The sequence below is a fragment of the Streptomyces sp. NPDC026206 genome, assembly GCF_040638465.1.
Lineage (GTDB): Bacteria > Actinomycetota > Actinomycetes > Streptomycetales > Streptomycetaceae > Streptomyces.
The window spans coordinates 114,089-170,665 of sequence record NZ_JBEZYL010000009.1 but is presented as its reverse complement, the minus strand read 5'-3'; the positions used below and the strand labels follow the sequence as shown (position 1 = coordinate 170,665).

Annotated in this window: 52 protein-coding genes and 1 riboswitch (2 of these 53 only partly in view); of the genes, 19 read left to right on the top strand and 33 right to left on the bottom strand. The window is 73.2% G+C overall.

Annotation, left to right across the window (positions count from 1 at the left end; all coding sequences use genetic code 11):
• The 11 genes from ftsZ to rsmH all read right to left on the bottom strand — a co-directional run.
• Positions 1-346: the beginning of a cell division protein FtsZ gene (ftsZ, locus tag AB0F13_RS15950; RefSeq protein ID WP_362081383.1), read on the bottom strand. Its footprint begins 899 nt before the window's first position; the window shows 346 of its 1,245 coding nt (coding positions 1-346); the start codon lies at positions 344-346; its stop codon lies off the left edge, out of view.
• A gap of 240 nt (positions 347-586) precedes the next feature.
• Positions 587-1,258, bottom strand: coding sequence for an FtsQ-type POTRA domain-containing protein (locus AB0F13_RS15945; RefSeq protein WP_362081380.1), 672 nt, complete (start codon positions 1,256-1,258; stop codon positions 587-589).
• Between the two features lie 236 nt (positions 1,259-1,494).
• A complete protein-coding gene (gene murG / locus AB0F13_RS15940) occupies positions 1,495-2,589 on the bottom strand; it encodes an undecaprenyldiphospho-muramoylpentapeptide beta-N-acetylglucosaminyltransferase (protein WP_362081377.1) in 1,095 nt (364 codons plus the stop codon).
• A gap of 6 nt (positions 2,590-2,595) precedes the next feature.
• Complete coding sequence (gene ftsW / locus AB0F13_RS15935) at positions 2,596-3,966, bottom strand: putative lipid II flippase FtsW (RefSeq protein ID WP_362081374.1); 1,371 nt, start codon at positions 3,964-3,966, stop codon at positions 2,596-2,598.
• Positions 3,967-4,023: 57 nt separating this feature from the next.
• Positions 4,024-5,454: a UDP-N-acetylmuramoyl-L-alanine--D-glutamate ligase gene (murD, locus tag AB0F13_RS15930; protein ID WP_362081608.1), complete on the bottom strand. Its 1,431-nt coding sequence runs from the start codon at positions 5,452-5,454 to the stop codon at positions 4,024-4,026.
• A 5-nt stretch (positions 5,455-5,459) separates the two neighbouring features.
• On the bottom strand, positions 5,460-6,524 hold the full coding sequence (mraY, locus tag AB0F13_RS15925; RefSeq protein WP_362081371.1) for a phospho-N-acetylmuramoyl-pentapeptide-transferase: 1,065 nt from the start codon (positions 6,522-6,524) through the stop codon (positions 5,460-5,462).
• Positions 6,524-7,945 carry a UDP-N-acetylmuramoyl-tripeptide--D-alanyl-D-alanine ligase gene (gene murF / locus AB0F13_RS15920; protein WP_362081368.1) on the bottom strand — a complete coding sequence of 474 codons (1,422 nt, stop codon included), beginning with the start codon at positions 7,943-7,945 and terminating at the stop codon, positions 6,524-6,526. The genes mraY and murF overlap by 1 nt, the downstream gene beginning before the upstream one ends.
• A 65-nt stretch (positions 7,946-8,010) precedes the next feature.
• Positions 8,011-9,711 carry a UDP-N-acetylmuramoyl-L-alanyl-D-glutamate--2,6-diaminopimelate ligase gene (locus AB0F13_RS15915; protein ID WP_362081365.1) on the bottom strand — a complete coding sequence of 567 codons (1,701 nt, stop codon included), beginning with the start codon at positions 9,709-9,711 and terminating at the stop codon, positions 8,011-8,013.
• A 12-nt stretch (positions 9,712-9,723) separates the two neighbouring features.
• The gene (locus tag AB0F13_RS15910; RefSeq protein WP_362081362.1) at positions 9,724-11,631 is read right to left on the bottom strand and encodes a penicillin-binding protein 2; all 1,908 of its coding nucleotides are present in this window, start codon (positions 11,629-11,631) and stop codon (positions 9,724-9,726) included.
• Positions 11,632-11,639: 8 nt separating this feature from the next.
• Entirely contained in the window at positions 11,640-12,230 is a 591-nt protein-coding gene (locus tag AB0F13_RS15905; protein ID WP_362081360.1) for a septum formation initiator family protein, read from the bottom strand.
• Positions 12,227-13,186, bottom strand: a complete 960-nt coding sequence (gene rsmH / locus AB0F13_RS15900; RefSeq protein ID WP_362081357.1) for a 16S rRNA (cytosine(1402)-N(4))-methyltransferase RsmH — start codon at positions 13,184-13,186, stop codon at positions 12,227-12,229. The genes AB0F13_RS15905 and rsmH overlap by 4 nt, the downstream gene beginning before the upstream one ends.
• A 297-nt stretch (positions 13,187-13,483) precedes the next feature.
• Here rsmH and AB0F13_RS15895 point away from each other — a divergent pair, with 297 nt between their 5' ends.
• The 4 genes from AB0F13_RS15895 to AB0F13_RS15880 all read left to right on the top strand — a co-directional run bounded on the left by AB0F13_RS15895 (position 13,484) and on the right by AB0F13_RS15880 (position 18,960).
• Complete coding sequence (locus tag AB0F13_RS15895; protein ID WP_362081354.1) at positions 13,484-14,047, top strand: carbonic anhydrase; 564 nt, start codon at positions 13,484-13,486, stop codon at positions 14,045-14,047.
• A 163-nt stretch (positions 14,048-14,210) separates the two neighbouring features.
• A complete protein-coding gene (locus AB0F13_RS15890) occupies positions 14,211-15,209 on the top strand; it encodes a MoxR family ATPase (protein WP_362081351.1) in 999 nt (332 codons plus the stop codon).
• A gap of 47 nt (positions 15,210-15,256) precedes the next feature.
• Positions 15,257-16,600 carry a DUF58 domain-containing protein gene (locus AB0F13_RS15885; RefSeq protein WP_362081348.1) on the top strand — a complete coding sequence of 448 codons (1,344 nt, stop codon included), beginning with the start codon at positions 15,257-15,259 and terminating at the stop codon, positions 16,598-16,600.
• Complete coding sequence (locus tag AB0F13_RS15880) at positions 16,597-18,960, top strand: DUF3488 and transglutaminase-like domain-containing protein (protein ID WP_362081345.1); 2,364 nt, start codon at positions 16,597-16,599, stop codon at positions 18,958-18,960. Before AB0F13_RS15885 ends, AB0F13_RS15880 begins: the two co-directional genes overlap by 4 nt.
• A 419-nt stretch (positions 18,961-19,379) precedes the next feature.
• On the opposite strand, the gene AB0F13_RS15875 is transcribed toward AB0F13_RS15880, so the two are convergent.
• From AB0F13_RS15875 to AB0F13_RS15865, 3 genes are all read right to left on the bottom strand, one after another.
• Positions 19,380-19,775: a DUF3040 domain-containing protein gene (locus AB0F13_RS15875; protein ID WP_362081342.1), complete on the bottom strand. Its 396-nt coding sequence runs from the start codon at positions 19,773-19,775 to the stop codon at positions 19,380-19,382.
• A gap of 236 nt (positions 19,776-20,011) precedes the next feature.
• Positions 20,012-20,767, bottom strand: a complete 756-nt coding sequence (locus AB0F13_RS15870; RefSeq protein WP_362081339.1) for a methyltransferase domain-containing protein — start codon at positions 20,765-20,767, stop codon at positions 20,012-20,014.
• Positions 20,768-20,906: 139 nt separating this feature from the next.
• Positions 20,907-21,413, bottom strand: a complete 507-nt coding sequence (locus AB0F13_RS15865) for an SAV_6107 family HEPN domain-containing protein (RefSeq protein ID WP_362081336.1) — start codon at positions 21,411-21,413, stop codon at positions 20,907-20,909.
• A 193-nt stretch (positions 21,414-21,606) separates the two neighbouring features.
• Here AB0F13_RS15865 and AB0F13_RS15860 point away from each other — a divergent pair, with 193 nt between their 5' ends.
• From AB0F13_RS15860 to AB0F13_RS15845, 4 genes are all read left to right on the top strand, one after another.
• Entirely contained in the window at positions 21,607-22,449 is an 843-nt protein-coding gene (locus AB0F13_RS15860; protein WP_362081333.1) for an ATP-binding cassette domain-containing protein, read from the top strand.
• Positions 22,421-24,547, top strand: coding sequence for a YhgE/Pip domain-containing protein (locus AB0F13_RS15855; protein WP_362081330.1), 2,127 nt, complete (start codon positions 22,421-22,423; stop codon positions 24,545-24,547). The genes AB0F13_RS15860 and AB0F13_RS15855 overlap by 29 nt, the downstream gene beginning before the upstream one ends.
• 35 nt (positions 24,548-24,582) lie before the next feature.
• Positions 24,583-25,197, top strand: coding sequence for a TetR/AcrR family transcriptional regulator (locus tag AB0F13_RS15850; protein ID WP_362081327.1), 615 nt, complete (start codon positions 24,583-24,585; stop codon positions 25,195-25,197).
• 323 nt (positions 25,198-25,520) lie between these two features.
• Positions 25,521-27,035 (top strand): NAD(P)/FAD-dependent oxidoreductase, encoded by a 1,515-nt coding sequence (locus AB0F13_RS15845; RefSeq protein WP_362081324.1) that lies wholly within the window; start codon positions 25,521-25,523, stop codon positions 27,033-27,035.
• Between the two features lie 15 nt (positions 27,036-27,050).
• Here the strand turns inward: AB0F13_RS15845 and AB0F13_RS15840 are convergent, their stop codons facing one another.
• The 5 genes from AB0F13_RS15840 to AB0F13_RS15820 form a co-directional block, all read right to left on the bottom strand.
• On the bottom strand, positions 27,051-28,019 hold the full coding sequence (locus AB0F13_RS15840; RefSeq protein WP_362081321.1) for a hypothetical protein: 969 nt from the start codon (positions 28,017-28,019) through the stop codon (positions 27,051-27,053).
• A gap of 39 nt (positions 28,020-28,058) precedes the next feature.
• Positions 28,059-28,976: a methylenetetrahydrofolate reductase [NAD(P)H] gene (gene metF / locus AB0F13_RS15835; protein ID WP_362081318.1), complete on the bottom strand. Its 918-nt coding sequence runs from the start codon at positions 28,974-28,976 to the stop codon at positions 28,059-28,061.
• A gap of 86 nt (positions 28,977-29,062) precedes the next feature.
• Entirely contained in the window at positions 29,063-29,734 is a 672-nt protein-coding gene (thiE, locus tag AB0F13_RS15830; protein ID WP_362081315.1) for a thiamine phosphate synthase, read from the bottom strand.
• Positions 29,735-29,825: 91 nt separating this feature from the next.
• A complete protein-coding gene (locus AB0F13_RS15825) occupies positions 29,826-30,191 on the bottom strand; it encodes an Rv2175c family DNA-binding protein (RefSeq protein WP_362081312.1) in 366 nt (121 codons plus the stop codon).
• A 91-nt stretch (positions 30,192-30,282) separates the two neighbouring features.
• Positions 30,283-31,509 (bottom strand): FAD-dependent oxidoreductase, encoded by a 1,227-nt coding sequence (locus tag AB0F13_RS15820; RefSeq protein WP_362081309.1) that lies wholly within the window; start codon positions 31,507-31,509, stop codon positions 30,283-30,285.
• A 199-nt stretch (positions 31,510-31,708) separates the two neighbouring features.
• Positions 31,709-31,821: riboswitch (TPP riboswitch) on the top strand.
• Between AB0F13_RS15820 and thiO the strand changes: the two genes are divergently transcribed.
• From thiO to AB0F13_RS15795, 5 genes are all read left to right on the top strand, one after another.
• Entirely contained in the window at positions 31,819-33,030 is a 1,212-nt protein-coding gene (thiO, locus tag AB0F13_RS15815; protein WP_362081306.1) for a glycine oxidase ThiO, read from the top strand. It overlaps the preceding riboswitch by 3 nt.
• Positions 33,027-33,257 (top strand): sulfur carrier protein ThiS, encoded by a 231-nt coding sequence (thiS, locus tag AB0F13_RS15810; RefSeq protein WP_362081303.1) that lies wholly within the window; start codon positions 33,027-33,029, stop codon positions 33,255-33,257. The genes thiO and thiS overlap by 4 nt, the downstream gene beginning before the upstream one ends.
• A gap of 9 nt (positions 33,258-33,266) precedes the next feature.
• Positions 33,267-34,061 carry a thiazole synthase gene (locus AB0F13_RS15805; RefSeq protein ID WP_362081300.1) on the top strand — a complete coding sequence of 265 codons (795 nt, stop codon included), beginning with the start codon at positions 33,267-33,269 and terminating at the stop codon, positions 34,059-34,061.
• A gap of 90 nt (positions 34,062-34,151) precedes the next feature.
• Positions 34,152-36,119: a Stk1 family PASTA domain-containing Ser/Thr kinase gene (pknB, locus tag AB0F13_RS15800; RefSeq protein ID WP_362081298.1), complete on the top strand. Its 1,968-nt coding sequence runs from the start codon at positions 34,152-34,154 to the stop codon at positions 36,117-36,119.
• Positions 36,120-36,130: 11 nt separating this feature from the next.
• The gene (locus tag AB0F13_RS15795; RefSeq protein ID WP_362081295.1) at positions 36,131-37,009 is read left to right on the top strand and encodes a deoxyribonuclease IV; all 879 of its coding nucleotides are present in this window, start codon (positions 36,131-36,133) and stop codon (positions 37,007-37,009) included.
• Positions 37,010-37,039: 30 nt separating this feature from the next.
• Here AB0F13_RS15795 and AB0F13_RS15790 read toward each other — a convergent pair whose 3' ends face one another.
• Positions 37,040-37,666, bottom strand: a complete 627-nt coding sequence (locus AB0F13_RS15790) for a sulfite oxidase-like oxidoreductase (RefSeq protein ID WP_362081292.1) — start codon at positions 37,664-37,666, stop codon at positions 37,040-37,042.
• A 210-nt stretch (positions 37,667-37,876) separates the two neighbouring features.
• Between AB0F13_RS15790 and bfr the strand changes: the two genes are divergently transcribed.
• Complete coding sequence (bfr, locus tag AB0F13_RS15785) at positions 37,877-38,365, top strand: bacterioferritin (protein ID WP_362081289.1); 489 nt, start codon at positions 37,877-37,879, stop codon at positions 38,363-38,365.
• 13 nt (positions 38,366-38,378) lie between these two features.
• Here the strand turns inward: bfr and AB0F13_RS15780 are convergent, their stop codons facing one another.
• Positions 38,379-38,642, bottom strand: coding sequence for a (2Fe-2S)-binding protein (locus AB0F13_RS15780; RefSeq protein ID WP_362081286.1), 264 nt, complete (start codon positions 38,640-38,642; stop codon positions 38,379-38,381).
• Positions 38,643-38,780: 138 nt separating this feature from the next.
• Positions 38,781-40,130 (bottom strand): class II 3-deoxy-7-phosphoheptulonate synthase, encoded by a 1,350-nt coding sequence (locus AB0F13_RS15775; RefSeq protein ID WP_362081283.1) that lies wholly within the window; start codon positions 40,128-40,130, stop codon positions 38,781-38,783.
• A gap of 295 nt (positions 40,131-40,425) precedes the next feature.
• Between AB0F13_RS15775 and AB0F13_RS15770 the strand changes: the two genes are divergently transcribed.
• The gene (locus tag AB0F13_RS15770) at positions 40,426-42,330 is read left to right on the top strand and encodes an anthranilate synthase family protein (RefSeq protein WP_362081280.1); all 1,905 of its coding nucleotides are present in this window, start codon (positions 40,426-40,428) and stop codon (positions 42,328-42,330) included.
• 127 nt (positions 42,331-42,457) lie between these two features.
• Here the strand turns inward: AB0F13_RS15770 and AB0F13_RS15765 are convergent, their stop codons facing one another.
• Genes AB0F13_RS15765 through AB0F13_RS15750 form a run of 4 tightly spaced genes read right to left on the bottom strand, consistent with a single transcriptional unit; the run spans position 42,458 to position 46,236 of the window.
• The gene (locus AB0F13_RS15765; protein WP_362081277.1) at positions 42,458-43,489 is read right to left on the bottom strand and encodes a 6-phosphofructokinase; all 1,032 of its coding nucleotides are present in this window, start codon (positions 43,487-43,489) and stop codon (positions 42,458-42,460) included.
• Between the two features lie 45 nt (positions 43,490-43,534).
• Complete coding sequence (locus tag AB0F13_RS15760) at positions 43,535-44,203, bottom strand: response regulator transcription factor (RefSeq protein ID WP_362081274.1); 669 nt, start codon at positions 44,201-44,203, stop codon at positions 43,535-43,537.
• Positions 44,203-45,426 (bottom strand): DUF5931 domain-containing protein, encoded by a 1,224-nt coding sequence (locus AB0F13_RS15755; protein WP_362081270.1) that lies wholly within the window; start codon positions 45,424-45,426, stop codon positions 44,203-44,205. The genes AB0F13_RS15760 and AB0F13_RS15755 overlap by 1 nt, the downstream gene beginning before the upstream one ends.
• Positions 45,427-45,453: 27 nt before the next feature.
• Complete coding sequence (locus tag AB0F13_RS15750; protein ID WP_362081267.1) at positions 45,454-46,236, bottom strand: lysophospholipid acyltransferase family protein; 783 nt, start codon at positions 46,234-46,236, stop codon at positions 45,454-45,456.
• A gap of 122 nt (positions 46,237-46,358) precedes the next feature.
• Here AB0F13_RS15750 and AB0F13_RS15745 point away from each other — a divergent pair, with 122 nt between their 5' ends.
• Positions 46,359-47,153, top strand: a complete 795-nt coding sequence (locus AB0F13_RS15745; RefSeq protein ID WP_362081264.1) for an alpha/beta fold hydrolase — start codon at positions 46,359-46,361, stop codon at positions 47,151-47,153.
• Complete coding sequence (locus AB0F13_RS15740) at positions 47,146-47,748, top strand: hypothetical protein (RefSeq protein WP_362081262.1); 603 nt, start codon at positions 47,146-47,148, stop codon at positions 47,746-47,748. The genes AB0F13_RS15745 and AB0F13_RS15740 overlap by 8 nt, the downstream gene beginning before the upstream one ends.
• A 55-nt stretch (positions 47,749-47,803) precedes the next feature.
• Here AB0F13_RS15740 and AB0F13_RS15735 read toward each other — a convergent pair whose 3' ends face one another.
• The 6 genes from AB0F13_RS15735 to AB0F13_RS15710 form a co-directional block, all read right to left on the bottom strand.
• Positions 47,804-48,553, bottom strand: a complete 750-nt coding sequence (locus AB0F13_RS15735) for an endonuclease/exonuclease/phosphatase family protein (RefSeq protein WP_362081259.1) — start codon at positions 48,551-48,553, stop codon at positions 47,804-47,806.
• Between the two features lie 74 nt (positions 48,554-48,627).
• Positions 48,628-49,569, bottom strand: coding sequence for an ROK family glucokinase (locus AB0F13_RS15730; RefSeq protein ID WP_362081256.1), 942 nt, complete (start codon positions 49,567-49,569; stop codon positions 48,628-48,630).
• Between the two features lie 86 nt (positions 49,570-49,655).
• Positions 49,656-50,129 carry a DUF5304 domain-containing protein gene (locus AB0F13_RS15725; RefSeq protein ID WP_362081253.1) on the bottom strand — a complete coding sequence of 158 codons (474 nt, stop codon included), beginning with the start codon at positions 50,127-50,129 and terminating at the stop codon, positions 49,656-49,658.
• Positions 50,130-50,186: 57 nt separating this feature from the next.
• Complete coding sequence (locus tag AB0F13_RS15720) at positions 50,187-51,419, bottom strand: ArsA-related P-loop ATPase (RefSeq protein ID WP_362081250.1); 1,233 nt, start codon at positions 51,417-51,419, stop codon at positions 50,187-50,189.
• Positions 51,420-51,479: 60 nt separating this feature from the next.
• Positions 51,480-51,929: an SRPBCC family protein gene (locus AB0F13_RS15715; RefSeq protein WP_362081247.1), complete on the bottom strand. Its 450-nt coding sequence runs from the start codon at positions 51,927-51,929 to the stop codon at positions 51,480-51,482.
• Between the two features lie 71 nt (positions 51,930-52,000).
• Complete coding sequence (locus AB0F13_RS15710; RefSeq protein ID WP_362081244.1) at positions 52,001-52,762, bottom strand: metallophosphoesterase; 762 nt, start codon at positions 52,760-52,762, stop codon at positions 52,001-52,003.
• Positions 52,763-53,028: 266 nt separating this feature from the next.
• On the opposite strand from AB0F13_RS15710, the gene AB0F13_RS15705 reads away from it, so the two are divergent.
• Positions 53,029-54,825, top strand: coding sequence for an AMP-dependent synthetase/ligase (locus AB0F13_RS15705; protein ID WP_362081241.1), 1,797 nt, complete (start codon positions 53,029-53,031; stop codon positions 54,823-54,825).
• A gap of 94 nt (positions 54,826-54,919) precedes the next feature.
• On the opposite strand, the gene AB0F13_RS15700 is transcribed toward AB0F13_RS15705, so the two are convergent.
• Positions 54,920-56,062, bottom strand: a complete 1,143-nt coding sequence (locus AB0F13_RS15700) for a glycosyltransferase family 4 protein (RefSeq protein ID WP_362081238.1) — start codon at positions 56,060-56,062, stop codon at positions 54,920-54,922.
• A 181-nt stretch (positions 56,063-56,243) separates the two neighbouring features.
• Between AB0F13_RS15700 and AB0F13_RS15695 the strand changes: the two genes are divergently transcribed.
• Positions 56,244-56,577, top strand: the start of a protein-coding gene (locus AB0F13_RS15695; protein WP_362081235.1) for a glycosyltransferase 87 family protein. The gene runs 908 nt beyond the window's last position; the window shows 334 of its 1,242 coding nt (coding positions 1-334); its start codon is at positions 56,244-56,246; its stop codon lies beyond the right edge, outside the window.

Genomic DNA, 56,577 nt, shown 5'->3' with positions numbered 1-56,577 from the left:
TGGCCACGACGGGCGCGCCACCGGTGCCGGTGCCGCCGCCCTCGCCTGCGGTGACGAAGACCATGTCGGCCCCCTTGAGGACCTCCTCGATCTCCTCACGGTGGTCCTCGGCGGCCTTGCGGCCGACGTCGGGGTTGGCGCCGGCGCCGAGGCCGCGGGTGAGCTCTCGGCCGACGTCGAGCTTGACGTCGGCGTCGCTCATCAGCAGGGCCTGCGCATCGGTGTTGATCGCGATGAACTCGACGCCCTTGAGACCGACCTCGATCATCCGGTTGATGGCGTTCACGCCACCGCCGCCGATACCGACGACCTTGATGACTGCGAGGTAGTTCTGCGGTGCTGCCACGTCGAAGGCCTCTCGCCTCGAGTTACGTATGCCTGGGGGCGGTTCTCAATGCCGACCCGAACCCTAACGTTGAACTTTAGGGTTACCGGTGTCACTGTTCCCTGGGTTCTCTGAAGCAGGACACTAAGTCGACAAGCGGCGCGGCTTCAACGAACACGCCGAACCTCCCGTTTTTCTTTTCACCCTATGTGATCACCCATAGCCGTAGCCAACCAGGGTGCTGGCCGGCCGTGAGCGACGTCAACTCCCGGACACTGCGGGGGCGGCGGGGGCGCTCACGTTGTAGCGCTTCGCGCCCCCCGCCGCTTTGAGCAGCGCGGTGAGCGTACGGGCCTTCGCGTCGCTCCGCTCACCACTGCCCCAGATGATGGTCCGATTCCCCGTCAGTTCGACGGTGATGGAGTCGTACGAGCGTACGCGGATCGCACGGGTGTCCCCACGAACGGGCGCAGGCAGGGCCGCTGCGACCCGGACGGCCTCACGCTCGAGCTGTTCGGTTCCGAACCGCCGGTGACTGGGCGAGCCGTCGGGCTCCACGACGAGCCGGGGCACCCCCTGAACGGGTTGATCGACTGTGGCGAACCGCACGCCGTTGCCGTCGATTTCGATAAATTTGCCGCCCTTTTCCAGCAGCGCTTTGGGCTGCCGTTCGGTCACTTTCAGACCGATTCCGCGCGGCCAGGAACGTTCGACGTCCACCGCCTCGATCCGCTGCAGCCGGTTGCGCAGCCGCTCCGCGATGGCGTCGGTGTCCACGGAGGCCAGGGGGGCGCCGAGCGGTACCTCGGCCGCCTCGCGCACCTCATCGGGCGTCAGCACCGTGTTGCCGCTGACATCCACCCGGGTGACACGCAGCCAGCCGGAGCCGTACAGGGCCCACCAGACGCCCGCGCCGAGGAGCGCGGCGGTCACGGACCACAGGATCAGTCTGCGCCGCCGCAGCGGCCGGGGGCGGGGTCTGGAGCCGCGTGGGGCGCCCTTGCCGGGCCGCCCGCCCCGGCGGGGCGGGCGGGGCGGCAGCAGGCCGGCCCGGGACCGCTTCGGCGACCTGGCCGCTCCGGCCGCCTTGGACTTCGCGTTCTTCCCGCCACCGCGCCGGGCGGTCGTCGGTCCGGCCACGCTCCCCAGCCTCCTGCTCCTACGGGCCGTCAGCCCGCTCTGCGTGCGGCAATCGCCTCGTACACCATGCCGACGAGCAGCTCGTCGGCGTCGCGCCGCCCGAACTCGGCGGCCGAACGGGACATCTCGTACAGCCGGTGCGGGTTGGACAGCACCGGGAGCACCTGGCCGAGCACCCACTCGGGAGTGAGCTCGGCGTCGTCGACCAGCAGGCCACCGCCCGCCTTGACCAGCGGCTGGGCATTGAGCCGCTGTTCGCCGTTGCCGATGGGCAGCGGGACGTAGGCCGCCGGGAGGCCGACGGCGGACAGCTCGGCGACGGTCATCGCGCCCGCGCGGCAGAGCATCATGTCGGCCGCGGCGTACGCGAGGTCCATCCGGTCTACATACGATACCGGGATATACGGCGGCATTCCGGGCATGTTGTCCACATGCGGCAGGTCGTTCTTCGGACCGACCGCGTGCAGGATCTGGACGCCGGAGCGCTGCAGCGCGGGCGCGACGGCCTGGACGACCTCGTTGAGCCGGCGGGCGCCCTGCGAGCCGCCGGAGACCAGCAGCGTCGGCAGGTTGGGGTCGAGCCCGAAGGCGGCCCGCGCCTCGGGGCGCACGGCCGCCCGGTCCAGCGTGGCGATGGTGCGGCGCAGCGGGATGCCCACGTAGCGGGCGTTGCGCAGCTTGCTGTCCGGGGTGCTCACCGCGACCGAGGCGGCGTAACGCGAGCCGATCTTGTTGGCGAGGCCGGGGCGCGCGTTGGCCTCGTGGACGATGATCGGCACGCCGAGCCGCTTGGCGGCCAGGTAGCCGGGCAGCGCCACGTAGCCGCCGAAGCCGACCACGCAGTCGGCCCGGGTGCGCTCGAGGATCTGCTCGGCGGCCTTGATGGTGCCGCGCAGCCGTCCGGGGACGGTGATCAGTTCCGGGGTGGGCTTGCGAGGCAGCGGTACGGCCGGGATCAGACCCAGCTCATAGCCCCGCTCGGGCACGAGCCGGGTCTCCAGACCCCGTTCCGTGCCGAGCGCCGTGATCCCCACGGTCGGGTCCTGCCTGCGCAGGGCGTCCGCGAGGGCGAGCGCGGGCTCGATGTGGCCGGCGGTCCCCCCGCCGGCGAGTACGACATGCACCGAAATTCACCGCTCTCCGGACGGTCGCTTCTTGACGCGCCGTCTCATCGTCTTCCATCTCACCCCAGGCTGCCGCATGGCCAGCGCCGCCCGAGCACCGGGTTCGTCGCGCGCGAAGGCGATGAGGAGCCCGATGGCGAACATGGTCGGCAGCAGGGCGGACCCTCCGTAGGAGAACAGCGGGAGCGGGACACCGGCGATCGGCAGCAGGCCGAGCACCGCACCGATGTTGACCACGGCCTGGGCCGTGATCCAGGTGGTCACACCTCCCGCGGCGTACCTCACGAAGGGGTCCTCCGTGCGTCCGGCCACGCGGATACCCGCATAGCCTAGAGCCGCGAACAGGGCGAGTACCGACAGCGTCCCCGCCAGACCCAGTTCCTCGCCGGTGATGGCGAAGATGAAGTCGGTGTGGGGCTCGGGGAGTTCGCCCCATTTCTCCACACTCGCTCCGAGCCCGGCGCCGAACCAGCCGCCGTTGGCCAGCGCATAGATCCCGTGCACGGCCTGCCAGCACTGGTCGTTGGCACCGGGGTCGGTGGCGCCGATGCACTCCAGGCGGGACATGCGGTTGGCGCTGGTCTTGATGAAGAGGACGGCCAGCGCGGCCGTGACACCGAACACTCCGGAGAAGAGCCTGGTGGGGGCGCCCGCCACCCACAGCAGGCCGAGCAGTACGACGGTGAGGACGACGGTGGTGCCCATGTCGCCGCCCAGCATGATCAGGCCGAGCAGCAGGAAGGTCACCGGCACCAGCGGCACCAGCAGGTGCTTCCACTGCGTGAGCAGTTTCTTCGACTGCTTGCGGGCCAGCAGGTCGGCGCCCCACAGGACGAGCGCGAGCTTGCCGAACTCGCTGGGCTGCAGCTGGAAGGGGCCGCCGAGGGAGATCCAGTTGGTGTTGCCGTTGATGGTCTCGCCGATCCCGGGCACCTGGACCATGCAGAGCAGGACGACCGAGACCGCGAGCAGTGGATAGGCCAGGGCGCGCAGCAGCCTGACGGGCGTTCGGGCAGCCGCGAGCAGCAGCACGGTGCCGATGGCGGCGGCCAGCAGCTGCTTGCGGAAGAAGTAGCTGGGCGCCAGGCCGTTCTGCAGCGCCTTGATCTGGGAGGCGGAGTAGACCATCACCAGGCCGAGGACGGTGATCAGCAGGGAGCCGCCGAGCACCAGGTAGTACGCGGTCAGCGGGCGGTCCCAGGCGCGCCTGGCACGGGCGTGCAGACCCCGCAGGCCACCGGGGCCGCCGCGCGGGCGCCGCGGGCCGCCGGTGGTCCCCCGGACGGCCGGGCGGGGCGCCCGGGCGGGGCGGGTGCGCGCGGCGGGGCCGCGCAGGGCCGTCCACGCGCCGCTCGCAGCGGTGTCGTCGGCGTGCATCCGGGTGTCCCCTCCGCTGGTGTCCGCGCCACCGGCCCGCGCCGTGGGGACCGGCGGCTACTCGTCCGTGCCGCGTCCGGCGGCCAGGGCCCGTACCGCCTCGGCGAAGGCCTCGCCGCGCTTGTTGTAGTTGGTGAACATGTCCATCGACGCGCACGCCGGGGCCATGAGAACGGTGTCTCCCGGACCGGCGATCCGGGCCGCCTCGCGCACCGCCGCGGCCATCGCCCCAGTGTCGGTCCGCTCGAGGTCCACCACCGGGACATCCGGGGCGTGTCGCGCCAGCGCTTCCCTGATCAGCGCCCGGTCGGCCCCGATGAGGACGGCGCCGCGCAGCCGCTTTGCCGAGGCGGCGACCAGCTCGTCGAACGTGGCGCCCTTGGCGAGACCGCCCGCGATCCACACGATGGACTCGTACGCCGCCAGGGACGCCTGGGCGGCGTGGGTGTTGGTGGCCTTGGAGTCGTCCACGTAGGCGACGCCGTCGACGTCGGCGACGTGGGCGATGCGGTGGGCGTCGGGCCGGAAGGCGCGCAGCCCCTCCCGTACGGCCGCGGCCTCCACGCCGAAGGCCCGGGCGAGGGCGGCGGCGGCGAGGGCGTTGGCGATGTTGTGCGGGGCCGCGGGCTTGATGTCGGAGACCTCGGCGAGCTCCTGGGCGGATGTGTGCCGGTCGGGCACGAACGCCCGGTCCACGAGCAGGCCCTCGACGACGCCGAGCATGGAGGGGCCGGGGGCGCCGAGGGTGAAGCCGATGGCGCGGCAGCCCTCCTCGACGTCGGCGGCCATGACCAGGCGCTCGGTGGCCGGGTCCTCGACGTTGTAGACGCAGGCGACCTGGTTGCCCTCGTAGATCCGGCCCTTGTCGGCGGCGTAGGCCGCCATGGAGCCGTGCCAGTCGAGGTGGTCGGGCGCGAGGTTGAGCACGGCCGCGGAGTGGGGGCGCAGCGAGGGCGCCCAGTGCAGCTGGTAGCTGGAGAGCTCGACGGCGAGCACGTCGTACTGCTGCTCGCCGAGCACCACGTCGATGATCGGGGTGCCGATGTTGCCCACCGCGGCCGTCCGCAGCCCGGCGGCCTCCAGGATGGAGGCGAGCATCTGGACGGTGGTGGTCTTGCCGTTGGTGCCGGTGACCGCGAGCCACGGCGCCGCTTTCCCGGGGTGCTTCTCCTCGCGCAGCTGCCAGGCGATCTCGACGTCGCCGACGACCGCCACGCCCGCCTCGGCGGCGGCCGCGAAGAGCGGGCTCTCCGGCTTCCAGCCGGGCGAGGTGACGACGAGGCCGGTGCCCTCGGGCAGGGTGTCCGCGTCGCCGAGGCGGACGGCGATGCCCGCGGCCTCCAGCGAGGCGGCGCGCTCGCGCAGCGCCTGGCCCTCGCCGCCGTCGACGACGGTCACCCGCGCGCCGAGGCCGGCCAGGGCGCGGGCGGCGCTGACGCCGCTCACGCCGAGGCCGGCGACGGTGATGTGCTTGCCGTTGAAGCTCATGCGGCTCACTTGATGGCCAACCATCCGGCGTAGAAGATTCCCAGGCCCACGGCCACGCACAGGCCCTGGATGATCCAGAACCGGACCACCACAAGGACCTCGCTCCACCCCTTGAGTTCGAAGTGGTGCTGGAGCGGGGCCATCCGGAAGACGCGCTTACCGGTCATCCGGAAGGAGCCGACCTGGATCACCACGGACATGGTGATCAGGACGAACAGACCGCCGAGGAGGGCGATCAGCAGCTCGGTGCGGGAGCAGATCGCCAGGCCCGCCAGCGCGCCGCCGAGGGCGAGCGAGCCGGTGTCGCCCATGAAGATCTTGGCGGGCGAGGTGTTCCACCACAGGAAGCCGAAGCAGGAGCCCATCAGGGCCGATGCGACGACCGCGAGGTCGAGGGGGTCGCGTACCTCGTAGCAGGCGGCGCCGGCGGTCAGCGGGTTGGCGCAGGACTGGCCGTGCTGCCAGGTGCCGATGAAGACGTACGCGCCGAAGACCATCACGGACGCGCCGGTGGCGAGGCCGTCGAGGCCGTCGGTGAGGTTCACGCCGTTCGACATCGCGAGGATCATGAACAGCGCCCAGATCACGAAGATCACCGGGCCGACGGACCAGCCGAAGTCCTGGGTGAAGGACAGCCGCGTGGAGGCCGGGGTCTGACCGCGGGTGTCGGCGAACTGCAGCGCGAGGACGGCGAAGGCGATGCCGACGATCAGCTGGCCGGCCATCTTCGCCTTGGCCCGCAGGCCCAGGCTCCGCTGCTTGACGATCTTGATGTAGTCGTCGAGGAAGCCGACCAGGCCCATGCCCGCCGTCAGGAACAGCACCAGCAGACCCGAGGTCGTCGGCTCCCTGCTGGTGATCACCTTCGTCACGGCGTACGCGATGAGCGTGGCCAGGATGAAGGCGATGCCGCCCATGGTGGGCGTGCCCTTCTTCCCGGCGTGGCCGCGGGGGCCGTCGTCGCGGATGAACTGGCCGTAGCCCTTGCGGGCCAGGAACTTGATCAGCAGCGGGGTGCCGATGAGGGTCAGGAACAGACCGATGACACCCGCGAAGAGGATCTGGTTCATCAGCCGGCGACCTCACCGTCGACGGCGAGCAGCTGCTCGGCCACCCGCTCCAGCCCCACCGACCTGGACGCCTTCACCAGTACGACGTCTCCCGTGCGCAGCTCGCTGCGCAACAGGTCGACCGCCGCCTGCGCGTCGGACACGTGCACCGACTCCTCACCCCACGAACCCTCGTTATAGGCGCCCATCCGCAGCCAGGCTGCTTCCCTGCCCCCGACTGCCACGAGCTTGCTGACGTTGAGCCGGACGGCGAGCCGCCCGACAGCGTCGTGCTCGGCGAGTGACTCCCCGCCGAGCTCGGCCATCTGACCGAGTACTGCCCACGTACGTCCACCCCTAGCCCGTGCGGCTTCGCCCATCGCGGCCAGCGCGCGCAGCGCGGCTCGCATGGACTCGGGGTTCGCGTTGTAGGCGTCGTTGACGATCGTCACGCCGTCCGCACGCTCGGTGACCTCCATCCGCCAGCGGGAGAGCTGGCCCGCACCGGAGAGCGCGTCGGCGATCCGGGGGGCGGGCATGCCCAGCTCATGGGCGACGGCGGCGGCGGCGAGCGCGTTCGACACGTGGTGCTCACCGTACAGCCGCATGGTCACGTCGGCGCACCCGGTGGGTGTGTGAAGCGTGAAGGAGGGCTGCCCGGTCGCGGTGAGGCGGACGTTCTCCGCGCGGATCTGCGCGTCGGCGGCCTCGCCGAACAGGACCGTACGGGCCTTGGTGCGCGTGCTCATGGCCCGCACCAGGGGGTCGTCGGCGTTGAGCACGGCGACGCCGCCCTCGGCGGCGGCCGGCAGCGCCTCGACCAGCTCGCCCTTGGCCCGGGCGATCTGCTCGCGGCCGCCGAACTCGCCGATGTGCGCGGTGCCGACGTTGAGGACGACGCCGATGCGCGGCGGGGTGAGCTCGGTGAGGTAGCGGATGTGGCCGAGGCCGCGGGCGCCCATCTCCAGGACGAGGTTGGCGGTGCCGGCGTCGGCGCGCAGCGCGGTCAGCGGCAGGCCGATCTCGTTGTTGAGCGAGCCGGGGGTCCACACCGTGGGCGCGAGCCGCTGCAGGAGCTGGGCGATCAGGTCCTTGGTGCTGGTCTTGCCGGCCGAACCGGTGAGGGCGACGACGGTGGTGCCGAGCCGCTCCACGACGGCCCGGGCCAGGGCGCCGAGCGCCCGCTCGACGTCGTCGACCACGATCGCCGGGACGCCCACGGGGCGGGCGGCCAGCACGGCTGCCGCGCCCGCCTCGACGGCGCGCTGCGCATAGTCGTGGCCGTCGACGTGCTCACCGGCGAAGGCGGCGAAGAGGCTGCCCGGCTTCACCTCACGGGAGTCGATGACGACCGGACCGCCGGCGGTGGCCTGCGGGTCCGGTATGTCGTGCTGCTGCCCGCCGGTGATGGCGGCGATCTCGGCGAGGGTCAGTGCGATCACCGGTCGTCACCTCCAGCCGTTCGGGAGAGCTGCCGGGGGGAGGGTTGTACGCGCATGGCGGTCTGTCATCCCTGGTCGTTCCGGTGCTTGGTCGACGAACGCAGCCGTTCGGCCACGATTGCCTCGTGCAGCACGCGGCGGTCGTCGAAGGGGCGTACCACTCCGGCGATGTCCTGGCCCTGTTCGTGGCCCTTGCCCAGGACCAGGACGGTGTCGCCGGGTTCTGCGCGGGCGACGGCGGCGGCGATGGCCGCGGCGCGGTCCTCCAGCAGGAGGACGGTGCCGCGCTCGGCGGCGGGCACCTCGGCGGCGCCCGCGAGCATGGTGGCGAGGATCGCGAGGGGATCCTCGGAGCGGGGGTTGTCGGACGTCAGTACGGCCGTGTCGGCGCCGCGGGCCAGTGCGGCGCCCATGGGGGCGCGCTTGGTCCTGTCGCGGTCGCCGCCGCAGCCGAGCACGGCGTGGATGCGGCCCGTGCCGACCTTGCGCAGGGCGCGGAGAACCGATTCGACGGCGTCCGTCTTGTGCGCGTAGTCGACGACGGCCAGGTAGGGCTGGCCCGCGTCGACGCGCTCCAGCCGGCCGGGGACCCCGGGGACGGCCGCGACGCCGTCGGCGGCGGTCTGCGGGTCGGCGCCGGCGGCGGCGAGCGCGACGATGGCGGCGAGCGCGTTGGCGACGTTGAACGGGCCGGCGAGCGGCGCCCTGGCCGTCACGGACCGGCCCTCGGGGCCCAGCACGGTGAAGGCGGAGTCGAACGGGCCGATCTCCACGTCCACGGCACGCCAGTCGGCGTCGGCGCGGCCCTCGGCGGAGAAGGTGATGACGGGGACCTCCGACTCGCCCCGGGCAAGCCGGCGCCCGTACTCGTCGTCGAGGTTCACGACGCCGACGCGGCTGCGCCCCTTGGTGAACAGGTCCGCCTTGGCGGCGAAGTAGTCCTCCATGCCGGTGTGGAACTCCATGTGTTCCGGGCTGAGGTTGTTGAAGACGGCGACGTCGAAGACGCAGCCGTCGACGCGGCCGAGCCGCAGGGCGTGGCTGGAGACCTCCATGGCCACCGAGCGGACGCCGCGTTCGCGCATGACGGCGAAGAGCGCCTGCAGGTCCGTGGCCTCGGGGGTGGTGCGCTCCGACTTCACGCGCTCGTCGCCGATGCGGGACTCCACCGTGCCGATCAGGCCCGTCGGGCCGCCCAGGGCCCGCAGGCCGCCCTCGATGAGGTAGGCGGTGGTGGTCTTGCCGGAGGTGCCGGTGATGCCGATCTGCAGCAGCTCGCCGCCGGGCCGGCCGTAGATCGTGGCGGCGAGGGCGCCCATCCGGGCGCGCGGGCCGTCCACGGCGAGCACCGGCAGGCCGGTGGCGGCGGCGCGCTCGGCGCCCTCCGGGTCGGTCAGCACGGCGGCGGCGCCGAGGCCGGCGGCCTGGGAGGCGAAGTCCGCGCCGTGGAAGCGGGCGCCGGGCAGGGCGGCGTAGACGTCGCCCGGGCGGACGGCCCGCGAGTCGTGGGTGATGCCGGTGACCTCGACGGCCTCCGCGCCCCGGGGGACGGCGATGCCCAGCTGACCGGCCAGCTCCGCGAGGGGCACGGGGCGGACCTGGGTGGGGCGGGGCGCTCCCGGGAACATGGCGGGGGCGTCCTGGTGCGTGGTGTGGGACTGATCAGCGTGGGGCACGGCGGTGAGCGTACCGGGCGCACCCGCCTCGTCGCGAAGCGAGGGGCGCACCGGGCCGCGGTTCCCCGGATCTGGAGTGATCGTCGTCACGGCCGGCCCGGCTCACTGCCCGTCGTAGCTCACCGGCAGCCGGGGCGGCTGCGAGCCCGACGGCGGCACCTGCAGGCTCTTCAGCGCGAACTCCATGACCTGCTTGAAGACCGGGCCGCAGATCTGCCCGCCGAAGTAACTGCCCCTGGTGGGGTTCTGGATGGCGCAGTACACGGTGAGGCGGGGCTGGTCTGCGGGGGCGAAGCCGGCGAAGGAGGCGGTGTAGCCGTGGTAGCGGCCGGTCTTCGGGTCCACCCGGTTGGACGTGCCGGTCTTGCCCGCCACGCGGTAGCCGGGGATCTTCGCCTTGTTTCCGGTGCCCTCCTCGTCGTCGACCACCGACTCCAGCATCGTGGCGAGCTCCCTGGCCGTCTTCTCGCTGATCACGCGGGTGCGCGGCGGGGTGGGGGCGGGCGTGTACCGGCCGTCGGGCCCCTTGGCGCCGCGGACCAGGGACGGCTGTACGCGCTCGCCGCCGGCCGCGATGGTGGAGTAGACGGACGCCGCCTGCACGGCGTTGAGGGACAGGCCCTGGCCGAAGGGGATGGTGAAGGGCCGGGAGGACTTCCAGTCCTTCGGCTTGGCGAGGATGCCGGAGGTCTCACCGGGAAAGCCGAGTCCGGTGGGGCGGCCGATGCCGAACTTGCGCAGATAGGTGTAGAGGACCTGGTTGGCCTCCTCGCGGCTCTTGCCGAGCTGTTCGCTGGCGAGGATGGTGCCGATGTTGCTGGACTTGGCGAGCACTCCGTTGAGGGTGAGGTGCCAGGTGGGGTGGTCGACGTCGTCGGCGAAGAACCGGTCGGCGCGCGGCAGCCGGTTGGGCACCTCGACGTGCGTGGCGGGCGTGGCGACGCCCTCCTCCAGGACGGCGGCCATGGTCATGACCTTGCTGACGCTGCCCGGTTCGTAGGCGTCCTGCAGCGCGGCGTTGCCCAGGGCGGCGCGGTCGGCGCGCTCCAGCTCGTTGGGGTTGTAGCCGGGGGCGTTGGCCATGGCCAGGATCTCGCCGGAGCGGGTGTCCTGGACGACGACGTAGCCGCGGTCGGCCCGGGAGTCCTTCACCTGCCGGGCGATGGCGCTCTGGGCCGCCCACTGGATGTCGCGGTCGATGGTCAGCTCGACGTCGGAACCGGGCACGGCGGCCTGCTCCTTGACGTCCCCGGTGGGCACCTGGCGGCCGCCGGACTGAGCGTAGACGCGCCGTCCGTTCTTGCCGGCGAGGGTCTCGTCGAACTGGGCCTCCAGACCGCCGGCGCCCTGGCCGTCGCCGTTGACGAAGCCCAGCATCCCGGCGGCGAGATCGCCGTTGGGGTACACGCGCTTGCTGTGGGACTCGCGGTTGACGCCCGCGAGGACGTTCACGCCCTTGCCGCGGGCGGCCTTGTCGGCCTGCGCCTTCTTCAGCTCCGTGATCTTCTTCCAGACCTGGGGGGTCTGCCGCCGGGCGAGCACGACGTACTTCGACCTGGGGTTGGCGGTGAGCTTCTCCTCCAGCGCCCCGGGCTCCTCGCCCAGGACCGGTGCGAGCAGCCCGGCGGCCAGACGGGCGGCGCCCTCGGCCTTGATCCGTTCGGGGGTGAGCAGGTCGGGGGCGGCGGTGATGTCGTAGGCGTCGACGGTGGTGGCCAGGTCCACGCCGCCGCGGTCGGTGATGGCGCCGCGCTCGGCGGCCAGCATGACGGGGATGTAGCGGTTGACGTTGGCCCTGGCGGCGTAGGCGCTCGCGTCGACGGCCTGCACCTGCAGCAGCCGCACGGTGAAGACCAGGAGTACGAGCGTGAGCCCGACCCCGATCATGCGCAGCCGGGGCCGGGGGCTGCCCAGCCGCAGGGCCTGGGACCCCTGGCGGGGGCGTGCCGGTCGCGCGGCGGGGCGCGCGGGCCCGGGAACCGGGCGGCGGGGCTGCCTGGGCGCCGTCACGACCTCACCTACCTGACCTGTTGGAGGTTCCCCGCCGCGGTGGGCAGCGGGAGTGCCGGTTCGGGGAGCGCCGGCGCGGGGGCGTCGGCGGGGAGCCTGCCGCCGGGCGGCTGCACGGCCGGGGGCTGCAGCGGCGGCGGCAGGACGCCCGGGAGCAGCGCGGCGCCGGGCGCCGCGGGGGCCACGGGGGCCTGCGGCGGGGGCGCGGGGGCGACGTAGGACGCGGGGGCGGCCGGACCGTTGGAACCGGCCGGGGCCGGGGAGCCGCTGACGGTGCCGTCGGAGTTGAGGAAGGCGGGACTGCCGCCGGGGACCATGCCGAGCTCGCGGGCGCGGCGCTCCAGCGCGTCCGGGGCGGCGAGCTGGTCGACCTCCTGCTGGAGGGCCTGCTGCTCGTCGGTGAGCTCGGTGGTCTTGCGCTGGAGGCGGCTGAGGTCGAACGAACCCTGGTTGAGGGAGGAATTCAGCAGCAGCAGCGAGATCAGCCCGGAGCCGAGCAGCACCACGACGAGCAGGACGAAGGGGGTCCGCCTGGCCGAGACGGCTCCGGCCGGCAGCAGCCGGCCCAGGCGGGCGCCCCGGCGGGCGGCCGGGGTCACGGGATGTCCTCGCGGATGCGCTCGGCGCCGCGCAGCCGCGCAGGGGCGGCCCGCCGGTTCTCGGCGATCTCGTCCTCGGTGGGCAGCTCGGCGCCGCGCGTGAGCAGCTTCAGCCGGGGCTGGTAGCGCTCGGGCACGACCGGCAGCCCGGGGGGCGCGGTATTGGCGGCGCCCGCCGCGAGGACGCCCTTGACGATCCGGTCCTCCAGCGACTGGTAGGACAGCACGGCGATGCGGCCGCCGACCGCGAGCGCGGCGACGGCGGCGGGGATGGCCGCCTCCACGCTGGCCAGCTCTGCGTTGACCTCGATGCGCAGCGCCTGGAAGGTGCGCTTGGCGGGGTTGCCGCCGGTGCGCTTGGCGGCCTGCGGCAGGGCGTCGCGGATGAGCTCGACCAGCCGGGCGCTGTTGGAGAAGGGCTCCTTCTCGCGCTCGCGGACGACGGCGGAAACGATCCGCTTGGCCTGCTTCTCCTCGCCGTACGCGCGCAGGATGCGCACGAGCTCGCCCGGCGGGTAGGTGTTGAGGACCTCGGCGGCACTGATACCGGTCGTCTGGTCCATGCGCATGTCCAGCGGCGCGTCCTGCGCGTAGGCGAAGCCGCGGTCGGCCTCGTCGAGCTGCATGGAGGAGACACCCAGGTCGAACAGCACGCCCTGGACACGCGGGATGCCCAGCCGCTCCAGCACCTCGGGCAGCTCGTGGTAGACGGCGCGCACCAGCGTGGCGCGGTCACCGAAGGGGGCGAGCCGCCGGCCGGCGAGCTCGAGGGCGGTCGGGTCGCGGTCGAGGGCGACGAGCCGGGCCTCGGGGAAGCGGGTGAGCAGCGCCTCGCTGTGGCCGCCGGCGCCGAGCGTGCAGTCGACGACGACCGCGCCGGGTTCGGCGAGAGCGGGGGCGAGCATGTCCAGGCAGCGCTGGAGCATGACGGGGACGTGTCGCACGTTGCTGCTCATGCGCCCTTCTGAGAGGTACGGGGATGCGCGGGCGGCACGTACCGCCGGGTCCCCGCCCGCTCGAAGGGGAAACGGTCGTTCTGACGCCGGGGAAGTGCCGTCAGGGCGACCGGGAGCGGGAGGAGGCCGAGGGGTACGTACGCGACCCGCGCGCACGTGGTGATTCTTCGGATCCAAGGGGAGCGTCACGCCTCCCACTTCGCGCCACTTTAGTCCACTCGTCCCCTCGGTCAACCAACTGGCCAGCGCGTCACTCCGCGCGTGCGTCGCGGCCGGGCGCCGACTACCTTCATCCCTATGCCGATATCCGCGTCTCAGCCACATAAGCCCAGCTCCGGCCCCGGCCGTGTCTCCGGGGCCCCCCGCACGGTCACCGACCGTCTGGTGGAAGCCAACGCGGAGTACGCCGCCGCGTTCACCGACCCGGGCATGGACGCCCGTCCTGTCCTGAAAGTCGCGGTCGTGGCGTGCATGGACGCCCGTATCGACCTGCACGCCGCGCTGGGCCTGGAGCTCGGCGACTGCCACACCATCCGCAACGCGGGCGGCGTGGTCACCGACGACATCATCCGCTCCCTCACCATCAGCCAGCGGGCCCTGGGCACCCGCTCGGTCGTGCTGATCCACCACACCGGCTGCGGCCTGCTGAACCTCACCGAGGACTTCCGGCACGAGATCGAGGCCGAGGTCGGGCAGCGGCCCGCGTGGGCCGTGGAGGCGTTCAAGGACCTCGACCAGGACGTGCGCCAGTCCATGCAGCGGGTGCGCACCTCCCCGTTCCTGCCCCACCGCGACGACGTGCGCGGCTTTGTCTTCGACGTGTCGACGGGCCTGCTGCGGGAGATCGACCCGCGGCCCTGACCGCGATGCGGCCAGTTGTCCACAGGCGGTGACGGGATGCCGCGCGGGCGGCAAGAATGCGTAGGGGCGCCGCCTCCGCGAAGGCGCGGGCGCGGTGTCCCGCTGCGAGGCGGGCCGGTCCGTACCATCGGGCCACGGCCCTGGACGGGCCGAGGAGGGCCGGGTGACGACCTATGACGAACGAGCGAGCCTGAGTGATCTGACCACGACGGCGGAGCGTGTCCGCAGGTCGGTCGAGGGTGTGATCGAGGGCAAGCCGGAGGTCGTACGGCTCTCGCTGACCGTGCTGCTCGCCGAGGGGCATCTGCTCATCGAGGACGTGCCCGGGGTGGGCAAGACGATGCTCGCCAAGGCGCTGGCGCGCTCCATCGACTGCTCGGTGCGGCGCATCCAGTTCACGCCGGACCTGCTGCCGTCCGACATCACCGGCGTGAGCGTCTACGACCAGCAGCGCCGCGACTTCGAGTTCAAGCCGGGGGCGATCTTCGCGCAGATCGTGATCGGGGACGAGATCAACCGTGCCTCGCCCAAGACCCAGTCGGCGCTGCTGGAGTCGATGGAGGAGCGCCAGGTCACCATCGACGGGCACACCTACGAGCTGCCGAGCCCGTTCATGGTGGTGGCCACGCAGAACCCGGTCGAGATGGAGGGCACCTATCCGCTGCCCGAGGCGCAGCGCGACCGCTTCATGGCGCGCGTGTCGATCGGCTACCCCAGCCCGGAGGCCGAGCTGCGGATGCTGGACGTACACGGGGGCCTCTCCCCGCTGGAGGACCTGCAGCCCGTGGCGCACGCGCACGACATCGTCAAACTGGTCGATGCGGTCCGCACGGTGCACGTCGCCGACTCGGTGCGGCGCTACGCGGTCGACCTGGTCGGTGCGACCCGGCACCACCCCGAGATCAGACTGGGGGCGTCGCCGCGCGCGACGCTCCACCTGCTGCGGGCGGCGAAGGCCGCGGCGGCCCTGGCGGGGCGGGATTTCGCCCTGCCCGACGACGTGCAGGCGCTGGCGGTGCCGGTCCTCGCGCACCGGCTGCTGCCGACCGCCCAGGCGCACCTGAGCCGGCGCACGGCCGAGCAGGTCGTCCTCGACATCCTGCAGCGCACCCCGGTGCCCGACCCGTTCGGCCAGCAGCCGCCGGGCGCCCGGCGGCTGTGATGCGGCGGCCCGGTCCCGCAGGCGTCCCGCGGGGCACGGCGGCGGGCGTGGCCGGGGGCAGCCTGTGGGCGGCGCTCGGCGGGCTGACGACCCGGGGCCGCTCGTTCCTGGCGGCCGGGGTGGCCGCGGCCGGGTGTGCGTACGTCCTGGGCCAGGAGGATCTGCTGCGGGTCGGGCTGTTGCTGGCCGTGCTGCCCCTGGTGTGTGTGATCGTGCTGCACCGCACCCGCCACCGGGTGGCGGGCAGCAGACGGCTGGCACCGGCGCGGGTGTCCGCCTCGGCGGAGGCCCGCGTGAGCCTGCGCGTCGACAACGTCTCGCGCCTGCCCACCGGCCTGCTGATGCTGCAGGACCGGGTGCCGTACGTACTGGGGCCGCGCCCCCGCTTCGTCGTGGACCGCATGGAGCCGGGCGGGCGGCGTGAGGTGTCCTACCGGGTCCGCTCCGACCTGCGCGGCCGCTATCCGCTGGGCCCGCTGGAGCTGCGGCTGACGGACCCGTTCGGGATGTGCGAGCTGACGCGGGGCTTCGGCGCCCACGACACGCTGACCGTCGTGCCGCGCGTCGACCCGCTGCCCCCGGTGCGGCTGGGCGGTGAGCGGACCGGCTACGGCGACGGGCGGTACCACGCGCTCGCCCTGGCCGGCGAGGACGACATCATTCCGCGCGGCTACCGGCACGGCGACGATCTGCGCCGGGTGCACTGGCGCTCCACCGCCCGCTACGGCGAGCTGATGGTGCGCCGCGAGGAGCAGCCGCGGCGGGCGCACTGCACGGTGCTGCTGGACACCCGCGGCGTCGCCTACGCGGGGGCCGGGCCGCACTCGTCCTTCGAGTGGGCGGTGTCGGGGGCGGCGTCCGCGGCGGTGCATCTGCTGGAGCGGGGCTTCACGGTGCGGCTGCTGACCGACACGGGCAGCTCGGTGCCGGGGCGGGAAAGCCCCTGCGGCGTGGCCGGCCCGGCCCACGACTCCGCGGACACGGCCGGGCTGATGCTGGACGCCCTCGCCATGGTGGATCACTCCGAGGGGACCGCGCTCGCCCCCGCCCACGACGCGCTGCGCGGGAGCACGCCGGGACTGCTGGTCGCCTTCTTCGGTGAGCTGGACGAACAGCAGGCGCTGGTGGCCGCGCGGATGCGGCAGCGCGGCGGCACAGCGGTCGCCTTCGTCCTGGACGCCGCCTCCTGGCCGGGCGGCCCCGGGCAGGGCACGGACGGCCGGAGCGCCGGGGCGCTGCGCACGCTGCGCGAGGCGGGGTGGACGGCACTGGCGGTCACCCCGGGCACGGCACTGCCCGACCTGTGGCGGCTGGCGGGCTCACCGGGCGGCCGGGCGGACGCGGCACGGGACGGGGCCCCGGACGGCGGCGTGGCGGGGAGCCGGTCATGAGCGGCGCGGCACGCCTGGCGGTGTGCGCGGTGGCGGCGACGCTCGCGGCGGCCTGCGCGATGCTGCCCCTGGTCGACGGGGACACGTGGCTGGTGCAGGCCGCGGTGCTGCTGGCCGTCCAGAGCGCGGTCGGGGCGGTGGCCCGGCAGGTGCCGCTGGCCAGATGGCTGACGGTCGCCGTGCAGGCGCTGGCCGGGCTGCTGCTGCTCACCGTGGTCTTCGCCAGGTCCCAGGCCGTGGGCGGGGTGCTGCCGGGCCCCGGCGTCTTCGGTGAGTTCGCCCAGCTGCTGCAGGAGGGCGCGGACGACGTGGGGCGCTATGCCATTCCGGCGCCGGCGACCCTGGCCCTGCGGCTGCTGCTGGTCGGCGGGGTGCTGGTGATCGGCCTGGTGGTGGACGCGGTGGCGGTGACGTACCGCAGCGCCGCGCCGGCGGGGCTGCCGCTGCTCGCGCTGTATTCGGTCGGGGCCGGGCTGGCCAGGGGCGGCGGCTCGGACCGGCTGTGGTTCCTCGCGGCGGCGGCCGGCTATCTGCTGCTGCTTCTGGCCGAGAGCCGGGACCGGCTCTCGCGGTGGGGCCGGGCCTTCGGCGGCCCGGGGCGTACGGGCGCGGGCTCGGCCGGGTTCGCGGCGGCGGGCTCCGGGCGCGCCGTGGCCCCGGTGCGGACCGGGCGGCGGATCGGTGCGCTCGCGCTGGGGCTCGCCCTGGCGGTGCCGGCCGTGCTGCCGTCCATCGACGGCGGGCTGCTGCAGCCGCACGGCAGGGGCGCGGGCCCCGGAGGCGACGGCGGCACGATCTCGGCTGTCAACCCTCTGGTCTCGCTGCAGAACAGCCTCAACCAACCGGAGAACCGCGAGGTGATGCGGTACAGCACCTCCACGGGCTCCGCCGAGGACCTGTACTTGCGCATCGTCGCCCTCGACCACTTCGACGGTGCGTCATGGCGCGCTTCCGAGCGGCGCATCACCGATGTGCCCGACCCGTTGCCCGCGCCGGCCGGGCTGGCGCCCGCGATGCGTACCTCCCCGGTGACCACCTCGGTCTCGGCCTCCGGGAGCTACGGGCAGAACTACCTGCCCCTGCCCTACCCCGCGGAGCGGGTGGCCATCGCAGGCCAGTGGCGGTACGAGCCGGAGGGCCGGACGCTGGTCGGCGACCACGGCCAGACCACCCGGGGCGTCCGTTACCAGGTCTCCAGCCTCCTGGTGGAGCCGACGGCCGCGCAGCTCGCCGCGGCGCCCGCACCCCCGCAGCAGCTGCTGCGCGAGTACACGAAGGTGCCGCAGACGCTGCCGGAGGTGGTGGCGTCCACGGCCAGGAAGGTGACCGCAGGCGCGGCGAACGCGTACGAGCAGGCGGTCCGGCTCCAGGACTGGTTCTCCGTCAACGGGGGTTTCCGCTATGACACCGAGGTGCGGTCGGGCAGTGGGAACAACGCCATAGCGCGCTTCCTGACGGATAAAAAGGGCTTCTGCGTCCACTTCTCCTTCTCCATGGCGGCCATGGCCCGGACGCTGGGCATCCCCGCGCGGGTGGCGGTCGGCTTCACGCCGGGCACCCCGCAGACCGACGGTTCGGTGTCGGTCGGCTCCAAGGACGCGCACGCCTGGCCCGAGCTGTACTTCGAGGGTGCGGGGTGGACCCGGTTCGAGCCCACGCCGAGCCGGGGCACCCCGCCGGAGTACACGGTCGCCCCGTCCCCCGCCACGCCCGGGCCCACCGCTCCGGAACCGCTGCCCAGCCGCTCCGCCGCTCCGGCGCCGGCGCCCGCGGCGGAGGGGGGTTGTCCCCCACAGCTGAAGAAGGACGGCGGCTGCCCCGGCGAGGTACGGCAGGCGCGGGCCGACGGGGCAGGCAGCGGGCCGTCCTGGCCCGCGCTCGCGGGTGCGGCGGTGGCGCTGGTCGTGCTGGCGCTGCCCGTGCTGCCGCTGCTGTGGCGGACGCGGGTACGGCGCCGTCGGCTCCGCGCCGGGGAGCCGGGGGCGGCCACGCTGGCCGCCTGGCGGGAGATGACCGACTCCGCCTGGGACTACGGCATCCCGCCCGACGAGTCCCTGACGCCCAGGGCGGCGGCCGACCGCATCGTGCGGGCCGCCGGGCTGCAGGGTCCGGCCGCGGAGGCCGCGGGCCGGCTGGCCAGGGCGGTGGAACAGGTGCTGTACGCCCCCTCACCGAGGCCGGCCGACGGCCCGGCGGCCGACGCCGAGGCCGTTCGCACCGGCCTGCGGGCCTCGGCGGGACGGGGGACGCGGCTGCGCGCCCTGCTGGCTCCACGCTCGGCCACGCGCCTGGCCCGGGCCTGCGGGCGCCGCTGGTCACGCACGACTGCGCGCCTGCGGCCCCGCCGCCTCGCCCGCTGACCGGGGCTCCGCCCGGCCCCTGTGTCCTCAATCGCCGGACGGGCTCGTTGTGTGCCCGGCCCGGCGAAAATCCAGCCGGTCCGCACGAACCAGCCCGTGCAGCGCTTGAGGACACCGCAGGAACGCACCAACCAGCCCGTCCGGCGCTTGAGGACACCCGCACCAACCGCACCAACCAGCCCGTCCGGCGCTTGAGGACACCCGCACCAACCGCACCAACCAGCCCGTCCGGCGCTTCAGGACACCGCACGAACCGCACTAACCAGCCCGTCCGGCGCTTGAGGACAAGAAGCGGGAAGGGGCGGGGAGGGGAAGAAGCCTCCACGCCCGCGCCGCAGACCAGGACGGGCATACGCCCAGGGGGCCAGGACGAGAAGTCCTGGCCCCCTGGGGCACACAAAAAACAAGGGTCGCTGGGCTCAGTGGCCCTGTTCGTCACGGCGCCGCTGCCACCGCTGCTCGATCCGGTCCATCATGCCGCGACGACGGCCGACCGACCGCCGGGGCATTCCCGCCGGGGCGGGACCTCGCTGGGCGCCCGGCCTCGGCGCCTTGCGCCATCCCGTCACCGCGAGCACGGCGCAGCCCAGCATGACGAGAAAACCCGCAACGCTGATCCAGATCCGCTGGGCGACCATTCCGGCCATGAGGAGCGCGATGCCCACCAGAAAACCGGCGACCGCCTGGTAGACCCGTCGCCGGGTGTACGTACGCAGGCCGCTGCCCTCGAGCGCTGTCGCGAACTTGGGATCTTCGGCGTACAGCGCTCGCTCCATCTGCTCGAGCATGCGCTGCTCGTGCTCCGAGAGCGGCACGGAGTCCTCCTACTCGTCGGTCGCGGGGGGCGACCGGGTGCGACCCTTTCAGGATAGGCAGGGAATCGCCCCCGTGAAACCCGCCCCTCTGCGCCAATTCGGCCACCGGCCCCGGTGTGGCGATCGATGCCGTCGGGACGTACATTCCCTGCTCGCCGATCCGCCATGCCGGACGGTGTCCCCCGATCATACGGGGCGAACGGGCTGACCGGGTGGCCTGCGTCCGATGCGCGGAATCAGCCGCGCTCGGCGAGCACGTGCAGCTGAGTGGCCACCGAGTGGAAGGCCGGCAGCTCGGCCGCCGCGGCCTCCAGCCGGAGGAGCGCGTCGAGGGCGCCGGGCTCGGCGTCGACGAGGACACCGGGCACCAAGTCGGCGAAAATGCGCACGCCCTGCACCGCGGAGACCTCCAGGCCGGCCTCCGCGACGAGCTCCGAGAGCTGGTCGGCGGTGAACCGGCGGGTGACCGGGTCGCCGGCGCCCCAGTGCCCGGCGGGGTCGGTGAGGGCCTGGCGGGCCTCGGTGAAGTGCCCGGCGAGGGCGCGGGCGAGCACGGCGCCGCCGAGCCCGGCGGCCAGCAGGCTGAGGGTGCCGGCCGGGCGGAGCGCGGCGGCGGCGTTGCGGACACCTTCGGCCGGGTCGTCCATGTACTCCAGCACGCCGTGGCACAGCACCAGGTCGTAGCCGCCGCGCTCGACGACGTCGAACAGGCCGTGCGCGTCGCCCTGGACGCCGCGGACGAGGTCGGCGACCCCGGCCTCGGCGGCCCGGCGCTCCAGCGCGAACAGCGCGTTGGGGCTGGGGTCGACGACGGTGACCCGGTGACCGAGCCGGGCGAGCGGCACGGCGAACTTGCCCGAGCCGCCACCGGTGTCGAGAACCTCCAGGGACTCCTGGCCGGCGGCCTTGACCCTGCGGTCGAGGGCGTCCCGCAGGACCTCCCAGACCACGGCGGTACGGAGGGACGCCCGGGGGCGCAGGGGGTCTGACACGGCGGCTGGCTCCTCGGCGGCGGCGGATGACCGGCGGGCGGCTGCCGTCGGCGGCCTCCAGCCTAATGGGCACCGCCACGGCACCCCGCATCCCCGGCCGCGCACCCCGCACCCCCGGCCGCGCGGCCCGCGCGCCGGATCAGCCTGCCCGGCCGTACCCGGCCAACGGCTGCCGGGGCAGCCCCGGCTGGAGCGACGGCATCCGCTCGACCAGGCGCAGGAACGTGCCCGCGTCCCGCAGCAGGTCGTCGGCGTCCCCCGGGCTCGCGGCGGACCGTATGCCCGCCTCGGCCCGCGCCCGGCGCTCCGCGCCCGAGGCGAACAGGGCGCTCCAGCCTGCCAGTTCGGGGGCCGCCTCCGGCAGGACGTCCCAGGCGCTGCGGATGCGGCGGCGCCCACGGCCGGTCGTCCCGGGGCGGGCCCGGGCGGCGAGCACGGCGGCGGCGGTGCGCAGGGCGGCGAGGTGCGCGGTGGCGTACCGCTCGTGCGGCGCGTCGAGCGCGGCGGCCTCCGTCAGGCCCTGCCGGGCCTGGGCGAGCAGATCGAGGGCGGCGGGCGGGGCCGCGGTGCGGCGCGGCGGCGGCACCTCCCATGCCCTCGATGGTGGGGTGGAGGAAGGGTGGATGTCGCGCGCGCTGCCGGCCATGACGAACCTCCTTCGTCGGGGCGGCGGTCCGCACGGTGACGGAGCCGCCGTATGTGCCCATCGTGGGGCACACCACTGACAATCGACCTGACCTGCGCGAACGGCCTTGCGGCCGGGCGGGGTTGACGGATGGGGGGCCTGGCGCGCCATACTTTTTGAACTGACCGGTCAGTGCAAGATCGTTGGAGGTCTCGTGGACAGCACCCCGCACGGAGCCGCGATCAGGGCCGAGGGCCTCGGTGTGAAGGGGCCGCGCGGCTGGGCGTTCCGCGATGTGGACATCGCCGCCCCGCCCGGCTCGCTCGTCGCCATCGAGGGCCCTTCCGGCTCCGGCCGTACCAGTCTGCTGCTCACGCTCACCGGACGTATGCGTGCGACCGCCGGCCGGGCGGAGATCGGCGACATGCCGCTGCCCAGGAGGATGGCGGCCGTCCGGCGGGCGAGCGCGCTGGCCCACGTCCCGGGCGTCGCCGAACTCGACGCCTCCCTGACCGTCGCCGAGCACCTGCGGGAACGCGCGCTGCTGCAGCGCCGGTTCGGTGCCCGGCCGCTCGCCCTGCTGCGCCCCCGCACCGAGCGCGCCGCCGCCCGGGCCCACGCCGGCGCCGCCCTCGCGGCCGCCGGGCTCGATGCCGCCGCCCTGCCCAAGGGCGCGGCCACGGCCGTGCGGGAGCTGGGGCGGCTCGAGGCCTTGCGGCTGTCGCTGGCCCTCGCACTCATCGGCGGTCCGCGGCTGATCGCCGTGGACGACACCGGCCTCAAGCTCTCCGACGCGGAACGCGAACGGGCCTGGGCACTGTTGCGCTCGCTCGCCGGGGCCGGCACGACCGTGCTCGCCGTCTGCAGCGACGCCCCCGCCGGTGCGGTCGTCGTGCCGACCGCACCGGCGGCCGGACGGAAGGAGGCCGCACAGGAGCCCCCGCCGCACGGAACGACCCCGCCCGAAGCGGCCGCTGAAGGAACAGCCACCCGGAAACCGGCCCCCCGCGGCAGGAAGGGAGCGACGGATGCGCTCGCCGGAACTGGCCGCGCTTGAGCTCAAGCGCTTCGGCAGGGGCAGGCTGCCCCGCGCCGCCCTGGTCGCGCTTCTGCTGCTGCCGCTGCTGTACGGCGCCCTGTACCTGTGGTCCTTCTGGGACCCGTACGGGCGGCTCGACAAGGTGCCCGTGGCGCTGGTCAACGCCGACCGGGGCACCACTGTGGACGGCGAGAAGCTGACGGCGGGCGACACGATCGCCGAGGGCCTGCGCGGCAGCAAGTCCTTCGACTGGCACGAGACGAGCGCCACTGAGGCCCGCAAAGGTATCGAGAAGGGGAGGTACTACCTGTCGCTGACCATTCCGGCCGACTTCAGCGACCGGGTCGCCTCCAGCTCCGGCAGCACCCCCACGACGGGCGCGCTGCAGGTCCGTACGAACGACGCCAACAACTACATCGTCGGCCAGATCTCCCGCACCGTCTTCTCCGAGGTCCGCGCGACCGCCTCCCGCAAGACCTCGCGCTCGTTCTACGACAAGATCTTCGTCTCCTTCTCCGGCCTCCACGACAAGACTGCGAAGGCGGCGGACGGCGCCGACCGGCTGGGCGAGGGCATCGGCGAGGCGAAGAAGGGGGCCGGTGACCTCAAGGACGGCCTGACGCGGGCCGAGAAGGGCAGTGGCGACCTGGAGGCCGGCGTGGACAAGCTGCACACCGGCGCCGGAGCCCTGGACGAGAAGTCGCAGGAACTGGCCACGGGCGCGCGGAAGGTCGCGGCCGGCACCCAGCAGCTGGCCGACAAGGTGAACGGCGTGGCCGGCCGCGAAGGCGCCTTCGTCAAGGAGCACGCCCAGGAGATCGGCAGGGCCGCCCGTGTCGTCGCCGATGAGGCGAAGACCCTCCGCGAGCACCTGGGCGATCTCCCGTCCCCCGCCACCACGGCGGTGCTCGCGGAAGGCAGCCGCAAGAGCGCGGCCGCGCTCGCCAAGGCGTACGACGACCAGTGCGCGCAGCGTCCCGCCGATTACTGCCCGGCCCTGAAGAAGGCCGTCTTCGCCGCCGGGCAGTCGGCCGCCGGCGCCGCGAGGCTCGACGCACTCGTCCGCAACGACAACGGTGAACTGGACCGGCTCCCCGGCCGGCTCGAGACCCTGCGCAGCTACGCGCAGCGGCTCGCCGACGCTGCCCCGGACCTGGCCCGGGACATCGACGGAGCGCTCGGCAAGGTCAACGCCCTCAACGACGGCGCCCAAAAGGTCGCCGACGGTGCCGGCCGGCTGCACGACGGCGCCGGACAGCTGCGCAGTGGCCTGGGGACCGCCAAGGCGGGGGCCACCGGTCTCGAGGGCGGGATCGGGAAGCTGCGCGAGGGCGCCGGCACACTCCAGGGCGGCATCTTCAAGCTGTCCGACGGCTCGGCCGAGCTCGCCGGCGGGCTGCACGACGGCGTCGCCGCAATCCCCGACTACGGCAAGAAGGACCGGGACGCCCGTACCGAAGTGATGGCCGATCCGGTCAGGCTGGCCTCCCGGGCGATGCACAAGGCGCCCGACTACGGGACGGGCTTCGCCCCGTACTTCATCCCGCTGTCCCTGTGGGTGGGGGCCATGGTCGCCTACATGCTGATCCAGCCCCTCAGCCGGCGGGCCCTGGCCGCCGGCGCCCCCGCGTGGCGGATCGCCGTCGCCGGCTGGCTGCCGGTCGTCGCCGTCGGGATACTGCAGGCCGGCACGCTGCTGGCCGTACTGCACTGGGCGCTGGGCCTGCAGATGGTGCGTGCGGCGGGCACGGCCGGCTTCCTGGTCCTCGTCACCGCCTGCTTCGCCGCGATCGTGCAATGGCTGAACGCCCGCTTCGGACCGGCGGGCCGCATCCTCGTCCTGGCGCTGCTGATGCTCCAGCTGACCTCGGCGGGCGGCACCTATCCGGTGCAGACCAGCCCCGGGTTCTTCAACACCGTTCACCCGTTCCTGCCGATGAGTTACGTCGTCGAGGGGCTGCGCCACCTGATCACGGGCGGCGGGCTCGCGCCCGTGTGGCGGGCCTGCGGGGTGCTGACCGCGTTCACGGCCGGTGCGCTCGCGCTCACCGCCTGGTCTGCGCGGAGCAAACAGGTCTGGTCGGTGGACCGTCTGCACGCGGAGCTGACTCTGTGAGCGTGGGCACAGCGAGTACAGGGAGAATCACTCTCATGGACAGCAGCAGTACACGTCGCCAGAACACACGGCGGAAGCTCTTCGAGGCGGCGGTCACTCTCATCGCCGAGCAGGGATTCTCCTCCACCACAGTGGACGAGATCGCCGAGCGGGCCGGAGTGGCCAAGGGCACGGTCTACTACAACTTCGCCAGCAAGACCGTGCTCTTCGAGGAGCTGCTGCGGCACGGCATCGAGCTGCTGACGGCCTCTCTGCAGGCCGCCGCGGACGAGACGGCCGACCGCGGGGGCAGCCGCGTCGACGCCCTCGACGCGATGATCCGGGCGGGCCTTGACTTCATCACGCGCTACCCCGCGCTCACGCAGCTGTACGTGGCGGAACTGTGGCGCACCAACCGGGCCTGGCAGTCGACGCTGATGCAGGTGCGGCAGAAGGCGATCGCCGTGATCGAGTGCGTCCTGCGGGATGCGGTGACGTCCGGGGAGCTGAGCGAGGAGATCGATGTTCCGCTGACGGCGTCCGCGCTGTTCGGGATGGTGCTCGTCGCGGCGCTGGACTGGCAGTCGTTCCAGCCGGAGCGGTCGATCGACGAGGTGCACTCGGCGCTTTCACGGCTGTTGCAGGGGCGGGTGAGCGGCTCCGGCCGCTAGCCCGCGGGCGCACGGTCGCCGTTCCGGTGCGGACCGATCCCCCTCGGCCCACACCGGAACAGCGTTCCCCCGAACTCCCCGAGCCCCCCGTGGAGCCCCCGTGCCCCCCGGTCACGGCAGGGCCGCCGCACCGATCCGCCGCCCCGTGTCGGCGGTGCGGACACCGGCGTCCCTTCCGTGGGCACCACTCTCCCTCGCCGGCCGGTGCCGTCCCATCCGCGCAGCTACTCATCTCGGCTTCTGAGTACGTGTACTCAGACGTGGGTGCCCGGCACCGGGCGCCGGGAGCGGGGCTGTCAGTGGCGGCGGATAAAGTCAGGCGCATGGCACGGATTGCGGTGATCGGCGCCGGGATGGGCGCGATGGCAGCCGCTGCACGGCTGGCCGTCGCGGGCCACCGGGTGGCGGTGTACGAGCGCGCACAGACGTACGGCGGTGGCGTCGGCCGGCTCGCGCGGGACGGCTTCGTCTTCGACACGGGGCCGGGGCTCCTGCATCTGCCCGCCGTCTACCGCGACCTGTTCGTCAAGACCGGCAAGGAGTCGCTGGAGCAGAGCCTGGGGCTCTCCCAGATCGACCCGGCGAGCCGGCACCTCTTCACGGACGGCACGGACTTCTGCCTGCCCAACGCCTCACGGGCCGGGGTCGTGGCCGCCCTGGACGGCGCGCTCGGCGCGGGTGCGGGCGAGCGGTGGAGCGAGCTGGTCAACCGGGCGCGCGAGGTGTGGGACGCCACGCGGCGCCCGCTGCTGGAGGAGCCGCTGCGCGCCGAGCGCGCCGAGGCCCTGGGGCGCGACCCCTACCCGGCGGTGCGCAGGCGCGGGCTGTTCCGGCGCGGGGCCCCGGTGACGCTGGCGTCCGTCGCCGAGCGGGAGTTGAAGGACGCATCTCTGGTGTCCCTGCTGGAGAGCCACGCCCTGGCCTACGGGCTCGACCCGCGCAGCGCCCCCGGCAGCGCCACGGTGCTGCCGTACATGGAGCAGACCTTCGGCAGTTGGTACGTGAGCGGCGGCATGCGGGGGCTGGCGGACGCGCTGTACGAGCGGTGCCTGGCACGGCGGGTGGAGTTCTTCTTCGGTGCCGAGGTGGCCGGCCTCGTGGAGAAGGAAGGCCGCGCGGCCGGGCTGCGGCTGGCCGACGGGAGCGTGGCCGAGGCGGACACGGTGGTGGCGGGGATCCCGCCCGGGCTCCTGGAGGCGATCGCGCCGGGCGCGGACGGACCTTCCCGGGCACCTGTGGCGCCTGTGCCGCCCGGCAGGTTCAGTGTGTTCCTGGCGCTCGGCGGGGCCCGGCCCGAGGGCACGGTGCACCGCACGGTCGTTCACGGCGGCGACCGCGGCGCGGAGTTGGATGCGGTCTTCGGCCCGGGTCCGTCCGGCGCCGGGCCGTACCGGCCGACGGTGACGGTGCTGCGACCGGACGACCCCGGGACGCGCCCGGACGGCGCTCACGAGGCCGTGACGCTCACCGCCACGGTCGCGCCGCAGGGGCGGGTCGACTGGCGCGAGGAGCGGACGGCCGGCGAGTTCGCGGACCGGCTGGTCCGGGCCGCCGAGGCGGCCGTACCGCGGCTGCGGGAGCGGCTGCTGTGGCGGGAGGTGCGCACCCCGGCCGACGCGGAGGCGGCCACCGGTGCCGAGGGAGGCGGGGTGCCCGCGCCCGTACTGGCCGGCGGCCGGGGCGCGTTCCTACGTCCCGGCAACGCCACCCGGCTGCCCGGGCTCTACCGCGTGGGCGGTTTCGCCCATCCCGGCGGGGGGCTGGCCCACGCCGGGATGTCGGGCGCCCTGGTGGCCGGCCTGATCGTCGACGGGGCCGACTGGCGCGGCTCGCAGTAAGGGCGCCGGCGTACGTCAGTAGCGGTAACCCTGCTCGTCGTAGCTGTAGCCGGGCAGTTGCTGCGGCGGGTAGGGCGGCTGCTGTCCGGGCTGGGCCTCGGGCTGTGCGTCCGGCATGGCCGGGAGCTCGTCGTCCCGCTGCTGCGGCACCCAGACGCCGCCGGGCGGGGTGTCGATGTCGTACTGCGGGGGCGCGTACGCCTCGGCGGGGTAGGTCCCCGCGCCGTACTGCTGCTGCGGGTAGGGCTGCTGCTGGCCGTAGCCGTCGTACTGCTCGTAGGACGGGGGCCGGTTGCCGATGTAGGGGTCGGAGTAGGAGGCGTACTGCTGCCCCTGGCCGTAGTCGAACTGGCCGGCGTAGCCGCCCTGGGCGGGCGCTCCGGCGGTCTGCGTGCTCTGCCCGCCGCCGTACGTCTCGTACGGGCCCGTGGCGTAGCCGGAGGTGTCGTAGCCCGCGGCCGGGGGGTGTTCGGCGGTGGGCTGCTGGGGCACGTTGGGCACGAGGTCCGGGATACCGCTGTCCGCGGCGGGGACGGCCGGGACCGCGTCGGGACCGGAGGCCGGGAGCGTGGTGTCGGGGACCGGGGGCGGCGGCGGGGACGCGGGGCGCTCGGCCTTGCGGCGGCGCCCGGCACCGGCCTTTCCGCTGCTCCGGCCCGCGGCGGCACCGGCCTTTCCGCTGCTCCGGCCCGCGGCGCGGCTCCTGGGGGCCACTGCCTCGGTCTCGTCGGTGCGGCGGAGGGCCCAGCCCCGGGAGAAGCCTCGGCGGAAGGAGAGCGTCACGAAGCTCTGGCCCACCGCGAAGGCGACAGCACCCACCACGATGACGGCCACGGAGGGGATGACCACGCCCGCGACCACGCCGAGGAAGCCGACGAAGGCGAGAAGCCGCCAGCGCAGCCGCGCCTTGTACTGCAGCAGCACCTCGCCGAGCAGCCAGAGCGCGACGACCCCGAACGCGATGTAGAGGACCGTCCAGCCCATTAGCGCCCCTCTCGTCCGGCCGCCGTCGCCGGCCGGCCGTCAGGACCGCTGGTGCAGTCCCAGATTCTCGTAGATCTCCAACGTGGCCGTGGAGTGGTTCAGGGTAATGAAGTGCAACCCGGGAATCTCCTCGGCCATCAACCGGGCACACAGCTCCGTCGCGTACTCGATCCCGATTGAGCGTACAGCCGCCGCGTCATCCTTCACCGCGAGGATCCTCTCCGCCAGGTCCGGGGGGAACGCCGCGTTGCTGAGCTGTGCGAATCGTTCAATTTGTCGCACGTTGGTGACCGGCATGATTTCCGGAATGATCGGAGTGTCACAACCTGCCGCCGCAACCCGGTCACGCAGCCGGAGGTAATCCTCGGGGTAAAAGAACATCTGGGTGATCGCGAAGTCCGCGCCCGCCCGGCATTTGTCGACGAAGTGCCCGATATCCGTCTCCCAGTCCGTGGAGCGGGGGTGCATCTCGGGGAAGGCGGCCACGCCCACGCAGAAATCACCCGACTCCTTGATGAGCCGGACCAGGTCGGCCGCGTAGCGCACGCCCTCGGGGTGCCGCACCCACTCGGCCAAGGGGTCGCCGGGCGGGTCGCCGCGCAGCGCGAGCATGTTGCGGATGCCGACGTCGGCGTACTGGCCGATGATGTTGCGCAGTTCGGCAACGGAGTGGTTGACCGCGGTCAGGTGGGCGACGGGGGTCAGGGTGGTGTCGGTCGCGATCCGCTCGGTCGCCCGCACGGTGCCCTCACGGGAGGACCCGCCGGCGCCGTAGGTCACCGAGACGAAGGTGGGACCGACGGCTTCGATGCGCCGGATGGCGTTCCACAGCGTCCGTTCACCCTTCTCCGTCCTGGGGGCGGCGAACTCGAACGAATACGAGCGCTCGCCGGAGGCAAGCAGGTCACGCACGGTGTGAGCGTGGTCCGTCCTGGTGGAGGCAGTGCCAAGGGCCATACCGGCAAGTTAACCAGCGGGCTCGGGCACCCCCAAGCCGGATCGGCGATATGCCCTTTTCGCCCGGCTGCTGTCCAGCGCCTGTCTCACGCCTCGGACGGCGACGGTCCCACGTGGGCGCGGATCCGCGCGGCGAGCCGTGCCGTGGCCTCGCCCGGGTCGTCCGCCTCGGTGATGGCCCGTACCACCACGACGCGTCGCGCGCCCGCGTCCAGGACCTCGTCCAGATTGCCCTCGTCGATCCCGCCGATCGCGAACCACGGCCGTTCGGGCCGCAGGGACGCGGCGTAGCGCACCAGGGACAGCCCGGGGGCGTGGCGGCCGGGTTTGGTCGGGGTCGGCCAGCAGGGGCCGGTGCAGAAATAGTCCACGCCGGGCTCGGCGACGGCGGCGGCCACCTCGGCCTCCGCGTGCGTGGAGCGGCCGATCAGCACCTCTTCGCCGAGGATCGCCCGGGCGGCCGGCACCGGCAGGTCGCCCTGGCCCAGGTGCAGCACGCCGGAACCGGCGGCGTGCGCGACGTCCGCGCGGTCGTTGACCGCCAGGAGCCTGCCGTGGCGGCGGGCGGCGTCGGCGAAGACAGCGAGGTGCTCCAGCTCCTCCCCCGCCTCCATGCCCTTGTCGCGCAGCTGGATGATGTCGACGCCGGAGGCGAGGACCGCGTCCAGGAACTGCGGCAGGTCGCCCTGGCGCCTGCGCGCGTCGGTGCACAGGTACAGCCGGGCGTCGGCGAGGTGCTCGCGCGCGGTGGCAGGCATCGGGTCTCTCCCCCGGGTCGGCGGCGTACGGGCCGGGGGCGCCCCTTCGGCGCCCCCGGCCCGTACGCCGGACGGTTTCAGTGGATCTCGGTCAGACGGCGAGCGCCTGGGCGCGGCGCTTCACCTCCGTGCCGCGATTCTCGCGCAGCGCCTGCGCGGGGGTGCCGGGGAGGGTGGGGTCGGGGGTGAAGAGCCACTCCAGCATTTCCTCGTCGCTGAAGCCGTCGTCCCGCAGCAGCGTCAAGGTCCCGGCCAGGCCCTTGACGACCTTGCCGTCGCCGATGAAGTCGGCGGGCACCATGAGCACTCGGTTCTCGCCACGGCGCACCGCGATCAGCTGGCCTTCCTTGATCAGCTGCCGGACGCGCGTCACCTCGATACCGAGATTCTCTGCGATATCGGGGAGGTTGAGCCAGGCGGGGACGAGAGCATCGATCTTTGCGTCAATCTCGGTCACGGGACAAGCCTGCCATCCGCGACTGACAGCCGGTAGCCGGGTTGACCCGAGCCGGGCCCGGAACCCCCGCGGACGTCACTCCACCGGGCGCTCAGAGCACGGCGGACTTCAACGGAACGGAGGCGTCGGCAGCCGTGGCGCGGTCCAGGGCGGCGCCCTTCTCGATGAGCTTGCGCCCCTGGGCCAGGTCGCGCGGGCGCCCCACCGCCAGCAGGGCCACCAGGACGCCCGCGCGCAGCCAGCACACCGCCCAGGCCGCCGTGGAGGGGTCGCCGCGCCACAGGAGCTCGTCGGCGGCCGCGTGGTGGCCCGCGTACTGCACGAAGCGCCCGAACTGCTCGGACCAGAAGTAGGGCACCGGGTCGTACACCGGGCCGCCCGCACCGTGGACGATGTTCTCGGCGACGGTCCGCGGCCCCTGCAGGGCGTTGTCCCAGTGGTGCACCAGCAGCCGCTCCCCGTAGCGGGCCGAGGGGAAGGAGGCGCAGTCGCCGACCGCGTAGACGTCCGGCAGGCAGGTGCGCAGCCGGTCGTCGGCGGCGACGGACCCGTCCGCCGCGAGCTCGATGCCCGAGCCGGCCAGCCAGCCCGTCGCGGGCCGCGCCCCGATGCCGACGACCACCGCGTCCGCGGGCAGGCGCGTGCCGTCGGCCAGGACGACCGCGCCCTCCTCCACCGCGGCCACGCGCGCGCCGGTGAGCAGCCGCGCTCCGCTCTCGGCGTACCAGTCGGCCATGTGGGCGGCGACCTCGTCGGGCATGGCGCCCGCCAGCGGCCGGTCCGCGGCCTCGACGACGGTCACCCGGCAGCCGGCCTCGCGCGCGGCCGTCGCGAACTCCGCGCCGATCCAGCCGGCCCCGACGGCGACGACGTCGCGCTGCCGGGTCAGGACCGGGCGCAGTCGTTCGGCGTCGTCCACGGTGCGCAGCACATGGACGCCCGGCACGTCCTCGCTGCCGGGCAGGGCAATGGGTTCGGCGCCGGTGGCGATGACCAGGACGTCGTAGGGCACGGGGCCGCTCCGGGTCTCCAGCACGTGGTCGGCGGCCCGCAGCCCGGTGGCCTCCAGGCCGAGCCGCAGGTCGATGCCGAGCGAGTCGAAGTCGACCTCGAAGGCGGAGCCCTCCGCCCGGCCGAGCAGGACGGCCTTGGACAGGGGCGGCCGGTCGTAGGGCTGGTGGGGCTCGGCGCCCAGCAGGGTGATCGCGCCGTCCCAGCCCTGCTCCCGCAGGGCGACCGCGGTCTGCACCCCGGCCACGCCCGCGCCGACGATGACGACGACGCGCCGGTCACTGAAGGTGTTCGTCTGCTCGCTCACCCGGTCAACTCTAGGGCGGCGGTCCGCGTCCGCCCGAGCACCGCGTGCCGAGATCTCTGACACAGCGTCACCGTGTCCGGCCGTCCGCCGCCCGGACGTCCCGGCCGGGTCCGCGCCCGCGACCGCGCCGCCCGTCCTGCCGCAGGCGCGGCGCGGCCACCCTTACGGCCGGTCCTCGGCGCGTACTAGGGTGGCCGCTGCACGCACTCGCGGGAGCCCGGACGCACCGGGCTGAGAGGGAGGCTGGACGGCCTCCGACCGTACGAACCTGATCCGGGTCATGCCGGCGAAGGGAGGGGCTGGACGCCCATGCACGCGCATCGCACTGCCGCGCATCATTCCTGCGACGTCCTCGTCATCGGCGGTGGCGTCATCGGCCTGGTCACGGCCTGGCGCGCCGCCCAGCGGGGCCTGCGCACCGCCGTCGCCGACCCGGCGCCCGGCGGTGGCGCGGCACACGTGGCCGCCGGGATGCTGGCCGCCGTGACCGAGCTGCACTACGGCGAGCAGACGCTGCTCGCCCTCAACCTCGCCTCGGCGCGGCGCTACCCGGCGTTCACGGCCGAGCTGGAGGAGGTCAGCGGCCAGGACACCGGCTACCGCGCCTGCGGCACGCTCGCCGTCGCCCTCGACGCCGACGACCGGGCGCACCTGCGGGAGCTGCACGCCCTGCAGCAGCGGTCCGGTCTGGATTCGCAGTGGCTGTCGGGGCGCGAGTGCCGCCGCCTGGAACCGATGCTCGCGCCCGGCGTGGGCGGCGGGCTGCGTGTGGACGGCGACCACCAGACCGATCCCCGGCGGCTGGCGGGGGCCCTGCTGACGGCCTGTGAGCGGGCCGGGGTGGTCTTCCACCGGACGCGGGCGGCGCGGGCCGTGCTCGCCGCGGGCCGGGCCGTCGGCGCCGAGCTGGCGGACGGCACCCGCGTCGCCGCCGGGCAGACCGTGCTGGCGGCGGGCAGCCTCAGCGGCCGCGTCGAGGGGCTCCCGGCGGACGTTCTGCCTCCGGTCCGCCCGGTCAAGGGCCAGATCCTGCGGCTGCGCGTCCCGGACGCCTACCGGCCCTTCCTGTCCCGGACCGTACGGGCGGTCGTCCGCGGCACCCCGGTGTACCTGGTGCCGCGCGAGAACGGCGAGCTGGTCGTCGGCGCGACGAGCGAGGAGCTCGGCTGGGACACCACCGTGACGGCGGGCGGCGTCTACGAGCTGCTGCGCGACGCCCACGAGCTGGTGCCCGGCATCACCGAGCTGCCGCTGGTGGAGACCCTCGCCGGGCTGCGCCCCGGCTCCCCGGACAACGCCCCGCTGCTCGGGCCGACCGGCCTGCCCGGGCTGCTCGTGGCCACCGGGCACCACCGCAACGGTGTGCTGCTCGCGCCCGTCACCGGAGACGTGATGGCCGAGGTGCTCACCACCGGACGGCTGCCCGAAGAGGCCCGCCCGTTCTCCCCCCGACGCTTCACCCCCTCCCCCATGGCCTCAACGGCATGGGAGGTACCCCCATCCCAGGAGCAGCCCGCATGACCGGCAGCGAAGTCACCACCCACACCATCGGCATCAGCGTCAACGGAGAGCACCGCGTCGTCCCCGCGGGGACGACTCTCGGCGGACTCGTCTTGACGCTCACCAGCGCGCACAGCGGCGTCGCCGCCGCCGTCAACGAGGCCGTGGTCCCGCGGGGCCAGTGGCACGTCACCACGCTCGGCGGCGGCGACCGCGTCGAGGTCCTCACCGCGGTGCAGGGGGGCTGATCAGCACAGATGGCAGACGATCTGCTCACCGTCGCGGACGCTTCCTTCACCTCCCGGCTGATCATGGGCACGGGCGGCGCCCCCAGCCTCGACGTCCTCGAACGCGCCCTCGTCGCCTCCGGCACCGAGCTGACGACGGTCGCCATGCGCCGCCTGGACGCCACCGTGCGCGGCTCGGTGCTCTCCGTCCTGGAGAAGCACGGCATCCGGGTGCTGCCGAACACGGCGGGCTGCTTCACCGCCGGCGAGGCGGTCCTCACCGCCCGGCTGGCCAGGGAGGCGCTCGGCACGGACTGGGTCAAGCTCGAAGTGATCGCCGACGAGCGCACCCTGCTGCCCGACCCGATCGAGCTGCTGGACGCGGCCGAGATCCTGGTGGACGACGGCTTCACCGTGCTGCCGTACACCAACGACGACCCGGTCCTGGCCCGCAAGCTGGAGGACGTCGGCTGCGCCGCGATCATGCCGCTGGGCGCGCCGATCGGCTCCGGCCTGGGCATCCGCAATCCGCACAACTTCCAGCTGATCACCGAGCGCGCGGGCGTGCCGGTGATCCTGGACGCGGGCGCGGGCACCGCCTCCGACGCCGCGCTGGCCATGGAGCTGGGCTGTGCGGCGGTGATGCTCGCCTCGGCCGTGACGCGCGCGCAGGAGCCGGTAATGATGGCGGAGGCCATGCGGCACGCGGTGGAGGCGGGCCGGCTGGCCCACCGGGCGGGCCGGATTCCGCGCCGTCACTTCGCCGAGGCCTCGTCCCCGGTGGCCGGCATGGCGGTGCTGGACCCGGAACGTCCGGCTTTCTGACCGGCCCTCCTGTCACTGTTCGGCTTCAGAAAGCGTGAGCGAGGCCCATCGCGTACGGGGTGCCGGTCATGGCTCGTAAACTCCTATGCCGTGGATACGACCCTGCCGGACCCCCTTGTCGATCACCTGCTCGACGGCCGCTACCGCGTCGAGGCGCGGGTGGCCGTGGGCGGCATGGCCACGGTCTACCGAGCCGTGGACACCCGGCTCGACCGGGTGCTCGCCCTGAAGGTGATGCACCCCTCGCTCGCCGCCGACGCGGCCTTCGTGGACCGTTTCATCCGCGAGGCCAAGTCCGTCGCCCGGCTCGACCACCCCAACGTGGTGAGCGTCTTCGACCAGGGCACCGACGGCCGGTACGTCTACCTGGCCATGGAGTACGTCGCCGGGTGCACCCTGCGTGACGTGCTGCGCGAGCGCGGGGCCCTGCAGCCGCGCGCCGCGCTCGACGTCCTGGAGCCGGTGCTGGCCGCCCTGGGCGCCGCGCACCTGGCGGGGCTGGTGCACCGCGACATGAAGCCGGAGAACGTCCTCATCGGCGACGACGGCCGCGTCAAGGTCGCCGACTTCGGGCTCGTGCGGGCGGTGGACACCAACACCACGACCAGCACCGGGTCCGTCCTGGGCACGGTCTCCTACCTGGCCCCCGAGCAGATCGAGCACGGCACGGCCGACCCGCGCGCGGACGTCTACGCCTGTGGCGTGGTGCTCTACGAGATGCTCACCGGCGCCAAGCCGCACTCCGGCGGCACCCCGGCCCAGGTCCTCTACCAGCACCTTCACGAGGACGTGCCGCCGCCGTCGGCGGCCGTCCCCGGGCTCGCGCCGGAGCTGGACGCCCTGGTGGCCGCCGCCGCCGCCCGCGACCCCCGGCTGCGCCCGGACGACGCGGTCGCCCTGCTGGGCGAGGTCCGCCAGGCGCGTGCGGCCCTGTCCGCCGGGCAGCTGGACGCGGTGCCCCCGACGGCGGCGGCCGCGGCGGGCGCGGACGGGGCCGGCTCCGAGGAGCGGACGAGCGTGATCCCGCGCCCGGTGACGGCGCAGCCCCTGCCTCCGCGGGCCGAGGACGACCTGCTCCACCGCACCGCGCGCCTGGAGCACCCGGCTGCGCCCCAGCACCCGGTGCCCCCGGCCCATACGCCGCAGGACCCGCGGCGGACCGGATGGCCGCTGCGGCGCCGCTGGATCCTCGTGGTGGCCGCCGCCCTGCTGGCGGTGCTGGCGGGCACGGGCGTGTGGTACGTCAACTCCGGCCAGTTCACCTCCGTGCCGGCCGTCCTGGACATGACCGAGAACAAGGCGGCCGAGGAGCTGGACAAGGCCGGGCTCGGGATGAAGACCCGGCAGGCGTTCAGCGACACCGTCGAGCGCGGCCACATCATCTCCACCGACCCGAAGCCGGGCGAGCGCATCCGCAACACCGGCAAGGTGACGATCACCATCTCGCGCGGGCCGCAGCGGGCCGAGGTGCCCAATGTCGCGGGCATGCCCTTCGACGACGCCAAGCGGAAGATCGAGGGCCAGGGGCTGACCGTCGGCGACGTCGGCCGGCAGTTCAGCGACGAGACCCCCAAGGACGCGGTGCTCTCCACGGACCCCCGGCCCGGTACGCAGCTGCGGCCCGACTCGGCGGTGGCCCTCGTCGTCAGCAAGGGCAGGCCGCGCAGCGTCCCCGACGTCGCCGGCCTGTCCGTCGCCGACGCCACCACCGCCCTGCGCGGCGCCGGCTTCCAGGTCAAGGTCTCCGACACCGAGGTCTACTCCCCCCGGGACAAGGGCACCGTGGCCGAGCAGTCCCCCGGCAAGGGCTCGCGGGCCGCCGAGGGTGACACCGTCACCGTGACCGTCTCCAAGGGCAAGGAGATGGTCGCCGTCCCGGATGTCACCGGCAGGAGCGAGGCGGAGGCCAGGAGGGCCCTGACGGCCGCGGGCTTCCAGGTGAAGGTGGACCGGCCGTTCCTCTTCCCCAAGGACTCGGTCGACAGCCAGTCCGTGCGGGGCGGCGAGCAGGCCGCCAAGGGCGACACCGTCGTCATCCGGCTGAAGAGCGGATTCTGACCACCGTGAGCATGAACGACATCCTTCCCGGCCGGCTGCGCAACCCCGTCGGCGGCCACATCCCCGTGGCGGGCGGCCTCGCCAGGACCGGCCTGCCGTATGCCCGGGAGATGGGCGCCGAGGCCGTCCAGGTCTTCGTCGCCAACCCGCGCGGCTGGGCGACCCCGGCCGGCAGCGCACGGCAGGACGAGGAGTTCCGCGCCGCCTGCGCGCGGGAGTCGCTGCCCGTCTTCGTGCACGCCCCCTACCTGATCAATTTCGGCTCCCACACCGAGGCCACCGTCGAGAAGTCGGTGGAGTCACTGCGGCACTCGCTGCGCCGGGGGCGGGAGATCGGCGCGCGCGGCGTCGTCGTCCACACCGGCTCCGCCACCGGCGGCCGGCCCCGCCGCGAGGCCCTGGCCCAGGTGCACGAGCGGCTGCTGCCCCTGCTGGAGGAGCTCACCCACGACGACGACCCGCGGCTGCTGCTGGAGCCGACGGCGGGTCAGGGCGCCTCGCTGTGCTCACTGGCGGCCGACCTCGGGCCGTACTTCGACGCTCTGGAGCACCACCCGAAGCTCGGGGTCTGCCTGGACACCTGCCACCTCTTCGCCGCCGGGCACGACCTGGCCGGGCCGGGCGGGATGAAGCCGGTGCTCGACGAGCTGGTCGACGTGGCCGGTGTGGGGCGGCTGGGGCTCATTCACGCCAATGACTCCAAGGACGTCGTCGGCGCGCACAAGGACCGGCACGAGAACATCGGTTCCGGTCACATCGGCGCCGAGCCCTTCGCGGAGCTGTTCACGCACCCGGCGACCGAGGGGGTGCCGCTGACGATCGAGACGCCCGGCGGCAAGGAAGGACACGCCGCCGACGTCGCGCGGCTGAAGGCCCTGCGGGACGGCTGACCGGAGCAGCCGTACGGGGGCCCGCCGGGGCTACAGCTCGGGGCCCTCGCCCGGCTTCTCCTGGTAGGAGTAGCGCTGTTCGCGCCAGGGGTCGCCGATGTTGTGGTAGCCGCGCTCTTCCCAGAAGCCGCGCCGGTCGGCGGTCATGTACTCCACGCCGCGCACCCATTTGGGGCCCTTCCAGGCGTAGAGGTGCGGCACGACCAGCCGGACGGGGAAGCCGTGCTCGGCGGTGAGGAGTTCACCGTCCTTGTGGGTGGCGAACATGGTCTTCCCGGCGGTGAAGTCGGCGAGCCGCAGATTCGAGCTGAAGCCGTACTCGGCCCACACCATCACATGCGTGACCTCGGGTGCGGGCGGGGCCAGTTCGAGGATCGTACGGGCCGAAACCCCACCCCACTCGGCGCCGAGCATGCTGTACTTCGTGACGCAGTGCAGATCCGCCACCACCGTCGTGTAGGGCAGCGCGGCGAACTCGTCGTGCGTCCAGCAGTGCTTGTTCCCGTCGGCGGTCGAACCGAAGACACGGAACTCCCAGCGGTCCGGCTTGAACTTCGGGACCGGGCCGTAGTGCGTCACCGGCCATCCGCGCTGGAGCCGCTGCCCCGGAGGCAAGAGCTCCCCTTTGCGGCTTTCGGTGTTCTTCGAGGGCCCCATGGCTCAATGGTGTCAGACCACGGGGGGTGCTGATGACCAGGGGACGGCCGGGTCACCGGCCCGGCGCGACACATCGGGGCAACTCCCACTAAGTGTGTACTTACTGGACGGCTCCCCGGGGCGGTGCGAGGATGCGCGCAACCTGCAAGTCATCCTCCCCCACAGGCCTGAACGGCCGTGGGCGGTGCCCCCAGGAAGGAGCACTCTGCGATGCAGGGCGACCCCGAGGTCATCGAGTTCCTGAATGAGCAGCTGACGGCCGAGTTGACGGCCATCAATCAGTACTTCCTGCACGCGAAGCTGCAGGAGCACCACGGCTGGACGAAGATCGCCTCGCACACGCGTGCGGAGTCGTTCGACGAGATGAAGCACGCGGAGATCCTGACCGACCGGATCATCTTCCTGGAGGGGCTGCCGAACTATCAGCGGCTCTTCCACGTCCGGATCGGCCAGACGGCCACCGAGATGTTCATGGCCGACCGGCAGGTGGAGGTCGAGGCCATCGACCGCCTCAGGCGCGGCGTGGAGGTCATGCGGGCCAAGGGCGACATCACCTCGGCCAACATCTTCGAGTCGATCCTCGCGGACGAGGAGGACCACATCGACTATCTCGACACGCAGCTGGAGCTGATCGAGAAACTCGGCGAGCCGCTCTACCTCGCCCAGTTCATCGAGCAGGAGAACGGCGGGAGCGACTGACCGGCCGCGACGGCTAGGCGGCGGCCCGCTCCTTCGCGGCCGCGGACGCCGGCATGAACGCCACGTCGGGGGCCAGCACGTCGCTCTCCCCCTGCTCGGCCAGCTCACGGCGCGGGCACGCGCCACGCCCGAGCAGCGCCTGGATCCGGCGCACACAGCCACCGCAGTCGGTGCCGGCCTTGCAGGCGGAGGCGATCTGCCGGGGCGTGCACGCCCCCTTGTCCGCGTGCTGACGCACCTGCTGCTCCGTGATGCCGAAGCACGAGCAGACGTACACGCGGTCACCGCCTTGCGTCGCCGGGGGGGCCGGGTTGATCAATAAGGTTACCCTTACCTTACCCGGCCCGGCGGCCGAAAGACAACGCCGTGGGGCCCGGATCACAGATCCGGGCCCCACGGTCGTCACCTGCGGTTCCTACTGGTCGCGGTACATCTCGGCGACCAGGAAGGCCAGGTCCAGGGACTGGCTGCGGTTGAGGCGGGGGTCGCACGCCGTCTCGTAGCGCTGGTGCAGGTCATCGACGAAGATCTCGTCACCGCCGCCCACGCACTCGGTGACGTCGTCACCGGTCAGCTCGACGTGGATGCCGCCCGGGTGGGTGCCGAGGCCCTTGTGGACCTCGAAGAAGCCCTTGACCTCGTCCAGCACGTCGTCGAAGCGGCGGGTCTTGTGGCCCGAGGCCGCCTCGAAGGTGTTGCCGTGCATCGGGTCGGAGACCCAGACCACCTGCGCACCGGACGCCGTGACCTTCTCCACCAGCGTCGGGAGCTTGTCGCGGATCTTGTCCGCGCCCATGCGGGTGATGAACGTCAGCCGGCCCGGCTCGCGGTCCGGGTCGAGCCGCTCGATCAGGGTCAGGGCGTCCTCGGGCGTCGTCGACGGCCCGAGCTTCACCCCGATCGGGTTGCGGATCTTCGAGGCGAACTCGATGTGCGCCCCGTCCAGCTGCCGGGTGCGCTCGCCGATCCAGACCATGTGGCCCGAGACGTCGTACAGGTGGCCGGTGCGCGAGTCGACACGGGTCAGCGCGGACTCGTAGTCGAGGACCAGCGCCTCGTGCGAGGCGAAGAACTCGACGGTCTTGAACTCCTCCGGGTCCACCCCGCAGGCGTTCATGAAGCTCATCGCCCGGTCGATCTCACGGGCCAGCTGCTCGTAGCGCTGCCCGGACGGCGAGGACTTCACGAAGTCCTGGTTCCAGGCGTGCACCTGGCGCAGGTCCGCGTAACCGCCGGTGGTGAACGCCCGCACCAGGTTCAGCGTGGACGCCGAGGCCTGGTACATGCGCTTCAGCCGCTGCGGGTCCGGGGTACGGGCCTCGGGGGTGAAGGCGAAGCCGTTGACGGAGTCGCCGCGGTAGGTCGGCAGGGTCACGCCGTCGCGGGTCTCGGTCGGCTTCGAGCGCGGCTTGCTGTACTGGCCGGCGATGCGGCCGACCTTCACCACGGGCACGGACCCGGCGTAGGTGAGCACCGCACCCATCTGCAGCAGCGTCTTGAGCTTGTTGCGGATCTGGTCGGCACCGACGGCGTCGAAGGCCTCCGCGCAGTCGCCGCCCTGGAGCAGGAACGCCTCACCACGGGCGACGGCTCCCAGGCGCTGGCGCAGCTGGTCGCACTCGCCCGCGAAGACGAGGGGCGGATAGGACTCGAGGTCGGCGATCACATCGCGCAGAGCCTCTTGGTCCGGCCAGTCAGGCTGCTGCGCCGCGGGCAGGGAGCGCCAGGTGTTGCCACCGGCGTGGATTTCAGCGTTCACGGTCACGCCTCAACATTACGGGGTCCCGGCGGTCATCCAGCGGCCGGACCGCACTGTGAGACATTCGCCGGGACAGCCTTGGGAAAACCCGGGACCCGCCCGGGGCGCGTCGGGTAGTGTGCCCGCCATGTACGTGCTCGAGTCCCGGAATCAGAACTGGTGGTGGACCGCTCCTCCGGCGGCCCACTGATCGCGCGTACTCCCGACCGATCGCGAAGGCCGCCCCGAGGGGCGGCCTTCGGCGTTCCCCACCCGGGACGCCGGCCCCGAGGCCGTTCCTCCTCCAGGAAGGAACACCTTGATGACCGTCGACACCGCCGCCCTGCTCGCCCGGCTGAGCAGCGCCGGCTGCCCGCCCTTCGCCCTGCTCCACCGCCACACTCCCGGCCGCCCGCACGACACCGTAGAGCTGCTGCTGGGCCCGGTGAGCGAGGCCGGGCGCCTGGCTGACATCCCGCTGCCCGCCGGCCCGCCCGCGCACGGCGGCCCGGCGCACGACGCGCTGGCCCTCGTCCCCTTCCGCCAGATCCGCGAGCGCGGCTTCGACGTCCGCGACGACGGCACGCCCCTGCTGGTCCTGCGGCCCGAGGAGTCCTACGAGCTCCCGCTCGCCGAGGTCAGCGCCGCGCTGCCCGCACACCGGGTACGGGTCGAGGGCGGCGCCTTCGACGTGGACGACGAGGAGTACGCGCGGATCGTCGAACGCGTCATCGAGGACGAGATCGGCACGGGTGAGGGTGCCAACTTCGTCATCCGGCGCACCTTCGAGGGCGAGATCCACGGGTTCACCGCCGCCGACGCGCTCTCGCTCTTCCGGCGCCTGCTGGGCGGCGAGCGCGGCGCCTACTGGACCTACGTCGTGCACACCCCCGGTCGCACGCTGGTGGGCGCGAGCCCCGAGGTGCACGTGCGGATGTCCGGCGGGACGGTCGTGATGAACCCCATCAGCGGCACCTACCGCTATCCGGCCGGAGGTCCTGCGGCCGGTCCCACCACCGAAGGGCTCCTCGGCTTCCTGCACGACCGCAAGGAGGTGGAGGAGCTGTCCATGGTCGTGGACGAGGAACTGAAGATGATGTGCACCGTCGGCGACATGGGCGGCGTGGTCGTCGGCCCCCGCCTGCGGGAGATGGCCCACCTCGCGCACACCGAGTACGAGCTGCGCGGACGCTCGTCACTGGACGTCCGGGAGGTGCTCCGCGAGACGATGTTCGCGGCCACGGTCACCGGCTCGCCCGTCCAGAACGCCTGCCGGGTCATCGAACGGTACGAACCCCGCGGCCGCGGCTACTACGCGGGCGCGCTCGCCCTCATCGGCCGGGACGCGGGCGGCGCGCAGACCCTCGACTCGCCGATCCTCATCCGTACGGCCGACATCGACCGGCGCGGCCGGCTGCGGGTGGGCGTCGGCGCCACGCTCGTACGCCACTCCGACCCACGCGGCGAGGTCGCCGAGACCCACGCCAAGGCGGCGGGCGTCCTGGCCGCCCTCGGCGTCCGGCCGGGCCCGCTACGTCCCGCGACGGCCCGGCCCGTACGGCTGGCCGACGACCCCCGGGTACGGGCGGCCCTGGACGCCCGCCGCGCCGACCTGGCCCCCTTCTGGCTGCGGATGCGGACCGAGTCCTCGGCCGCCGCACTGAGCGGGCACGCGCTCGTCGTCGACGGCGAGGACACCTTCACGGCGATGCTCGCCCACCTGCTGCGCACCTCGGGGCTGGCGGTGACGGTGCGGCGCTACGACGAACCGGGGCTGCGGGAGGCCGCGCTGAGCCATGCGGGCCCCGTGGTGCTGGGCCCCGGCCCGGGCAACCCCGCCGACGCGGCCGACCCGAAGATGCGGCTGCTGCGCGAGCTGGCCGCGTCCCTGCTGCGGGAGCACCGGCACGGTCTGCTGGGGGTGTGCCTGGGGCACGAGCTGATCGCGGCGGAGCTGGGGCTGGAGATCGTACGGAAGGACGTGCCCTTCCAGGGCGCCCAGGAGCGGATCGACTTCTTCGGGAGGGAGGAGACGGTGGGGTTCTACAACACGTTCACGGCGCGCGGCGATGCGCAGGGTGTGGAACTGAGCCGGGACCCCGTCACCGCAGACGTGCACGCGCTGCGCGGGCCGGGCTACGCCGGTGTGCAATTCCACCCCGAGTCGGTACTGACGCTCAACGGGTCGGCGATCATCACCGAGCTGCTGGCGGCCGTCCTGGTCTGACCCGCCGCTGCGCGGCGGGCTCCTCCCACCCGCCCACCCGTTGACCGGAAGCGTCAATGACGTACCGGGTGATCGGGCGGGCGGGTGGACGGGGGCCCGCGCCGGAGGCACAGGACACCACCGGCGGTCAGCCGAAGAAGACCTTCGCCTCCTCGTACAGCGCGGCCGGCACGGTCTTCAGCCGTGCCGTCGCCTCCGCCAGCGGAACACGGACCACGTCCGTGCCCCGCAGGGCGACCATCTGCCCGAAGTCCCCGTCCCGCACCGCGTCGATCGCGTGCAGCCCGAAGCGCGTGGCGAGCCAGCGGTCGAAGGCGCTGGGCGTCCCGCCGCGCTGGACGTGGCCGAGCACCGTGGTGCGGGCCTCCTTGCCCGTACGCGCCTCGATCTCCTTGGCCAGCCACTCCCCCACTCCGGACAGCCGGACGTGGCCGAAGGAGTCGAGCGCGGCGGAGTCCTTCAGCACCAGATCGCCGTCGCGCGGCATGGCGCCCTCCGCGACGACGACGATCGGGGCGTAGCTGGCGCGGAAGCGGGAGGTGACCCAGCCGCAGACCTCTTCGAGGTCGAAGCGCTGCTCGGGGACGAGGATGACGTTCGCCCCGCCGGCCAGGCCGCAGTGGAGGGCGATCCAGCCGGCGTGCCGGCCCATGACCTCCACGACGAGGACGCGCATGTGCGACTCGGCCGTGGTGTGCAGGCGGTCGATGGCCTCGGTGGCGATGTTGACGGCGGTGTCGAAGCCGAAGGTGTAGTCCGTGGCGGAGAGGTCGTTGTCGATGGTCTTGGGCACGCCGACGCAGCGGACGCCGTGCTCGTCGTGGAGGCGCGAGGCGACGCCGAGGGTGTCCTCGCCGCCGATGGTGATGAGGGCGTCCACCTCGTGCTCGGCGAGGCTCTCCGCGATGCGGCGGACCCCGTCCCGCTCCTTGAAGGGGTTGGTCCGTGAGGAGCCGAGGACGGTTCCCCCGCGCGGCAGGATGCCGCGCACCGCCTCGATGCCGAGACGCACCACCGCGCCGTGCAGGGGGCCGCGCCAGCCGTCCCTGAAGCCGATGAAGTCGTAGCCGTAGTCCTGCACGCCCTTGCGGACGACCGCGCGGATGACCGCGTTGAGCCCGGGGCAGTCACCGCCGCCGGTCAGCACTCCGATCCGCATGACAACACCTTTCCCTTCCGCCGGGGAACGCCCGGCCGCGAAGGGTCAGGCGTCGTCGAGACCTCGCTCTATCGCGTAGCGGACGAGCTCCACGCGGTTGTGCAGCTGGAGCTTGCCCAAGGTGTTCTGCACATGGTTCTGCACCGTGCGGTGAGAAATAACCAGCCGCTCGGCGATCTGCTTGTACGACAGACCCTTGGCCACGAGCCGCAGGACCTCCGTCTCACGGTCGGTGAGTTGCGGGGCCTTCGGCTCGTCGGGGGCGGCGGGGGCGGGGTCGGCGGCCAGGCGGCGGTACTCGCCGAGGACCAGGCCGGCCAGGCCCGGCGTGAAGACGGGGTCGCCGGCCGCGGTGCGGCGCACGGCGTCCAGCAGCTCCTCCGTGCTGGCGGACTTGAGCAGGTAGCCCGTCGCGCCGGACTTCACCGCCTCCAGGACGTCGGCGTGCTCGCCGCTGGCGGAGAGCACCAGGACGCGCAGCTCCGGCCGGTCCGCCACCAGCTCCTTGCAGACGGCGGCGCCGGGCAGGCCGGGGAGATTGAGGTCCAGGACCAGGACGTCGGGCCGGGCCGCCCCGGCCCTGCGCACCGCCTGGGGGCCGTCACCGGCGGTGGCCACCACGTCGTACCCGGCGGCCGCCAGGTCGCGGGCGACCGCGTCCCGCCACATGGGGTGGTCGTCGACCACCATGACCCGTACTGCCTCAGCGTTCATCACGTGCCCTCGCTCCCCCGTGGGACCTTCAGTTCGACTTCGGTGCCCTGCCCCGGCACCGACACCAGCTCGGCGCTGCCGCCCAGGTCCCGCAGCCGGCCGCGGATGGACAGGGCGACGCCCATGCGCCCCTCCCGCTCCGCGTCCGCCAGCCGTCCCTCGGGGATGCCCGGGCCGTCGTCCCGCACGGTGACGATCACCGCGTCCGGCTCGTCCTCGAGCAGGATCCAGGCCCGCGCGCCCCCACCGGCGTGCTTGGCGACATTGTCCAGTGCGGCACTGACAGCAGCCGCCAGCTCCGCCGCCGCGGCCGCCTCCAGCAGGACGGGCGTACCGGGCGCCGATACGCTGACGGCGGCTCCGGCGTGCGGGGCCAGGAGCGCCCGTACGTCGCAGGGGCCGGCCGGCGGCACGGCGGTGGGGGCCACGGTCCGTACCAGCTCGGCGTCCTCGGCGAGCTGGGCGGCGGAGGGTTGTGGGGGCAGCAGTCCGCCGGCGACCAGGCTGCGCAGCGCGATCTCCTGCTCGCCGGCCATGCGGCCCAGCTCGGCGGCCTCGCCGCCGAGCTGCGCACCCCGGCGCTGCACCATCGCCAGGACCTGCAGGACGCTGTCGTGGATGTCGCGGGCCAGCCGCTCGCGCTCGCGGGTGGCCGCGTCGATCTGCAGGGCGCGGGCGAGCGTGCGCTCACTGGCGCGGGCGACCTCGACGATGTAGCCGATGGCGATGCTGGAGACCCACACCAGGACCACGTTGTGGACGGTGTCGCGGGCCGCGCTGCCGCGCTCCAGGAGGTTGGCGGCCGCGACGAGCGTGGAACCGGCCGCCGCCCAGCGCCAGCCGCCCTTGATGGCCAGGCCCAGCACGGCTCCGCCGGTCCAGATGGACGGCAGGGTGGCCCCGCCTGCGTGGATGCGCTCGGCGGTGTCGACGAAGAAGGTGAGTGCGATTCCGGCGAGTGCGATCGTCAGGTCGGCGATCAGGAACGGCTTCGTGCACCGTTCGGCGGAGGTGACCCTGTTCCAGGTCAGCAGTGTCCACAGGGTGAGTACGCCCATGTAGAGCGCGGCACCGAGCGGATGGGCGTACTCGCGGTAGTTGAGGAGGAAGAGCGTGAGCGCGTAGCCGAGCGTCAGGATGCGGTAGCCGGTCAACGCACGCCACAGGGGCAGCTCCACCGACATCCGCACGGCACGCGGACGCCCACCGGTGCGCTGTCTCATCCCTGCCCCAACCCCCAGCCGGGCGACCTACGCCTCGGGCTTGTGTTCTGCCTTCTGCTCCGTCTTGCCGGCCCTGTCGAGTCCGGCGGCCTTCGCCGCCTTCTCCTCCTCGGCCTTCTGCTTCGCCTCGTCCGCGATCTGCCGCTTGGCGGCCGTCGCGTAGATGTCGACGTACTCCTGGCCGGAGAGCTTCATGATCTCGTACATGACCTCGTCGGTCACCGAGCGGAGGATGAAGCGGTCGCCGTCCATGCCGTGGTAGCGGCTGAAGTCCAGCGGCTTGCCGATCCGGATGCCCGGCCGGACCATCTTCGGCAGGACCTTCCCCGGTGGCTGCACCTTCTCCGTGTCGATCATGGCGACCGGGATCACGGGGGCTCCGGTGGCCAGCGCCACCCGGGCGAGCCCGCCGGGCTTGCCGCGGTAGAGGCGGCCGTCCGGGGAACGGGTGCCCTCGGGGTAGATGCCGAAGAGCTCACCGCGCTCCAGTACCTCGATGCCGCTCTTGATCGCGGCCTCGCCCGCACCCCGCGCACCCGAGCGGTCCACCGGGAGCTGGCCGACGCCCTTGAAGAAGGCGGCCGTCAGCTTGCCCTTGACGCCCGGGGAGGTGAAGTACTCCTGCTTCGCAATGAAGGTGATCTTGCGATCGAGCACCGCGGGGAGGAAGAACGAGTCCGAGAACGACAGGTGGTTGCTGGCCAGGATCGCGGGCCCCTCGGCCGGGATGTTCTCCAGGCCCTCCACCCACGGCCGGAAGGCAAGCTTCAGCGACCCGCCGATGGACAGCTTCATAGCGCCGTAGAACAACCGAGAACCTCCTGTAGTGACGAGGAGACCTTAACCTGCCTACCCGCCGTGCGGCGCTCCGCGTAGGCTGAGGGCCAGCCCCTCTCTTTCCTGTTGTCCCGCTCCATTGATCGGAGATTCCGGTGCCGCTCCTCCCCGGAGCCGAGCCGTTCCGCCATGACGGCGGAGAGGTCGGCGTCCTCGTGTGTCACGGCTTCACCGGTTCCCCGCAGTCCGTCCGGCCCTGGGCCGATTATCTCGCGGAGCGGGGCCTGAGCGTCTCCCTGCCGCTGCTGCCGGGGCACGGCACGCACTGGCAGGACATGGCGGTCACCGGCTGGCAGGACTGGTACGCCGAGGTCGACCGCGAGCTGTGGTCGCTGCGGGAGCGGTGTTCGCGGGTCTTCGTGTGCGGCCTGTCGATGGGCGGCGCCCTGACGCTGCGCCTGGCGGCCAGGCACGGCGACGCGGTCTCCGGCATCGTCCTGGTCAACCCCGCCAACAAGGTGCACGGCCTGGCCGCCAGGGCACTGCCGGTGGTGCGCCACCTGGTCCGTACGACCAAGGGCATCGCCAGCGACATCGCCAAGCCCGGCATGGTGGAGACCGGCTACGACCGGGTGCCGCTGCACGCCGCGCACTCCTTCCGGCGTTTTCTGCGGATGCTGGACTCCGAACTGCCCCAGGTCACCCAGCCCTTGCTGCTGATGCACAGCCCCGAGGACCACGTGGTGCCGCCGGCCGACTCGGCGCGCATCCTGGCACGGGTCTCCTCCCGGGACATCACCGAGCGGCTGCTGGAGCACAGCTACCACGTGGCGACGCTGGATAACGACGCCCAGTCGGTCTTCGAGGAGACGTACGCGTTCATCGGCCGGCTCTCCGCCGGTGCGGGCGAGGAGAGCGCCGGCATGCAGGGGACGGCGTCCCGTGGCTGAGCGCGACGCGGACCGGGACCGCGACGAGAGCCGCGACCCGCTGGACGAGGACCGGGCGTGGGCCGAGCTGGTCGCCGCCTACGGCGAGCAGCCGGACCCGGACAAGGGACGCTGGCCCGCGACGAGCGACATAGCCGACAGCCCGGCGGCGCCCCCTGAGGGCGAGCCCGCCACCGCTGCCGACGACGAGAACGCCCCCGGCAGCCCGGCGAAGGCAGGCCCGGACGCCGCCTCCGCCGCCCCGCCGCCTCCCGAGCGGCCCGGCAGCTTCATCGTCTACGCCCCGGGCGTCGGCCCGCGCGACGGGAACGCGGCCGATGCCGCCGACGAGGAGGCCCCGGAGGAGGGGCACTTCGTGCCGCCGGAGCCGCCACCGCTGCCGACGGGTGACGTCACGTCGCGCTTCGCGTGGATCGCGGTGCTCGGTGGGCCGTTGCTGCTGCTGATCATGGTGCTGCTGCGGCAGGAGCTGACGTGGTGGATCACCACGCTGGGTGTGGGCGGGTTCCTGGGCGGCTTCGCGACGCTGGTCCTTCGGATGAAGGACGGCGACGACGAGGACGACGACGACCCGGGCCGCGGCGCGGTGGTGTAGGCACAGATCCAGCCCGTCCGGCGTTTGAGGACCGGGGTCCGGGGCAGCGCCCCGGTCAGGCGGCCGGCACCCGCAGTGCCGCCAGCACCGGCAGGTGGTCCGTGGCCGCCCTCAGGTCCGCTTCGGTGACGCCCGGGAGGCCCATCGGCACCCCGCAGCCCAGCACCTCGACGCCCTCGGTCGCGAGGACCGCGTCGATGCGCTGCAGGGGGTCGCCGAGCCGGGTCGTGTGCTCGCGCCCCCACGGCCGGGTCGCCCAGCCGTCCTGCAGCGCCCCCGCGAGCAGGCCGAACGTACGCCCCTCGGGCCGGTCGTTGAGGTCGCCGGCCGCCACGGCGTGCGGCGTGCCCAGGGCCGGCAGCCGGTCGAGGAGCAGCCGCCCCTGCTCGTAACGCTCGCCGTCCCGGATGCTCAGGTGGCAGCTGAGGACGCCGAGCCGGGCCCGGCCGAAGCGCAGGACCGCCGTGGCGAAGCCGCGCTGGTGCAGGCCCGGGGTCCGGGGCAGCAGGATGTCCGCACTGCGCTCCACGTGGGCGCGGAGCGAGGTGAGGATCATGGGGCCCGAGGCGGTGGCGCCCCCGGTGGTGTACACCAGGCCCGTGTCGCGGGCGAGGCGGGACGCGGCCTTGCGCCAGCGGAAGAAGCGCGGCGCCTCCTGGACGCACAGGACGTCTGGCGCACAGGCCCGGACGACCCGGGCCAGTGCGGCGGTGTCGTCGCGCATGGAGCGGATGTTGTAGCTCAGCACGCGGACGACGGCGGAGCCGTCGGACTCCGTCCGGGACGCGGGCAGGTCGTGCAACACGGTGCTGTCCCCTTCCGCCGCAACGGCGCTACGAGAGGGTGGAGTCCGACGGTCGTCCGCCGTGGAGGCGGGGGTTAGCCCTGGCGCGCGAGGTCGGCCGCGCCCACCAGGCCGGCCTTGCCGCCCAGCTTCGCGGCGAGCACCTGCGCGTGCGGGCGCCACTGGCCGCCGACGAGCCAGCGGCGGAAGGACTTGCGGATCGGGTCCAGGACCAGGTCGCCCTCGTCCGAGACGCCGCCGCCGACGATGAACGCCGAGGGGTCGAAGAGGGAGGCGAGGTCGGCCAGGCCCGCGCCGGCCCAGCGGGCCAGCTCACGGAAGGAGTCGATCGCCACCGGGTCGCCCTGGCGGGCGGCGTCGCTGATGTGCTTGCCCTCGATGCCCTCGGGGGTGCCGTCACCCAGGGCGAGGAGGATCTCGGCGTTCTCCGGGGTGGCCTGTGCGCGCTGCCTGGCGTAGCGGACGAGGGCGCGGCCGGAGGCGTACTGCTCCCAGCAGCCCTGGCTGCCGCAGCCGCACAGCAGACCGTCCGGCACGACGCGGATGTGGCCGAACTCGGCGGCCACGCCGAAGCGGCCACGGCGCAGCTTGTTGCCGATGATGATGCCGCCGCCGAGACCGGTGCCCAGGGTGATGCAGATGACGTCGTCGTGGCCCTGGCCGGCACCGAAGCGGTACTCGCCCCAGGCGGCGGCGTTGGCGTCGTTCTCGACGACGACCGGCAGGCCCACGCGCTGCTCGACCTTGTCCTTGAGCGCCTCGTGCCGCCAGTTGATGTTCGGGGCGAAGAGGACGGTGGCCCGCTTGTCGTCCACGTAGCCGGCGGCGCCGATGCCGACGGCCTCGACCTCGTAGCCTTCGCTGACCGTGCGCACCGCGTCCGCGATGGCGTCGATGACGCCTTCAGGGGTGTCGGGGGTCGGCACCTTGCACGTCGCGAGGATCGAGCCCTCTTCGTCGACCACGCCGGCCGCGATCTTCGTGCCGCCGATGTCGACGCCGATGGTGAGTCCCATGTGTCCCTCAGTATTCGCTCGAACCCCGCCGCGCCCCACCGTACCGGAGACGGGGTAGGCCCATGTCCTCAAGGCCATGAGGGAGATCAGTCGAGGTCGATGCGCTCGCTGCCGCCGTTGTCGCCCTCCTCCTTGCGCTCGTCCGCGCGGGGCTCGCGAGGCGCGCGCGCCGGCTCGTCGCGCGTCCAGCGCCCCTCGTGTCCGTGGACTGCGGCACGGTAGGCGGCCATCAGTTCGGAGCCGGCGGAGGCCAGGTGGTCGAAGACCTCGGGGTTGCGGTCGATGACCGGTTCGACGGCGGCCTTCGCCTGGGCGATGAGGTGCTGGACGGCGCCCTGCGCGGCCGCGCCCGCCAGCGGCAGCTGGAAGGCGGAGACCTTGTCGGCGACGGCGTCGACGAGCTTGCGCAGCTCCTCGGCGGCGCTGCCCGGTTCGTGCCCCTGCCCGGATTCCGCGCGGCGGCGGGCCTTCTCTGCGGCGAGGTCCTCGGCGCAGGCCCGTTCCCAGGCGTCGGGGTCGGGCGCCTGGCCGGGGCCGGGGCGCTCGGTGGCATCGGTCATGACGGACTCCTGCGGGCTGGATTTATCTTCGACGTTACCTGAACGCCATGGTGCCGTTCAGGTAGTCCTTGGCCACAGGTCGGGGTCGGGTATGAAACGTACGCTCAGCGCCCCGTCGCGCAGCCCGGCGCCGGAGACGGTGCAGCGGCGCAGCGCGGACGGCAGGGGCAGGACGCGGCGGAACGGGCCGACGGCGACGATGAGTTCGTCACCGCGGCGCACGAGGCCGAGCGCGTCCCGGTCGGCCCCGGGCAGGGGCAGCCGCCACACGAGCATGCCGTCGGTGGCCAGGCGGTCCTCGACGGTCCAGGGGTCGGTGGGCGGGCGGTCCTGGTGGTCCTCGCGGGGCAGGGTGGCGCGGGCGGCCAGGGTCTGGAGGTCCGCGAGGCCGCGCGGGGACCGGCCGAGGTGGGGCAGGTCGCGCACGGTGACGCCGTCGGCGAGGAACTCCTCGCACAGCGCCCGGTGGGCGGTGCGCTGCTCGTCGGCGAGACGGGCGAGCCAGGGGTCGGCGGAGCTGCCGGGCAGCAGCCGGTTCGCCACGAGCGCATCGATGCGGCAGCCCTGCAGGGCGAGCCCGGCACGGGCACCGCGCAACGCCTCGGCGGTGAGCGGGCCGGGGTCGGCGACCAGGCGCACGGTCGTGCCGGCCGCCTCGAGCACGTCCTGGACGGCCGCGAGCTCCTTCTGCCAGCGCTCGACGGTGTCGTAGAGCATCTGGGCGGGCATCGGGACGCGGGCCAGCTGGGCCAGCATCGGCCGCAGCGCGCGGGCCGCCTGGCGCTCGGGGGGCAGCAGGCGGCGCAGGTAGCGGCGCAGCTGTTCGGGCAGGGCGAGCAGCCGCACGGTGTCGTGCACGGGCGGCATGTCGACGACGAGGAGGTCCCAGCGGCCGTCGGCGTGGGCGGCGCGGAGGGCGGCGAGGATGGCGAGCGGCTCGGCGCCGGGGAGTTCGGTGAGCTCCTCGGGGTCCAGCGGCGTGGCGCCGAGCAGGTCGAGGAGGGAGGTGCCGCGCTCCTGCAGGTCGCGGGCGAGGGCGCCGAAGTGTTCGCCCGCGGCGATGCGGGCGGCCCACAGGCCGCCGGCCGCCTCGGTGGGCGGTGCCCAGGGGGAGCCGTCGCCGGCGGCCTCCGCGGGCAGCGCGGTGCCCAGCACCGTGTCCGGCGCGCGGCCGCGGTCGCAGGTGAGCAGCAGCACGCGGCGCCCGGCGCGGGTGGCGGCTAGCGCCGTGGCCGCCGCCACGGTGGTACGGCCCGCGCCGCCGGGACCGGTGACGAGGACCGTACGCAAGGTGGAGCCTCCGGCTGTGGTTCTCAGTGCATCGGCGAGGTCAGGGCGTCGAGGACGACGTCAGGACGCCGTGCCCGCCTCGACGCGCTTCTTGAGCCCGTCCAGGGCCCGGTCGATGATGACCTTCTCCGCCTTGCGCTTGATCATCCCGAGCATCGGGATCTTCACGTCGACGGTGAGCTGGTAGGTGACCTTGGTGTGCTTGCCGTCCGCGACGGGCTCCAGGCTGTAGGAGCCGTCGAGCTGGCGCAGCATCTGGGACTTGTCCAGGGACCACTGGACGACGTCGTCGCCGGGCCAGCTGTAGTTGAGGGTGTGGTCGTCCTTGATGGCGCCCGCGTCGAGGACCAGGCGCACCTTCCGGGCGCGGCCCTGCTCGTCCTTCTCCAGCACTTCGGCCTGCTTGACCTCACCTGTCCACTCGGAATAGCGGTCGAAGTCGGCGATCACCGACATCACCTGGGCCGGGGTCGCCTCGATCGTGATGCTCGAGCTGGTGTGTTCCGCCATCTGCGTGGCTCCTCCGTACCGGTGCGCGGCCTCTTCATGGTCTGCCGGTGAAGGCTACCTCCCGCTGCGCGTCACCACTCCAGCACCCAGGGTGTGGCAGTGGAGGCGAAGTGACCGACGTTGACGCATTCGGTCGTCCCGATGCGCATCCGGCGCGCGAGCGGCTGGTGGACGTGGCCGAAGAGGGCGTACTTGGGCCGGGTGGCGCGGATGGTCTCCAGCAGGGCGGAGCTGCCGCGCTCGAAGCGGCGGGCGACGGTGTCGTAGCAGAGCTCGGGCACATCGGGCGGGATGTGGGAGCACAGCACGTCGACCTCGCCGAGGGCGGCGAGCTTGGCGGCGTAGGCCTCGTCGTCGATCTCGTACGGGGTGCGCATGGGCGAGCGCAGGCCGCCGCCGACGAAGCCGAAGACGAGGCCGCCGATCTCGGCGCGCTCGCCGTCGAGGACCGTGGTGCCCGGTCGGGCGTACTCGGACCACAGCGGCGGGATGTCGACGTTGCCGTAGGTGGCGTAGGTGGGGGTGGGGAACGCGGCGAAGAGCTCGGCGTACTGCTTGCGGACGGCGGTCTCGACGACGGAGTGCCGGTCGACGCCGTCCCACAGGGCGCGGGAGAGCTCGCGGGCCTCCTCGAAGCGGCGGGCGGTGCGCAGCTCGACGATGCGGTCGGCGGCCTCGACCCCGAAGAGCTCGGGGAAGATGCCGCGCGAGTGGTCGGCGTAGTCGAGGAAGAGGACCAGGTCGCCCAGGCAGACCAGCGCGTCGGCGCCGTCGCCCGCCCGTGCCAGACCCTCGGCGTTGCCGTGTACATCGCTGACCACGTGGACTCGCATACGGATCACCCTAGGTGGTGCGGCGGTACCTCCGGAAGTGCCCCGACCTGCGGTTACTTCCGAGTCACCTAGCCGGGGGGCTAGGGTGCGTGGAGCAGTCCGGCGGCATGTGACGCATAGAACATCTGGGCGCCACCCTCTATTCGAAAGTGGTACTGGTGGGTAACGTCCGGGCAGTCCACTCCCCCCGCCTGATCATGGACCGCAGCCGACGCAGCGCCCCTCGAAGACGCGGCGGCGCCGGCGCCCGACGAGGAGCAGCAGTCTTGCGCGAGTTCAGCCTTCCGGCCCTGTACGAGGTCCCGGCCGACGGAAACCTGACGGATCTCATCCGCCGGAACGCCGCGCTTCACCCCGATGTCCCCGTCATAGGGCGCAAGGTGGACGGCCACTGGCAGGACGTCACCGCCGCCGGCTTCCTGGCGGAGGTCCGTGCCACGGCGAAGGGCCTGATGGCCTCGGGGATCAAGCCGGGCGACCGGATCGGGCTGCTCTCCCGGACCCGCTACGAGTGGGCGCTGCTGGACTTCGCGATCTGGAGCGCGGGCGGGGTCACCGTGCCCGTCTACGAGACCAGCTCCCCCGAGCAGATCCAGTGGATCCTCGGCGACTCCGGCGCCGTCGCCTGCGTGGTGGAGAGCCCGGCGCACGAGGCCGCCGTGGAGTCCGTCCGCGACCGGCTCCCGGACCTGGCGAACATCTGGCAGATCGAGCGCGGGGCCGTCGAGCGGCTGCGCGCCGCCGGTGAGCCGCTGACCGACGAGGCCGTCGACGAGCGCAGCGCGCTGGCCACCGCGGACTCCCCCGCGACCCTCGTCTACACCTCGGGCACCACGGGCCGCCCCAAGGGCTGTGTGCTCACCCACCGCAGCTTCTTCGCCGAGTGCGGCAACGTCGTCGAGCGGCTCAAGCCGCTGTTCGTCACGGGCGAGTCGTCCGTGCTGCTGTTCCTGCCGGCCGCGCACGTCTTCGGCCGGCTGGTGGAGATCGCGTCGGTGATGGCCCCCATCCGCCTCGGCCTGGTCAGCGACATCCGCAATCTCACCGACGACCTGCAGAGCTTCCGGCCCACGCTGGTGCTGGGCGTGCCCCGCGTCTTCGAGAAGGTCTACAACGGCGCGCGGGCCAAGGCGCAGGCCGACGGCAAGGGCAAGATCTTCGACAAGGCGGCGGACACCGCCATCGCCTACAGCCGGGCGCAGGACACCCCGGCGGGCCCGTCGTTCGGCCTGAAGCTCAAGCACAAGATCTTCGACAAGCTGGTCTACAGCAAGCTGCGCGCGGTGCTCGGCGGCCGCGCCACGCACGCGATCTCCGGCGGCGCCCCGCTGGGCGAGCGGCTCGGCCACTTCTACCGGGGCATCGGCTTCACGGTCCTGGAGGGCTACGGTCTCACCGAGTCGTGTGCGGCGACCGCCTTCAACCCGTGGGACAGGGCGCGCATCGGCACCGTCGGGCAGCCGCTGCCGGGCTCGGTGGTGCGGATCGCCGACGACGGCGAGGTGCTGCTGCACGGTGAGCACCTGTTCACCGGCTACTGGCGCAACGAGACGGCCACGGCGGAGGCGCTGGCGGACGGCTGGTTCCACACCGGCGACCTCGGCACGCTCGACGAGGACGGGTTCCTGCGGATCACCGGCCGCAAGAAGGAGATCATCGTCACGGCCGGCGGCAAGAACGTCGCCCCCGCCGTGATCGAGGACCGCGTCCGCGCGCACGCACTGATCGCCGAGTGCATGGTCGTCGGCGACGGGCGGCCGTTCGTGGGCGCCCTGATCACCCTGGACGAGGACTTCCTGCCGCGCTGGCTGGAGCAGAACGGCAAGAGCGCGGGCCTGACGGCCGCCGAGCTGGCCGACGACCCGGACCTGCTGTCGGCCGTGCAGAAGGCCGTCGACGACGGCAACGCGGCCGTCTCCAAGGCCGAGTCGGTGCGCAAGTTCCGCGTGCTGCCCGCGCAGTTCACGGAGGCCTCCGGCCATGTGACCCCGTCGCTGAAGCTCAAGCGGAACGTCGTCGCGAAGGACTTCGCCGGCGAGATCGAGGCCATCTACCACGGCTGACCCCCCGCGCGGACACGTAAGGGGCTCGCGCCATGGCGCGAGCCCCTTACGTTTGTCCTCTTGCAGTGTCCTCAGATGTCCTCTTGCGGTGTCCTCAGAGCAGCTCCTCGAGCCGCTCCGCCAGCAGGTCCCAGCGCCACCGCTCCTCCACCCACGCACGGCCGCGCTCGCCCATCCGGCTCCGCAGCCGCGGATCCTTCAGCAGGGTGACGATCCGGTCGGCGGCCTCCTCGGCCGAGCCGCCCCGCACCACGTAGCCCGTCTCGCCCTCCAGCACCGCGTCCGGCGCACCGCCGGAGTCGCCGGCGACCACCGGCAGCCCCGTCGCCGAGGCCTCCAGGTAGACGATGCCGAGCCCTTCGACATCCAGCCCGCCCCGGCGCGTACGGCAGGGCATCGCGAAGACGTCGCCCGCGCCGTAGTGGGCCGGCAGCTCCTCCCACGGAACCGGTCCGGTGAAGCGGACCGCGTGCGCGACGCCCGTGCCGTCGGCGAGCTTGCGCAGGTCCTGTGCGTACGGCCCGCCGCCGACGATGAGCAGCACCGCGTCCGGGACGGCCGCCAGGATCCGCGGCATGGCCTCGATGAGGGTGTCCTGGCCCTTGCGCGGGACGAGCCGGGAGACGCACACCACGACCGGGCGGTCGGCCAGCCCCAGCCGGGCTCGGATCTCGTCGCCCCCGGAGCCGGGGTGGAAGGTCTTCTCGTTCACCCCCGGCGGCAGTTGCACCATGCGTGCCGCCGCCTCCTCCGTCAACGCGGCGGCGATCCGCGAGCGCGTGTACTCGCCCAGATAGGTGATCGTGTCGGTGCCCTCGCCGATCCGCCGCAGCAGCTGCCGCGAGCCGGGCAGCTGGGCCCAGCCCGCCTCGTGCCCGTGCGTGGTGGCGACCAGCCGGCGGGCGCCCGCCCGGCGCAGCGCGGGAGCCATCAGCCCCAGCGGGGCGGCGGCCCCGAACCACACCGACGTGCAGCCGTGCTCCCGCAGCAGCCCGGCCGCGCGCCGGGTGACCCGGGGAGTGGGCAGCAGCATGGTCGTACGGTCACGGACGACGGGGAAGGGCTGCTCGGCGTCGAACCGGGCGGTGGCCTCCATGCCCTCGCGGCCACGCTTCCAGGTGGAGGCGTAGACGACGATGCCCGCCGGGTCCAGGCGGAGCGCCATGTTGTGCAGGAAGGCCTGGATGCCTCCCGGACGGGGCGGGAAGTCGTTGGTGACGATCAGGGTCTTGTGCATCGCCGCCGACAGTACCGGGTGCTTCCCGGGTGCCCCCAGGGCGGCTATATCTCGACCCGATCTGCACCCGCGTCCCGCCACGTCGTCGCGCACGGGCCCCCTGGACCGGCATCATTCCCTTCAGTGACGGCAGGCACACGCTCTGTGGTGGCGCGGGGCACCCGAAGGGACGAGGTGAGTGATGGTGGCGGGCACTGGTCTGCGGCTCTCGATCGTGGCGTGGGCCGTCACCCGGGCCATCTTGATGATGTGCGTGTTCCGGGTGTGGGACATGCCGGGCTCGGACGTCTCCGTCGACATCGAGGTGATCTACCAGGGCTGGTACGGCGTGCTGCGCACCGGCATCTTCCCCTACGACGACGTCACCTGGCAGTACCCGCCCGCCGCCGCCCTGGCCGTGCTCGCGCCCGGCCTGCTGCCGTTCCTCGACTACGCCCCGGCGTTCTTCGTGCTGTGCCTGCTGGCGGACGCCTGCGTCATGGCCATGCTGCTGTACACCGTGCGGGACGCCCGGC

What these genes read in the sequence shown, in the direction of transcription:
- AB0F13_RS15715 (WP_362081247.1), bottom strand. Translation starts at nt 51,929, where the DNA reads ATGGCGGAACACACCAGCTCGAGCATCACGATCGAGGCGACCCCGGCC.
- metF (WP_362081318.1), bottom strand. Translation starts at nt 28,976, where the DNA reads ATGGCCCTTGGCACTGCCTCCACCAGGACGGACCACGCTCACACCGTG.
- AB0F13_RS15805 (WP_362081300.1), top strand. Translation starts at nt 33,267, where the DNA reads ATGGCAGACGATCTGCTCACCGTCGCGGACGCTTCCTTCACCTCCCGG.
- bfr (WP_362081289.1), top strand. Translation starts at nt 37,877, where the DNA reads ATGCAGGGCGACCCCGAGGTCATCGAGTTCCTGAATGAGCAGCTGACG.
- rsmH (WP_362081357.1), bottom strand. Translation starts at nt 13,186, where the DNA reads ATGAGCAGCAACGTGCGACACGTCCCCGTCATGCTCCAGCGCTGCCTG.
- AB0F13_RS15790 (WP_362081292.1), bottom strand. Translation starts at nt 37,666, where the DNA reads ATGGGGCCCTCGAAGAACACCGAAAGCCGCAAAGGGGAGCTCTTGCCT.
- AB0F13_RS15880 (WP_362081345.1), top strand. Translation starts at nt 16,597, where the DNA reads ATGAGCGGCGCGGCACGCCTGGCGGTGTGCGCGGTGGCGGCGACGCTC.
- AB0F13_RS15795 (WP_362081295.1), top strand. Translation starts at nt 36,131, where the DNA reads ATGAACGACATCCTTCCCGGCCGGCTGCGCAACCCCGTCGGCGGCCAC.
- AB0F13_RS15840 (WP_362081321.1), bottom strand. Translation starts at nt 28,019, where the DNA reads ATGGGCTGGACGGTCCTCTACATCGCGTTCGGGGTCGTCGCGCTCTGG.
- mraY (WP_362081371.1), bottom strand. Translation starts at nt 6,524, where the DNA reads ATGAACCAGATCCTCTTCGCGGGTGTCATCGGTCTGTTCCTGACCCTC.
- AB0F13_RS15895 (WP_362081354.1), top strand. Translation starts at nt 13,484, where the DNA reads ATGCCGATATCCGCGTCTCAGCCACATAAGCCCAGCTCCGGCCCCGGC.
- AB0F13_RS15725 (WP_362081253.1), bottom strand. Translation starts at nt 50,129, where the DNA reads ATGACCGATGCCACCGAGCGCCCCGGCCCCGGCCAGGCGCCCGACCCC.
- AB0F13_RS15770 (WP_362081280.1), top strand. Translation starts at nt 40,426, where the DNA reads ATGACCGTCGACACCGCCGCCCTGCTCGCCCGGCTGAGCAGCGCCGGC.
- AB0F13_RS15850 (WP_362081327.1), top strand. Translation starts at nt 24,583, where the DNA reads ATGGACAGCAGCAGTACACGTCGCCAGAACACACGGCGGAAGCTCTTC.
- AB0F13_RS15865 (WP_362081336.1), bottom strand. Translation starts at nt 21,413, where the DNA reads ATGGCCGGCAGCGCGCGCGACATCCACCCTTCCTCCACCCCACCATCG.
- AB0F13_RS15700 (WP_362081238.1), bottom strand. Translation starts at nt 56,062, where the DNA reads ATGCACAAGACCCTGATCGTCACCAACGACTTCCCGCCCCGTCCGGGA.
- AB0F13_RS15845 (WP_362081324.1), top strand. Translation starts at nt 25,521, where the DNA reads ATGGCACGGATTGCGGTGATCGGCGCCGGGATGGGCGCGATGGCAGCC.
- AB0F13_RS15730 (WP_362081256.1), bottom strand. Translation starts at nt 49,569, where the DNA reads ATGGGACTCACCATCGGCGTCGACATCGGCGGCACGAAGATCGCGGCC.
- AB0F13_RS15760 (WP_362081274.1), bottom strand. Translation starts at nt 44,203, where the DNA reads ATGAACGCTGAGGCAGTACGGGTCATGGTGGTCGACGACCACCCCATG.
- ftsW (WP_362081374.1), bottom strand. Translation starts at nt 3,966, where the DNA reads ATGCACGCCGACGACACCGCTGCGAGCGGCGCGTGGACGGCCCTGCGC.
- murD (WP_362081608.1), bottom strand. Translation starts at nt 5,454, where the DNA reads ATGAGCTTCAACGGCAAGCACATCACCGTCGCCGGCCTCGGCGTGAGC.
- thiS (WP_362081303.1), top strand. Translation starts at nt 33,027, where the DNA reads ATGACCGGCAGCGAAGTCACCACCCACACCATCGGCATCAGCGTCAAC.
- thiO (WP_362081306.1), top strand. Translation starts at nt 31,819, where the DNA reads ATGCACGCGCATCGCACTGCCGCGCATCATTCCTGCGACGTCCTCGTC.
- AB0F13_RS15755 (WP_362081270.1), bottom strand. Translation starts at nt 45,426, where the DNA reads ATGAGACAGCGCACCGGTGGGCGTCCGCGTGCCGTGCGGATGTCGGTG.
- thiE (WP_362081315.1), bottom strand. Translation starts at nt 29,734, where the DNA reads ATGCCTGCCACCGCGCGCGAGCACCTCGCCGACGCCCGGCTGTACCTG.
- AB0F13_RS15710 (WP_362081244.1), bottom strand. Translation starts at nt 52,762, where the DNA reads ATGCGAGTCCACGTGGTCAGCGATGTACACGGCAACGCCGAGGGTCTG.
- AB0F13_RS15855 (WP_362081330.1), top strand. Translation starts at nt 22,421, where the DNA reads ATGCGCTCGCCGGAACTGGCCGCGCTTGAGCTCAAGCGCTTCGGCAGG.
- AB0F13_RS15765 (WP_362081277.1), bottom strand. Translation starts at nt 43,489, where the DNA reads ATGCGGATCGGAGTGCTGACCGGCGGCGGTGACTGCCCCGGGCTCAAC.